The following is a 57671-nucleotide window of genomic DNA, read 5'->3' as shown; positions in this document are numbered from 1 at the left end:
TGTAATCCATTCCTGTAAAATGTATTGTTTGTTTTCGAATGTAAAGTATGGTTGTCCGCTTACTGTTGGGTATTCACGTGGGATCAAAATGTTTTTTTCATGCAGATGCTCTTGAGCAGCCCGGATGTAGCGCATACGATTCTTCTGCTCTTGCTTTCCTTTGAGGAGATAAATGCCTTGATCGGTTATGATTTTACTTACATGTACAGATGAGATTCTACTTAAATTTTTACTCGAGCGTATTGTCAATCCATATTGTTCTTTCACTTTTTCCGCAAGACGTTTGTTCATGAGAATGCTCACATCCTCTAAGTCGTTATCTCTTCAGTTTATGACATACGAACAGTTGTGTACCTGTACCACTTGATTCTTGCCAACCGAGCGTCAAAAATCATGGAGCTACATGCTTGGTTTTGGAGTACGGTTGGTGGATTACAAAGTGCTATTTTCTTGGTTTGACAACGGTATGTCCTCATCATACAATGATGCATATGAAAGCAAAGCGGCACACATTTAGATGGAGAGCCGCCTTCGGGAAGGAGATGTGGCTGTATGAACCGTGCACTACTTATTATTGATTATACAGTTGACTTTGTCGCGGATGAGGGAGCACTAACATGCGGAGCACCTGGACAAGCTATTGAGAATCGCATTCTTTCGTTAATCGAAGAGTTTCTGCAAAACGGGGATGAGATTATCATGGCCGTTGATCTTCATGAGGAGAATGATCCTGACCATCCTGAGACAAAACTATATCCTCCTCATAACATTCGTGGGACACATGGCCGCGATCTTTATGGGGGTGTTCAAACGATTTATGAACAAAATAAAGAACGTATGATATGGATGGATAAAACAAGATACAGTTCTTTTACAGGAACCGATTTGGATATTCGTCTGCGGGCAAAAGGTATCACGGAAGTGCATTTGACTGGTGTATGCACGGATATTTGTGTACTTCATACAGCAGTTGATGCGTATAATCGTGGATTTCAAGTGGTCATTCATGAGGATGCCGTGCAAAGCTTTTCGTCTACAGGGCATGAATGGGCCTTGCAACACTTCAAGAATGCGATGGGCGCTACCGTCGTGTCAAAATAAAGGAGCTGCCAGCTGTGAACTATGAGAATTTGACGTTACATACGGACAAATATCAGATCAACATGATGTATGCTCATTGGAAAAATGGTACGCACAATCAAATTCGTGTCTTTGAGGCTTATTTCCGGAAGCTACCTTTTGGGAATGGCTTTGCTGTGTTTGCCGGATTACAACGGGTTATTGAATATATAGACAATCTACACTTTACGAAACAAGAGCTGGAGTATCTGGCTGAGCAGGAAGAAAATTATGAACCGGCTTTCTTAGAAGAACTAGCAAAATTACGTTTTACAGGTCAACTTCGTTGTATGGCAGAGGGTACTATCATTTTTCCAAATGAGCCATTGCTACAGGTAGAAGCTCGTGTTTTTGAAGCACAATTAATTGAAACCGCAATCCTAAACTTTATTAACTACCAGATATTAATCGCGACAAAAGCGGCACGTATTCGTTTAATTGCTCCAAACGAGACTTTGTTAGAGTTTGGTACCAGACGAGCACAAGAAGCAGATGCAGCCGTCTGGGGAGCACGCGCAGCTTATTTGGCGGGTTTTGATGCCACGTCTAACATGCGGGCTGGTATGCTGTTTAAAATCCCTACAAAGGGTACACACGCTCATTCTTGGGTGCAGGATCATGCTACAGAGGAGGAAGCGTTTGAGAAATTTGCAAAGGCACTTCCTGAAAATGTGGTTTTGCTTGTTGATACATACGATACATTAAAAAGCGGGGTACCTAACGCCATCAAGGTGGGAGAAAAGCTACGCAAAGAAGGTAAACGCTTGAAAGGCATTCGGTTAGATAGTGGGGATATAGCTTATTTATCGAGAAAAGCTCGCAAGATGTTAGACGATGCCGGATTCCCAGAAGTAGCGATTATAGCATCCAATGATTTAGATGAGAATGTTATTTTTAACCTAAAAATGCAAGGAGCTCAAGTAGATACCTGGGGTGTTGGAACCAAGCTAATTACGGCGGAGGATAATCCGGCATTAGGTGGAGTTTATAAGGTGGTAGCCAAGAAAGAGGAAGATCACTACATTCCTACGATTAAAATCTCGGGAAATCCAGAAAAAATTACAACACCAGGAAATAAGCGTGTATATCGAGTAATTAACAAGGATACGGGCAAGGCAGAAGGGGATTATATCGCAATGGCAGAAGAACAGGTTCATGGTCTGCCACGAATTATGCTATTTGATCCCGTTCATGTTTATCTCCATAAATTCGTGGAGAACTACGAGGCAATCGAGCTGTTACAAACGATCTATACAGATGGAGTCTTGATGTATCAGTCGCCTTCTTTGGAAGAAACGAAAGAATATCATAAACAACAATATCAACTGTTCTGGGATGAGTATCTACGTAAATTAAATCCAGAGAGATACCCAGTTGATTTAAGTCAATTAGTATGGGATACCAAAATGAATCTTATATCGCAGCATAAACAAAAATAGAATAGATAAATAAGAGGGCGTTCGATTAGTCGAATGCCCTCTTCGTTTGTTGTAAAGTAAAGTTTTATTTGCTTTTTATGAATTTCTCACTACTCATTATGGTCTGATCCTTCATTCTTTTTTGATTGGTGGGGAAGGTCAATCGTAATGGTAGTACCTTTGCCTAATTTGCTCTCTATCTGCATTTCTCCACCATGATTGCTAACAAGACGCATTGTAATAGGCAAACCTAAACCGGTTCCTCCTTCTTTTACAGAGAAGAAAGGATCCATCACACGTGATAGATACTCATCAGGGATACCGTTTCCAGTATCAATAATGCGAATACGTACACCTGATGTTGTTTCGGTACAAACAACTTTTAGTTGGCCTCCTTGAGGCATTGCCTCCATGCTATTTTTCATTAAATTTAACAAAACCTGCTTCATTTGCTCCTGATCAACATAAAGAGAAATGGTTGGAGGACAAATAAATTTCATCTCAATTCCATGCAGAAGAGCTTCTCCCTTAGTTAAGGTAAAGATGGAGTTCAATAGCTCTAAGGCAGGAATTTCACGATTTATAGGCGTTGAGGGTTTTGACAAGAGCAACATTTCTGTAACAATTTTGTTCACACGCTCAATTTCTTGTAGGACAAGTGCCAAGTGGTATTTTTTACGTTCTTCCTTTGTGAGCTTTTGTTGTAATAGCTGAATAAATCCGTAGATTACTGTCAGAGGGTTACGAATTTCATGAGCGGCTCCAGCAGCTAATTGTCCGACTAAAGCTAGTTTTTCTGATTGATTAATATATTGTTGTACCTGTTCTTGTTCGGAAATATCGGATAAAACAACCATCCATCCCATATTTCCTTGATCGCTATCACGCAGGGGTACATAGGAAACTAAACCAAGAAAAGGTGAGTTATTCTTATGTAATAGCTCCATTTTTTTATTCTCAAACCAAACCGAATTACAATCAATACTAGGATCGTCTTTCGATACCCAGACTTGTGGAGTCACTGTGCGTGGATATGATTCTTTATCTAGTTGCACTAATTCTAAGGCTTTGCGATTAATATAAACTTCACCAGTAACAAAATGGCGGGTAATAATCCCTACAGGTAAGGAATCAAGAATCTGTTCTCGAACATGCTTTTCTTGGGCTAAAATTTGATTTTGACGTTCTCCTTGTTGAAAGAGAATGGAAATGTTACGCGACATCTTGTTACATTCTTGTGCTAGTTCATAAAATTCATCGCGTACACTGTACGTAATTTGTTGACCAAAAGTCCCATGTGAAACCTCTCGCACTTGTCTCAGGAGTGAGCGGATAGGACGCATTAGTTCTTTCCGGAAGTAGAGTGTACAAAATAAGCCGAACAAGATAGAGGCTACCGAAATGGTATATGTAATAATCAGCGAAAATTTTAATCTCTTGCTACTGTTAAGCACTTCTTCTGATGTTTTCGATTCAATCGTTCGTAAGGATAAACTGACGAATTTCTCTAAATAAGCAATTTTGGGGTCTACCTCTGTGGTCAAAACGAAGGTTACAGCATCTACGTTGTTAGCCTTGAGCAATGGATCTACTTTATTTAGAAAAATAAGATCTAATTCATGAATAAGATCGATGATTTGGAAAAATTCCTTGTTTTCCTCATTTCGTTTTAACATTGTAAACGTATCTCGTAGCTCAAATACCGTATAATATTTTTCCAGATAGTTCGGTTCACGAGTTGATACATACATTTGTAAGGCAAACATCTTGGTATACAATTGATTTTTTAGTTCTAATAAAGCATTGGTTTGCGGAACAACCTTTTGCGTTAAATGAGATTCCTCAGAGGTTACCTTGGTGATCTGATAACTATTAAGAATTGCAACGGAGCCAATGAGAAGCATCATCACAAAGTAACTTAACATCATTTTCATCTGAAATCCCATGTTGCGAAAAGGGGACATTAATATCCCTCCTAAGCCATTATCAATGGGCATTGGCTCGTTTTAATTTTTCTATGGTATGATTCATTTCCATTTGGATGGAGACAGGAACCATCTTTCCATAAGGACCTAAACAATTAACGTTTTCATTAAGCCCATACAACACAGTACCACTTTGAAGCTTTTTTTGAAGATATTGTTCAATTAAGGTTGTATAAATTTGTTCTACGTCTTGCACAAGGCTAGAAATTACATGGTTCGGAGCTAAGAAACGCTGGTCACTAATATATCCGATAGCTAGGACATTTCGCTTTTGCACCTCATTTATTACTTGTAAATTAATACTATCACCGGCAGAGTAAATCACATCAGCTTTATGCTCAATCATTAAGTTACGAGCTGCTTTGACTGCAGCCTTCGTATCATTGTAATCGGGTATAAACTTGATCAAAGCTCTTGCGGAAGGATCTGTTTCTTTAACTCCACGTGCTAAACCCTTAGCAAGTGGCTTATCATTGGGCATATCTGCAACGATAAAGCCCACTGTTTTTGTTTTGGACATCAGTGTAGCCAGCTTACCAATAATATATCCCGCTGGTTCCATATCAAATTGAATGACTGTTTGATTTGGATAATGGGCGGTTCCATTGAGAGTGACAAAACGTGTGTTCGGATAAATTGCAGCTACCTCTGTAAATGGTTCTGAGAAAACAATTCCGTGACCCATAATTAAATCATAACCTGAATCTGCTAGGTTGGACGCGACTGCCTTAATTTTATGTCTATCCACTTCTTGCACGATCTCTAGGTCAAAATGGTACTTGTCTTGTAGTTTATACATAGTCTGTAATGCTGCGCTATTCCATGCTTGATCGAAAGTAGGACCTTCTAAAATTAAAGCAATTTGGTGCTCGGCTACATTTTTTCGTGTGAACTCTTGGATTTGTTTCATATTTAAAAGAAACTGAAAGGTTAGGAGCAAAAGTAACCAGATTACCAAAGCTCCAATAATGTAGACGAAACCCTTGGATTGTTCGGTCACTTCATTTCCTCCCATAGGTGACATATACCATAATTGAACATTAGTTCTCATTTGCAAGATTCGACAAATAATAACAATTTCCTGCTTGGTTTAATCATACATATTAATAACATAAAAGATGTTTTTTTGAAATAAGTAAATTTTATCCTTTGAAAGTATAAATTGTAAGAAAAAACGAGAGATAGGCTAAATGATACAAATATATCAGGAAAATAGACATATTGAAATAAGTTTTTGCTAATGGTAGTCAGTTTAATGTGATCCTAACAAAAAAAGCAGGAGTTTTCCCATCAAAAACGAATCCAAATAGATAAGGGGGAGATAACATACATGTTACAATTTAAGAACTTTCCATATGAACGAATTGATATGTCACAATTAAAATATGAATTTACTGAACAGTTGAATAATTTTACAGAAATGAGTACTTATGAACAAGAAGAATCAGCCATAGACGCCATACTCGCCTTACAGCGTAAATTTCTTACCGCTTGGAGCATTGCTAGCAATCGTTTTTGTATGAATACGGAAGATGATTTTTATAAGAAAGAACAAGAATTTTACGATGAGCAGGTTCCTTACTTTGATGAGTGGAAGAACCAATATTATCGTGCCATCTTACATTCTCCCCACAGAGAGAAGCATGAGCAAAAGTGGGGTAAGGTTTATTTTGCATTGGTAGAAAAGCAAATGAGTACCTTCTCTCCAGATGTTCTTTATGATCTGCAAGAGGAAAATAAATATTGTAGTGAATATGTAAAATTGATAGCAAGTGCGAAGGTTGAATTTGAGGGTAAGGAGCTATCCTTACCAGAGCTGGGGCCTTATCAGCAATCAACTGATCGGGATATCCGTAAAAAAGCTATTGAAACAAAATATCAATATTTAAAAGATCATGAAGCAGAACTAGATCAAATTTTTGACAAGCTTGTTCAAATCAGAACGACCATTGCTCATAAACTGGGCTTTCCTTCATTTGTGGAGCTAGGCTATGCACGTATGCAGCGAATTGACTATGATCAAGAGATGGTTAGCGTATTCCGTGAACAAGTGAAAAAGCAGATTGTACCGGCTGTGAATCGCCTTAAAGAACGCCAACGACAACATATTGGAGTCCCGACTTTAACTTATTATGATGATCCTTTGTTGTTTCCTTCTGGGAATCCAGTACCAAAGGGGGACCCAGAGTGGATTTTAGAAAACGGGAGAAGAATGTATAAGGAACTATCATCTGAGACAAACGAGTTTTTCCAAATGATGGTAGATAGAGGCTTGCTTGACGTGTATAGTAGAAAAGGCAAGGCAGCAGGTGGCTACTGTGATTATTTTCAGGCTCAACAAGTTCCATTTATTTTTGCCAACTTTAATGGAACCTCACACGATGTTGTTGTACTAACACATGAGGTAGGCCATGCCTTCCAAGCTTATTCAAGTAGACACATTCCAATGCCTGAATGCATCTTCCCAACTAGTGAATCAGCTGAGATTCACTCCATGAGTATGGAATTTTTAACATGGCCATGGATGCCTCTCTTTTTTAAAGAAGACGCTGAGAAATTTAAATATGAGCATGTACATGATAGCCTTTCCTCTATTCTATATATTTGCATGGTGGATGAATACCAGCATTATGTATACGAAAACCACACGGCGAGCGTGGAGGATCGTAAACGGGCTTGGCGGCAGCTAGAACGGGAGTACCGTCCTTATTATAACTTTGAAGAGAATGATTATTTGGATCGAGGAAACTACTGGCACCAGCAGCGTCATATCTTCAAGTTTCCATTCTATTATATTGATTATGGTCTTGCCCAGATCTGTGCCTTCCAGTTTTGGCAATTAGCTAATAAAGATCGAGAACAAGCATGGAAAAACTACTTGCGTATTTGTGAGGTAGGAGGTAGCAAAAGCTTTACGGAGATCGTGGAGCTAGCAGGGCTACATTCACCATTTAAGGCAGGCTGTCTTGATTCAGTAGTTCAGGACATAGTAGACTGGTTAGAACAAGCCAATTATGAAAATATGTAAGAATGTAGTAGTATATGAATAGAATGACCGGGTGTACGTGACAAGCTACTACGTACGCCCGATAATCCGTGATCTTCAAACATTCAGGTTTCAATTCATAATAAGCACGCTTTTCCGTATATTGGTAACGAGTCATCTTCTTAGCTTTGTTGTTTTGCTAGTCTCTCTATCTCTTCATTCACCACATAAGCGAGATCGTCATTTTCATACATGGTTAACATTGCTAGTAGGGTTTCATTTTCAATGGTGCCAGCTTCCTCCTCGGGAACAGTTAGCTCCATTATTTGGTTAAGTAACGGATTTTGACCTTGCTTGGGATAAGCCCTTTGATATAGCTCATGTGGGTCAAGCCTATGATTCACGCACCATTGTGCAAAGACAAGAATCATCATATGTTCATCATGTTGATATTGTCGGATGATCTGTTCCTCTATTTCTTTACGGCTCATTTTATTTTCTCCTTTACGATTACACTTCTACTTGTACAAGACGCCCATCAGGCAAACGGATAACATACTCTTTACATACAAGTGTTGCTTTACAACAAGGGCTTTTATCCTTTTTACGCGCTTTTTTTAAAATATCTGCCTTTGTGCCGCACTCGGAACAGTATGTCTGATATCCTTCCAACATTTTAACCGCAAACAATGGAGCTCCTATACGCCTACATTCGGCTACGAACTCTGGTGTACCATCTGCAAAGGGCTTTTTTTGCAAGCACAGGTGGTAATGAACAAGCTCATGTTTGAGAGTGGCTATGACATGCTGGGCACCAAATTGGTTGTATTGCCACAGACTTTGTACAATTTTAATAGGCTTTTGATGTGTTCGCTCAAATATAAACCTTCCTGCGGCATCCTTTACTGATTTATCCCATTCGATAGGAATTTTACAAGGGCGGCCAAAATATTGAAGGCTTAATTGATTACCAATTTGATACAATTCCGTTGAGGAAGAGGTGTCAATTCTCCAAACGGTACGCTCTTGAAAGCTAGTAGAATGTGATAAAGATTGTTGTTTTTCTTTTGTAAACTGTTTTATTTGCTGAATCAATTCATAAACGTCTTGATAGGAGAGTTTCTCCAATATCAGCTCACGTTTTGGGTCCACAACAAAAAGATGGGCGTATAAATATTTTAACATGAGGGCGGTTGGTTTTTGGTTACTATTCATACCTCTATTGTAGCGAGAGAAAAACAAAGATGGCAAGAAAAAATAGCTACTTTTAGAGACGAGGTACAGTTCTTCGGATTACATTAGAAGGTGTTTTCATGTAAAATATTTAGAAGAAAAATGAATAATGTGATAAGTCTGTTGTTATTTATAAGTAAATTTATAGCGTAGAAGGGAGAAAGTCTGTATGAGTAAAAAATACTTTAGTCTAGATGAAGCGAATGAATATATCCCGTTTCTAGAAAAAGAGCTCCTTTTTTTACGAGATCAAAAGCGCGAAATTTCTGATAAATACCACCGTTTACAAATTGTTAAAAGCCATGTTGACCATATTGGGATTAATGACCTCGCCGATCATGAGGTTTTTGAATTAGAATGTCAGTTGGAATTTTTGCATATGGAGTATACCATGCATGCTGAAGCGATTGAAAAGCATGGTATGAAGGTTAAAGAAGTAGAGCTTGGGTTGGTGGATTTTCCAGCTATTCTAGATGGAGTAGAGGTATATCTCTGTTGGAAGTTAGGGGAGGGGAGTGTTAGCCACTATCATGGAGTGGAAGAAGGATTTCTCGGTAGAAGAAAAATTTCGTAGTTTCTGCTCGATTTCTTCTTCGTCTATGAATCAAAACTAACTCATAATACGAACGAGGGATGAGCTGAAGACATATGCTTGTCCCTTTATTTTATTTAGCTTTAGATCGCTGTTCTTTTCATATACAAAAGACTAGTCATCCGTTTTTGCAGTTTAACAAAAACTGGTTGCAAGAAAATGTATATATAGGGTCGAATGTAAGAGGAGGATGTTTTTTAGTAGACAATTAAGGATCGTAAAGCTGGAGAGGGAAAACAATGCAGACTGAGTTAGCCACGTTTTCATTTCTGATGAACCAAGTAAAAGACATTATCTTCTTGATAAAAGTAACAGCAGATCATCAATTTGTTGTGTTGCAGGTAAATGAAGCATTTTTAGAAGCTACTGGATATAAATATGAGGAAATTGTCGGGAAAAAAGTACAAGCATTCCTCAAAGAAGAATTAGTGCTCTTTTCTTTGGATAAATGCCAAGAAGCCGTACAACAGCAATCTACAGTCGAATATGAAGAAAGCCTGAACGCTCCGTTTGGTACATCTACGTACGAAATTGCCTTACATCCCATCCAGCAAGTAAACTCAACTCAGTTTGTAGTAGGGATTGTACGCAACATTACAGAACGTAGATTAATAGAAGAAAAATTGTGTAAATCTGAGAAGCTATGGGTAGTAGGCCAGCTTTCAGCGGCCATTGCTCATGAATTACGTAATCCCTTAACCTCTTTAAAGGGGTTTCTTAAATTAATGGAGAAGCAAATGGAAAACAGGGATGAGGGGATAAAGAAGTATTTACAGATCATGGGGGGAGAATTCGAGCGAATCGAACAGATTGTTGATGGATTTATGCAGCTGTCTTTACCAGAACCTATACAACGTGACTTTCTATACCTCCCAAGCCTTGTAGAGGAAGCGATTGAGCTGTTCTATGAAGAAAATCAATCACTAATCCTAGATATCCAGATTGATTTTCATTTCTATGGAGAAATACCCATGGTTAGCTGCGATCGCGATTTAATGAAGCGAGTTTTACTCCACCTTTTCATGAATGCAGCCGAGTCAATGCCTGATGGTGGAGATATTTTTTTGACGGTGTATGTAAATGAGTTAGAGGTATGTATAGCAGTAGTGGATGAAGGTATCGGCATTGAAGAAGAACGCTTACAGCGATTGGGTGAACCCTTTTATTCGACGAAAGAAAAAGGAACAGGAATGGGACTTACTATGTGTTATCAAGTTGTGAAACAACACCAGGGGAGAATTATGATTCATAGTCAGGAAAAGGAAGGAACGATTGTTACCATTGCCCTTCCCATAAATCCTTTATAAAAATTCGACTTTTTGAAAAGATAGGTAAAGATTCATTAAAGAAGAGGGATAAGAAGCTTGATACAGCTCATACGTATAGAAAATGGGTTTGAAAAATAACCATGCATCAGACAACTAGGGGGAATCGTACATGAATAAAGGACGTACATTACAAGTTGGAGATTGTGTTGGGTTACTAGCTCCCGCAAGTCCAGTAGAGAGTGATCGAGTAGAGAAAGCGATACAAGAGGTAGAAGCAATGGGATTACGTGTTAAAGTAGGGCCTAGTAGCTACCGATCCTTTGGCGGATATCTGAGTGATACACCGGAAAATAGGACTTGTGAATTGGAGAATATGTTTAGCGATCCCGAGGTGAATGCGATTTGGTGTCTGAGAGGAGGCTATGGTACACCACAACTTTTAAACTTATTAGATTACTCTATTATAGCAGAGAATCCAAAGCTATTTATTGGCTATAGTGATATTACAGCTTTGCATACGGCATTTATGCAAGAGGCTTGTTTAGCCACCCTACATGGTCCAATGGCAGCAGTAGAACCAGTTAATGGTTTTAATCACATTTCCAAAGGGTACCTAGAACGGGTACTTTTTTGTGCAGAGCCATTGGGTGAAATTGTAAACCCGCCTGAGATAGCTACTCGTTGTCTTGTGCCTGGTGAAGCTTCTGGCGCTATTGTAGGGGGAAATCTAAGCTTAATTTGTGCGACGTTAGGAACAGAATACGAGCTTGATACGACCAATAAAATTCTATTTTTGGAAGATATAGATGAGGAGCCATCTCAAGTGGATCGCATGTTAACTCAGTTAGCTTTAGCAGGAAAATTCTCCGATGCAAATGCAATCGTCTTAGGCTCATGGGAGGCCTGTTTGCCAAAAGAGGGGAAAGAAAGCTTTACGGTGGAGGAGTTATTTGAAAGAATTATTGTTCCCTTTCAGAAACCTACATTAGCCAATATGCAAATCGGACACGATTCCACTAATCTCCCTTTGCCATTAGGTGTAAGAGGTACTGTTATCTCTCATGAAGGAATACTCTGTGTGGAAGAAAGTCTAACGATAGAATGAGGATTGTGAGAATTTAGCTATGATATGTAAGTAGGATAGGGTATAATACGGGAGGCGTCTCTTTTGATGCCCGTCCAACTATCTCTTACATAACTGGAGGGACACGAACATGAGTGTACATATCGAAGCTAAAGAAGGCCAAATTGCAGAATCAATTTTATTACCAGGTGACCCATTGCGTGCCAAATACATTGCTGAAACATTCTTGGAGAATCCAGAATGCTTTAATAATGTTCGCGGTATGCTAGGATTTACAGGTACTTATAAAGGAAAACGTGTTTCTGTTATGGGAACAGGAATGGGTGTACCATCTATTTCTATCTATGTTCATGAATTAATTAATTCATATGGCGTGAAAAATTTGGTTCGTGTAGGTACATGCGGTGCGATCCAAAAAGACGTAAAGGTTAGAGATGTCATCATTGCGATGTCTTCCTCTTCAGATTCTGCCGTTAACAAAGTACGCTTTAACAATATCGATTACGCACCAACAGCTAACTTTGACTTGTTGAAAAAAGCGTATGACGTAGCGACTGAACGTAACATGCCGACTAGAGTTGGTAACGTATTTACAAGTGATTCATTCTACAATGATGATGCGACTCGTCTGCCAAAATTGGCTGAATACGGAGTCCTAGCGGTTGAAATGGAAACAACTGCGCTGTACACAATCGCAGCGAAATTTGGAGCTCGTGCGTTGTCTGTCCTCACAGTAAGTGATCATATTTTGACAGGTGAGGAAACAACAGCTATGGAGCGTCAAACTACCTTTAACCAAATGATTGAAGTTGCATTGGAAGCAATTATTGCAGAAGCGTAAGAAATTGTTATAGTCGTCCTGCCTGTTTAATCGGGCGGGACTATTTTTTTACTTAAAAATGTTTCAAACTACATAAAAGCGGTTACAACCAATATGTGGAATTTAAAACATAGGGAGATGGTCATAGTTGATAGCTCAATTAATCGAGCAAACCGAGCGTGCAGAGAAACAATTAGAGCGTATTCGTCACAGGCTTTTGGGCATTCATCAACGATTAGATAGTACCGAAAACCGTTTATCGAAAATTCGGAGTCAACTAGTAACCATCGACCAGCGCTTAACTAACATTCAAAAAGGCTGTAGTTAACTTATTAAAATTCCACAAAAATAAGCCTTATCTGCAAAAAAGATAGGGCTTACTACTTTTATAAAGGTGATAAACTGTTCCTAGACAGAATTGGGTTTGAAAGTACAAAACAATGATTATACTGTTTCATACATATGAGTAGCAGGAGGAGAATCGTATGTATGTTCAGCTACAAAAGGATGCTCAAGGGCAGTTGGAAATCATTGTGCTGGGTGAAAAGGTACAGCTAGATAGTAATAATGTAGCCCTTCTTTCTGGGCGTTGGGCAGAAGCATTAAAGCCTAGTGATTTGCCCAATGGCATTTCATTTCGTTTGGTAGGAGAATTAAGTAATGGACTCGGATTTTTTAAAGAAGATCACGTTACCTTTTCTAGAGGGAAAAATGGGACAAGTCTTGAATTTAAGGTAAGTTCGATTTACTACTATCATGAATGGGACGGTATGTTTTCGTTAGATGATACCATTTTGAAACGTAAGCTTGTATTACAACAATCAGATCAATTTACGTTTATTGCACACGTGAAAAAAGAGAAATGCACTCATTTACGCTTTTGCTTTGAGCTAGAATCGACAGAGGATCAGTCTTTGGTAGAAATACTAGAGATGGCCATGATTCGTTTAAGTTATTTGGAAGGATATGGATATACAATGTGAGACCCAGAAATGCTGGGTCTTTTTTTGAGGAAAAAGGCTCAAAGCTTGTATGCTTGTACGGTTCCAAAGAAATTATTTTTTAATATATTACTGGTGTATGGCAAGCATTTGTAAAATTTTCTGTGCCATGGTTATTTTGTTATAGAGAGGTGCTATAAGATGGAACTTTGCCGATTTTTTTGCAGATTGCTTGGTTACAAATCTTGTATTCCTCCGCTGAGAAACGTATGTAACAGGTTCCTAAATGTAGAGGTGGATATCACAACGACAGCGGGTGAAATTTTTATTTTTGTTGTAGAAGTTGGAAACGGTTTCGTGAAAGGAATTGATTCGAGTAATCATATTGTGCTGATACCCTATACAGCTGTGCTAGCTATTCGACCAGCTAGCTAACGACAAACCATTTAAGAATATTCTCTTAAGAAAGGGGTTACAGCAATGCTTAGAAAAGAGCTAGAAGATTATGTGGGCTTTGAAGTACAGGTCCATGTGTTACAGCGTATTATTAATGGGATCTTGCGAGATGTAACGAATGCTACTGTAACGGTTAGGACACTAGATGGTCCCGGTTATGATGAGTATGTGGATGTCGAAGTGCCTATTTTGAATATCTCCTTTGTAACCATTCTTTAGGTCATGAAAACACACTCGCTTTTTAATAGTATTCCAGTCCAAAATGAAGAAAAGCATTGCTCTGATTAGTAAAAAAACGTCATCTCCCCGTGGTGGCTTTTATCAGGGTGATCTTATTGTCAAGATTCCGTATGTAAAGCTTTAAACACTCGCTGAATTAGCGGGTGTTTTTTTATAGGGATGGTTTGACTGACCTAATTGCTTGGAATGTGATTTCAAGCTCTCTTGGTAGCGTAATACCAAGTACAAAAATGATCTGTAATTTTAATTTGTCTGTGGATGTATGTATCAATCTGCTTTTTTAAACAAATATATTTGAAAAGTATAAAATGTCTTGATTTTATAAATATTTTTATTTAAAATGTCTGTAAGTCACATTTTCCTTTTTTTTGCATAAGAAATATATATTTTCCAAAAGAAAGGAAGGTTTGTATAGTTTGGTCTACTTGAAAAGGTGATGAAAGTGCAAGTAAATTAGGGAGGGATTTAGATGAAAAACTGGGTTCAGTTCAGAATAGCAAGACCAACAGATAAATTTGAAGAGGTTATCAGCTTTTATGAAACAGGTTTAGGGTTAAAACGGATAGGTAGTTTTGAAAATCATGAAGGGTATGATGGAATCATGTTTGGGTTACCTGATGCAGAATATCATTTAGAATTTACCAAGCATGTGAACGGAAGTCCTTGCCCAGCTCCAACAAAAGATAATTTACTGGTATTTTACATGCCTGATATAAATGAAATTCAGAAAATTACCGCTAGATTGCAGTCTATGGGATATTATGCGGTGGAACCAGAGAATCCTTATTGGAAAGAAAAAGGTACTACCATAGAAGATCCTGATGGATGGAGAATTGTATTAATGAATGCAGCAGAGTAAGAGGCTGAGAAACGTTTACTTTAACCTTCACCTAACAAAGAACAGCTCAGAGGATGTAACAGCATACGTTTAGTACGGATTTGTAGAGCCTGTTAGAATCACATTTTTAACAGGCTCTTTTGTATAAAATAGTGTCTGAATCTGATTTTTCTGGATTTGTTTCTGGTATCCATATTGATCTTCTATCTATAGGTTCGGTTATTAGTTTACGCGGTGACGCCCTTTTTGTTTTAAGTAAACTAGGCTTACTAGAACAGGTGAAAAAATGTGGGGTTGTAATAGAGACAAGGCGTTTTGTTCATACAGATGGCAGTGAGTTGAGAAATATTGACTTCAGAAAGTTTCATATACAACAAGGTGGTTCAATTGGGATTCATCGTTTTTCCTTACATCAAATCCTCTATGAGGCTATTAAAAACCAAATTGAGATTAGTTTTAATACTACAATTCAATCTTTCACACAAAACGAAGAAAGTGTTCAGGTTTGTTTTCAAGACGGTAAGGAAGAATCTTTTGATTTCGTGTTTTGAGCAGATGGTATCCATTCCCAAATAAGAAAATTGATCATGGGCAATCAATTTGAAGAACAGCTAGATGTAGGATTTTCCGTATTTACAATTCCTAAGCCTGCGCTCCTAATCAGAAATTTGGATACAAACCAAACACTAGAGTCATTAATGCCAGGTTATTATGTTCAATGTGACAGAAAAAATCAATCAAAGCAGCTTACTTCTCTTCATCAGACAATCGGGTTATGGCCTACTTTAAGAAAGCACTTCTTAAATATTTCCCAACCTTTCTTATGAATGCCGTGTTAAAAAATCTCTTCATCGTAAAACCACAAAATACCTCAAATACTTTGTAAATAGGGTTGGAACAGACTGTAGTGCCAGTACTCTAAAAACTAAAATTCCATAGAATGGGGAATCTGAACTAATGAACAAATATCATATGAATGTAGAGTATTTACAAGAATTTGGGAATGCAATAGGCAACACCTCTCTAATCAACATCCCTTGCCCTGCACTTCATGGAAAAATATATGCGAAGTGCGAATGGGAAAATCCAACCGGTTCTATAAAAGATAGGGCCGCTTATTTTCTAATGAGAGAGTTAATTACTACTCATCTGAATGAAAACAAAGAAGAAGACGTACATGTCTTAGAATATAGTGGAGGAAGCTTAGCTGTTTCCTTAGCTGTTATATGTAAAAAACTTGAAATACCATTAACGTTAGTTCTAAGCGCTGCTTCAAGCAGAAGCTTATTAGATAAAATAGCTGCTTTGCATGCGGAGATCATCCTTGTTGATAAATCAAAGGGTTTTTGGGGCGTTATGGAAGAAACCATTAGACTTAGTAAAGAAAATCCAACGTGGTCATTTCTATATCAACATGAAAATAAAGCGAATTTGTTGGCACATAGAATGGGGACTGGCCAAGAAATTGTCAAGCAACTAGCAGGTAAAAAGATTGATGCTTGGGTAGCTTCAGTGGGAACTGGAGGAACCTTAATAGGAGCATATGAAACAATTAAACAAACACACCCCGATGTTGAACTTCATTTGGTAACACCTGCTGAGCTTCCCTATGGAAGTGAGCAACCTCCAAACGGTTTGAAAAAATATGCAGGATCAGGTGGATTAGGGCTAGGGAAAAAACAAACCTTTGTCGCTAGCCAAGAAATGTGCATTACGAAACAATGGAGTTGTACTTTCGAAGAAACCTTAGTGGAAATGAAGAATTTTTATGAGCAAACAGGTATACGTATTGGAACATCTGCAGCAGCAAATGTAATCATTGCCAAAAAAGTAGCAAGTAAACTTGGGCCAGAATCTACTATTGTTACTGTTTTTCCAGATAAAGGATCAGCAGAAGAATGGGAAGAAGCTGATAACCTTTAAACTAGAGGGAAAGGGCCGTAATGATTAGATTGCGGGTGAGAGGAAAGGAGTCGACCTACAGAACATAGATTTCTGTAGGTTTTTTCTGTTCCAAAAAGAAATGAAAAAAGTTGTTATATCATGTAACATTTATCAAATGTCTCCGTCAAAGGTAATGAAACAATAAAAGAACAAATTTGCTACATACGAGCTGAAAGGCTGATAGAGTAGAAATCATGCATTGTTTTGACTATCTATTAACAAAATTAACATTTTGTATTGAGAATTTGGGAGGTTTTTACAAATGAAAAAGAAAATGATCGCAGTGGTTTTAGCGGGAGCAACCCTAGTAGCAACAGGAGCATACGCACAAGAGAGTGTATATGATAAATATGTGAAAACAAATGTTTACGATGCAAGTGGGAAGGTGATTGGGCAGACGAGAGCAGGTACTGTTTCTTTACCTGAGGCGAAAAATAGTAAAATGACGATGGATCAAGTATATGAAGAGTTAATGAAAAAAATGGAGATGGTTCCACTTTATAAAGAAACAACCGTTAAACGTGATCAAAAAGGAAAGATCGTAACTTCCACAGCGAAGGAATGGTATAGTCCTTTAGACAAAGGATATCGGATTGAGGAAAAAGACAATACAGGGGTTGTCACCTATAATGTATTTAATGGTAAATCCTCTCTTACTTATCGTGAAGGTGCTAAATCAGCAAGTGAAATCACGGCTGCATCTGAACAAAAGGTAGTAAACAACGATGTTTTTTATCTACGTGAATTAAAAAACAACCACCAGCTACAATTCCTAGGGGAAGAAACCATTAACAATCGTGCAACGTATCATATCATGGCGATCCCTACTGAAAAGGATGATCTTCAAGTAGAGATGTGGATGGATAAAGAAACGGGTGTTGCCATGAAGTCAATCACAACTGTTTTTGGCTTACAAGGGATCACTGAAGTAACAAAATTAGATTTTTATCCTGAGTTTACAAAGGGATTATTTGAACTTACAATGCCTTCTGACGTAAAAGTTTACAAAGATATGCAATTCGCACCGCAAAAATAAGCAATGGATATTTGAAAACAATCTAAAATTGTATAAAAAGTGAAGGAAACCCTTGAGTATCTCCTAGTGTAAGGTGGGACTTGAGGGTTTTTCCTATGCAGAAATACACTTGTACAACACATTCCTTGGTTTACATGACTTATAATAAAAGAAAGGATAAAAAAAGAGATGCAAAGATTCAGCTGGAAGGAGAGTTCATCTATGGAGGAAATCATTATTATTGGAGCTGGCCCATGCGGTTTGTCAGCGGCTGTGGCATTAAAAAAACGCGGAATCAATCCGCTCGTGTTGGATAAAGGAAGCTTGGTACATTCAATCTATCGCTATCCTACCTATATGATTTTTCATAGTACCCCAGAGCTATTAGAAATTGGGCAGGTTCCCTTTACTACTCCGAATGAAAAACCGACGCGCTTGGAGGCCTTACATTACTATCGAATGGTTGCCAAGCGTCATAATATTCGCGTGCAGACCTATGAAGAAGTGGGAAAGATCGATAAAGTCGATCATCATTTTGTTGTGTCTAGCACAGATCGCTTCGGTTCTGCCAACCAATATGAAACAAAGCGCGTTGTGATCGCTACTGGTTATTTTGACAATCCTAACCGCTTAGGCGTAACTGGAGAAGAATTGCCAAAAGTAAGTTCCTTCTATACAGAGGCTCATCCTTATGCAGGGATGGAAGTAGCTATTGTAGGGGGGAATAACTCTGCTGTGGATGCAGCTATGGATTTAGAACGGGCGGGGGCCAAAGTCACAGTGATCTGTCGTAGTGAGGAGATTTCTTCTCGTGTGAAAGCGTGGACTCGTCCTATATTTGAAAGCTTGTGTGAAAAAGGTCGTATCAAAGTGTACTATTCTTCAGAAATCCAAGAGATTACAGATAGAATGCTGACAATAAAAAAACCTGAGGGATTTACGCAAATTCCTAATGATTTTGTCTTTAGTTTAATTGGTTATCGACCTGATCGTCAGCTGTTACAAGCTTTGGGAGTAGAGCTAAATAAAGAAACGGGAGCGCCGATATTTGATCCAGCTACTATGGAGACGAATGTTCCCGGTGTATTTGTTGCAGGAGTGATTGTCTCTTCTTTACACGCTAATGAAATTTTTATTGAAAACGGCAGGTTCCATGGCGAGGTACTAGCTGAGAGCTTGGCTACGTTATAGATGAAGTGACCTAAGTATTTGCTTATTCTAGGTTGAGAACAGATGAGCCGAGATCCTTTGTCAGGTTATCGGCTCATCAGTCATACTAGAATTGCTTTATTTTCGTTTATAAGTCAACGTGTAAATGACGACTCCAAACAAAACAGAAATTGTTAAAACAAGCGACACATTGCTGTATAAAAAAGCAGTAGAAACGGATAATGTCGGAAGTATCGGGAAATCAAGTAAGTGTTTCGATAACAGTCCACCCACAATCGCTACCCCAATTCCTTCTGATAAAAAGCAGGATAGGTTAAGCATTCCCATTCCTGCACCGGTTTCTTCAGATGCGAGTGTTTCAGCAACACTAGAGGAGATCACGGTTTTAACAAATGAGAGACCTCCAAAAGTCAGTATCAACATTACGGTTGTTAGCCATGGAGATTTATCTACGAACAATGAAATAACAAGGAAGCTTAGCACTATAAAAAAGGCTCCAAGATACAATACAAACGTATTTCCTCTTTTATCCACCAGACTTCCACCAAGGAAACCGAAGAAAATGACGCTGATCGTACCGGGAAACAGGATACCTCCGCCAATCATCCCTGTTGACAAATGATATACATCCCTCATCATATAAGGAACCATCGAAATAAAGCCAGCAACGGTACCTAATAGAATACCTCCTACCAAAACGCCCATCAAAAACATCCGATTTCCAAACAAAGCAGGTTCAATAAAAGGTTGTTTCGTACGACGGATATACAGAGAAAATATCAAAAGCACGACAACGCTGATTAGTAAATAGAACCAGCTATTTTCCGTTGAATATAAGGTAAACAATACAATCCCAATGGATAGCAATACGGCTCCAAGTACGTCCACTTTTCCCTTACGTGAAGGTTCGTTCGGTAGTACTTGTATAAGGAACGGGAGTGAGATCAATGTGATTATAGGGAGAACAAAAAGGAGAGACCAGTGGAAATGATGCGAAATAGTTCCACCGATTGCAGGTCCAATTCCCTCACCAAAGGCAACCATAGAGCCGATCATACCAAAAGCCCTGCCCCGACTTTCTGCATTGATATACCTTGCAACAATCACCATGAATATAGCTGGTACCGCAGATGCTCCAGCTCCCTGAATGGCACGTGCAACAATAACAGCAGGAAAGTATGCTTGTGCAAGTAAACCAAAGAGTGAACCCCCACTGTAAATCAAAAGGCCAATAATTAGTAACTTCTTAACCCCATACGTATCAGAGATTTTGCCATATACGGCAGATCCGATAGCAAAAGCGATCATGAAGCTCGTATTGATCCAGTTTACATAAGAGGGCAGAAGACCATATTGTTGGGCAATATCAGGGAGGGATACATTAAACACTGTTTCATTAAAAACGCTAAAAAAGGCAAGAAAGCTAAGCCACAAGAGTATTTTTTTTACGTTTCCAAAGGTGTGGATTGGTAGATCAGCTTCTAGGTCAGTCATTGGGTTGCTTCTTAATTCATTTCCATCCTTTTTCACCAAATGATGCCCCTTCCCAAAGTAAAGGGGAATCGCGCAGGTTACAGGGCAAATTATGCGTTTTCCCCTTGGATTTTTTGCGCCCGAATCATTACTGTGAACTTCATATAAACGCCTCCTAAAAAAATATATGTAACATTATATCATAAATAATTTTTGAATTGCCTTAATTTGTAAAACTAAATCTAAAGAGTCTTTTCATCTAATTTTTGTCATTTATTTCAGCCTTGAGGGTAGACTACAAGGCGAGGTGATGGAAGTGGGTAGCCAAAAGTTGCGAGCCATACGTCTTCAAGCTAGAAGTACCTATGTGTTCGTTTGCTTGCTTTTGTGGGTCAGTCTTGTTAATGGGAGCTCCTCTATCTTAGCTCATGAAATAAAGGTAAAGCAGGTGAATCAAGTTCTTGCTGGTATTGATGTTCTCTTATTACATCCTGAGCTGTTAGCTGGTAAAAAAATTGGACTAATTACCAATCAGACGGGGGTAACCAAGGATTTGGTTAATGATCTGGACGCGTTACTTCAAAAAGGTCTGAACGTAGTTGCGCTTTATGGTCCAGAGCATGGGATATGGGGTGTAAAGCAGGATGGTGAGCCAACTACATTTCCTTCTGTACCGACACATGTAAAACAACATCCTATCCCCATATTTGAGCTATATCAAAAGAGACCAGAACAGATTGCTATACTTTTTGCTTCCACGGATATTCTGTTGATTGATCTACAGGATGTGGGGGTACGCTATTACACCTATGCTTCGACTCTAGCTTATGTATTGGAGGCTGCTAAATTGGCAGATAAACCAGTCATGGTACTAGACCGTCCCAATCCGTTAGGTGGAGTTAGGATAGAAGGACCTATATTGGAAGAAAAGTGGAACTCATTTATAGGAATAATGCCTATTCCTCTGCGCCATGCAATGACGATCGGGGAGCTTGCTCTCTTTTATAATGAAGAAATTATGCCTAACAAACGAGGAGGGAAGGTCAATTTACGAGTGCTTCGAATGCAAGGCTGGAAACGTGAGATGACCTGGGAGCAAACTGGACTATTATGGGTAGCTCCTTCTCCTAATCTACCTACAGTAGATTCTGCTTGGCTATATGCTGCGACGGGATTACTAGAAGGAACAAATCTTTCAGAAGGAAGGGGGACAACACATCCATTCGAATGGATTGGTGCTCCTTTTATTGATGCGCATCGATTGCGAGTAGATCTTGAAGGGGCAAATCTTCCAGGGGTAGCAATTCGCGAAGCACATATGGAGCCGATGTATGGTAAATACAAAGGACAAACCATACATGGTGTGCAAATTTATGTAACAGATCGAACGGCTTATGATAGCACCTTAACGGGGCTTACATTGTTACATATTATTAGGAAACGTTACCCTCAGCATTTTAGATGGAGAGAGGATGGCTGGATTCACTATATGGCAGGTACTCGTTCTTTGCAGGAGGCAGTGGATCATCATGACCTTACCTCAAATACTCGCAATCTACAGCAGATGATTCGCACGTGGAGAGAAGCTTTACAACCTTTTGTAAAGGTGCGTCAAAAATATCTGCTTTATCGTGAAAGTGGACCGGGAAAACGCGGAGAGGAGATGAGAGATGAAGTGAATCAGGCGATTGAGAAGGCCATTGAAGACAAGATAATTCCAGGTGCCGTAGTAGCAATCGTTTCACGAGGAAAAAGGAAAATCGAACGAGCATACGGGCATGCCTATCTTTATCAAAATAAAGCTGGAAAACTAGCAGAGAAGCCCGTAAAAATGACGGAAAAACATTTATTTGACATCGCTTCCCTAACAAAGTTATTTACGGCTGTGTCGGTTATGCAATTAGCAGAGAAACAAATTGTGCACCTAGATAAACCAGTGGATACGTATCTCCCTGATTTTGCATGTAATGGAAAACAGAATATTACCATTCGGCAGCTTATGACCCATACATCTGGATTTGCCCCTAGTATACGACTGTATAGGATACCAGGTGATCGTGAACATCGGATGAAGGCTGTATTAATGCTTAGACTCAAAAATCATCCAGGTGAAAAAGTAGTGTATAGTGATCTCAATTATATTGTGCTGGGGTACTTGATCGAACAGTTAACGGGTAAACGTCTGGATCAATATATGCAGGAGAATCTATTTAACCCATTGGGGATGAAACATACAGGATTTTGCCCCAAAGTAGATAAGAAGAAAATCGTAGCCACTGAACAACAGCCATGGACAAAACGTGACGTCATCTGGGGAAGTGTACATGATGAGAAGGCATGGGCCTTAGATGGTGTGGCTGGACATGCTGGATTATTTAGCAATGCAGATGATCTATTACAATTTGCTACTATGATTCTTCATAACGGAAAGGGAAGTAGAAAACGAGTCCTAAGAGCAGAGAGTGTACGAGAAATGCTCTCGAATCAATTATCAAATACTTGCTCGAAACAAATGGGGCTTGGATTTGAGCGAGATCAACCCTGGTACATGGGGCATGGTTTTGTCACGCCAAGCGTAGGACATACTGGATTTACGGGCACTTCATTGTTAATAAATCAACAACAACAGTCTATCGTGCTGTTATTAACGAACCGAGTGCATCCGACTAGAGAGAAACCCTCCCTCAATGCTTTGCGCCAAAAAATTGCTACCTTGGCTGCAATAGAAGGGGAGTAATCAACATGTGACGGAGGCCTATTCATGAAACGAAAGCATATTTTCGCTTATACGTCAGTTAGCTTGATTCTCTTTGCTTGTTTTTTCATTCCCCTTTTATCAAAGGACAGAGCAGATATCATGCGAACTTCAACTGTTTCCACTAATCACCCTACGGATTTATTGTTCGCGCAAAATCTTCCTGAAACACCCAAGATATACTTCACCAAACAGATTCAATTACAGGCATTACATACCTATGCCGATGGGCATCTCACCAAGGCCCAAGCTAATATAAGCTGGAGCTCAAGCAATACGCAAGTAGCAACGGTTTCGAGAGAAGGACTTTTAACCATACAGGGTAAGTTGGGTCAAACAGTCATTCTAGTGTCAGATGGAACCTACCATGATCGCTTGGTTCTTGAAAGAATGGACAAGAAAAGTGTGAAAATCCTTGCTGAGAAACAGGATAGATACGATGTTATTCCTCGGATGCTTGCTAACATGAGTGTGGCTGAAAAAGTAGGACAGACACTAATGCCAAGTTTTAGTATGTATGGTGGAAAGCCTTTCCATGAAGTGACACCAGAAATTGCGAATATGATAAAGAAGCTTCATTTAGGTGGCATCATTTTATTTAAAGACAGCTTAGATGAAACCAAACAAATTGTTCAACTAACGAATGCTCTTCAAACAACTCAACATAAATTTGGTTTACTTATTGGTACTGATCAGGAAGGGGGGATTGTTTCACGACTGAAACAAGGGACAAATATGCCAGGTAATATGGCATTAGGTGCAACAAGAAATCCAAATCTAGCATATCAGGCAGGACAAGTAATGGCAGACGAACTGCTTTCACTTGGGATCAATTTGGATTTTGCACCAACCATAGACGTCAATAATAACTCTAAGAATCCAGTGATTGGTGTACGCTCTTATGGTGAGAACCCACAATTGGTAGCCGAAATGGGGACTTCCTTTATTGCAGGTATGCAGACAGCAGGAGTCGTGGCTAGCGGAAAGCACTTTCCCGGACATGGCAATACTTCGGTAGATTCCCATGTAGGCTTACCAGTCATTTCGTATGGGAAAACACAGTTGGAACAAGTTGAGTTCATCCCATTTCGACAAGCGATTAAGGAGGGGGTAGATTCTGTCTTAGTCGCTCATATAGCTTTTCCACAGATCGAGTCCACAAAGGTAATGTCTAATCAAAAGGGTAAATCTATTTACCTACCAGCAACCCTATCGCCTAGGCTCATCCAAGGTTTATTACGCAAAGAGTTTGGTTATGATGGATTAGTTATTACGGATGCTATGGATATGGGAGGTATTACACAACATTTCGAGACAGTGGATGCCAGTATTCGTGCAATGAATGCTGGTGCGGACATTATTTTAATGCCCCCAGATGTTGAAAAGGTAAGTCTAGGAATGCAGGAAGCTGTCATGGCGGGAGCGATTAAGAAAGAACGTTTGGATGAAGCTGTCAGACGAATACTGTCAGTAAAGATTAGAAGAGGAATTTTTCCAAAGGAACAGAGGCCAAGTGTACCTATCCTTCAACAAATCGCAGAGAAATCCATAACTTCAGTGGCCCACAAACAAGTGGAGCGAGCAATTGCTGAACACTCCATTACAGTGGTCAAAAATGACGGGTTGTTACCTCTTCATCCCTCTTCGACACAGAAAATAGCTGTGATTGGTTCGCAATATACGAGTGAACTGACTAAGGAAATCCAGAAATATCATCAGAATACAGTAGCGATTACTATTGCCCATGTGGTCACAGCTGAGCAACAAAAAGAAATAGATCGTGCCGACGTATTGATGGTATTGCCAGATTCATTCTCAGGTGGCATACAATCCGTAAATCAGGTATTAACAAAACAGATTCAACAAAAGAAAAAGCTAGTAATTATGATTTCTACACGAAATCCATATCAACTGACTTATTTTCAAAACATCCCTGTGTATGTGGCGCAATATGGATATGCAAAAGTAAGCTTTCAAGCCACAGCTGCGATTCTGTTTGGTAAATTGAAAGCGAAGGGAAAGCTACCTGTTACGATCTACGATACGAAAGGTAAAGTTTTGTATCCCTATGGTCATGGACTTTAAGGATTAAAATAGAGTGAAAAGGGATGCTGTTGCACATACTACCAAAAAAGGTGTAAAGGTAGGTTTATTTATGTGGATTGCTTCTAAGCTAGGAATAGTCTTGATGCTATGTGGAGCACTTGTATGCTCCTCAGTCACAGCTTCTGAACAAAAAATTCCCGAACCCATTAAAACACACAAAGTTGCCCTCATCATAGACGATTTTGGCAACAATATGAAAGGAACAGAGGAAATTCTTAATTTACCTATTCCTTTAACCATTGCAGTCATGCCATTTCTGCCAAGTACAAAAAAAGACGCAGAAATGGCCCATCAAAAGAAACACGATGTAATTGTTCACATGCCGATGGAACCAATGAAGGGTCCTAAAAACTGGCTAGGTCCTGGAGCACTTATGAGTAATTTAAGTGACGAGGAGATTCGTCAGCGAGTGAACAAAGCGATTGACGATGTTCCGCACGCAATAGGCATGAACAATCATATGGGATCTAAAATTACCCAAAATCCGCGTATTATGCGGATTGTATTGCAGGTATGTAAAGAACGAGGGCTTTTTTACATTGACAGTAAGACCTCTTATAAAAGCATTGTTGGGCAGGTCGCCCGAGAATTGCAGGTTCCTTACATTGAGAACATGATATTCTTAGATGATGTGCATACGACTTCACACATCGCGAAACAACTGAAGCTCATTAGTGAAAAAGTGAAGCAAAATGAAGCATGTATTGCTATCGGTCATGTAGGCCCGGGTGGCAAAAAAGTTGCCAAAGCCATACTCAGCTATTTACCTCAATTACAAAAAGAAGCCACTATCATGCATGTATCTCAAATGGTAAATGAGAAACAAGCTACACCCACAAAGACTGAAAAGGGGACGAAAAAATAAAGAAAAAACGATCACAGCCATAGCTCTATCTCAGGTCAATTTATGAGTGATTGGCTGCTTTTTTTTGTTCAAAAATAGTCTTTTCCTTCCTGAAAATGTTACTATCTAACCTACTCCCACAATGGATGGGCAGTATGTTACAATAGGAACTGTACTTGCTAGTAATGTACAGATAGGGAGGTGAGATGCACGTGGTGGATGAATTAATTGGTTTGTCATTACCTTATGTTTGGTTGCTCTTCTGGGTATCTATAATCGTGATTCCATGTTGTCAATTACTATTTACCCACATCGTTGGTAAACGTCAATCAATGCAATACGAAGAACGTTTTGAATGGCGTCAACAGCTGGTGACAATGCCAATACGTTCGTCTTTTATTAACTTATATCGACGCGTACCTATGCGAAAAGAGAAGCGAGCAACCACGTCATCAGATGATACACTCCCAATCGTTCTCCTTGTTTGTTTATCGAGTTTGTAAACAATGAGGAGGATTTGTTCATGAAAGCTGTACGTAAATCATTACCTGTATTTTTACTTGGTGCTTTGGTGTTGTTACTGAGCGGGTGTAGCAATACGGCTCCGATAACATCAGATAGTCCTGGTATCTGGGATCACTTTTTTGTTTATCCATTCTCTTGGTTGATCCAAAACGTTGCTAGCGTAACAGACGGTAATTATGGGTTAGCAATTGTCATTATGACGCTGTTGATTCGAACTCTTTTATTGCCTCTCATGATGAAGCAAATGAAAAGTGGAGCTTCCATGAGAAAGCTGCAACCGGAAATTGATAAACTGAAAAGAAAATATAGTAATTCCAATCAGGACCCCAAACAAGCACAAAAAATGCAAATGGAAATGATGGAACTGTACAAAACAAGCGGAGTCAATCCAATGGCAGGTTGTCTACCCGCTCTCGTTCAAATGCCGATTTTAATGGCATTTTACTTCGCGATTCGTCGCACACCAGAGATTGCTGACCATTCATTTATGTGGTTTAACTTGGGTCATGCTGATCCGTTTTATATATTGCCTTTACTAGCAGCAGCTACAACCTTTTTCCAAACGATGCTGTCAACCAAAATGACTCCTGCTATGGGAGCTAATAATATGAAGATTTTCTATTATATGATGCCGATCATGATCTTTATGGCAGGGATGAATCTACCAGCAGCACTTCCGCTGTACTGGGTCGTGGGTGGAGTATTTTCACTCGTGCAAACCTATTTTTTAAATAAGGTGTATCATCTGCCGCTAACTACTTCTACTAGTACAAAATAAACGAAAATGATCACGAAGAGGATAGTTGTTCATTTGAGCATGGATGACTATCCTCTTTTCTTTGTTAAAAAAGAGTTGTATTTTGCAGCCCACTAGACTATTTTTTTTGAGGAAGGTTCATCCATAAACCACAAAATATACGAACACTGTTTGCAAATAAGAATAGTTGCCCTCTGACGGAATCAAATCGTTAGAGGGCTGTTTATTTTGTATACCTCTGAAGTAGTTGAACATACAAGCCATTCTTGATCTTCTTAATAAAATACTATAAAGGAGGTAATAGAGATGACAATACAATTCCGGGCTAAACTGCGAGGTTCTGAGGAAGTCCCACCTGTTTTCACAAATGCTACTGGAACCGCTACGTTCAAGCTAAGTGCAGATAATAGCCGACTTGATTTTCGTTTATCGCTACATGAGCTACGTAACCTGACTCAAGCTCATATTCATATCGGGGCAAGAGGAGTTAATGGACCTATAGTGGTATTCCTTTTTGGACCAGTACAACGTGGTATTAGTGTATGCGATGCTACTGTGACTGGATCTATTACTAGTGCAGATTTAGTTGGTCCACTTCAAGGAAGAACACTCGCCGAATTAGTGCAACTTATTTTAAGTGGAGAAACCTATGTAAATGCTCATACCACTCAACATCCTAATGGGGAAATACGTGGTCAGATACGTAGAGTTGAAAAAGTTTGTATTTGTAAATGCTAGGCTTTTTACTCATTGCTTTAAGTAGATAGGATCAAGACTCAACGCCTATTTCAGCAGAATGGGCAAAATTTTGACAGGCTTTAGATGTACCGTTTTGTCAAAGCTAATATCTGTTTGGAAATGAAAAGAAAACCTTTTTAGCAAACCGCCTGTAACAAGGCGGCTTTTTTAAGAAAAACTTCAATTAAATGAGATGTTAGGGTATGGAAGTAAAGACTAGTAGTGAATGGTAGCCTATATGAAAAAGTCATTTCTTATTTTGTAAAGAAACGACTTTTTATATATCAGCTATGGAGGAAGAAGGTAAAAATTCAGAGATCGATTCTTATTAACAGGGGAGCCATATTACAACCTCAGTTCCTCCCGTGTGTGTTTTTCGCATTTCAATGCGCCCATGGTGCAAATCAACGATTGATTTGGCGATTGATAAGCCAAGACCGCTTCCTCCTTTTTCACGAGTTCGAGATTTATCTACTCGATAGAACCGTTCAAATACATTTGCACGTTCTGCATCAGGAATTCCCACACCAGTATCTTTTATATGAATCTCAACCCAAGATTCGGTAGAAAAGACATGAACCTCTACAAAGCCTTCCTCTGTGTATTTTTTTGCGTTATCTAACAAAATATCAAATAGTTGACGAATTTTACCTGTATTCATAGGCAGTGTTAATGGAGTATCCCAAGAAAAGTGAAGCGAAAGGTGTTTAGGAAAAACTGTTGTCCAAGTGGTACGGATTTCTTCTAACAAAGGAACCATATCTTGAGTCGCAAATGTGGCTTCTCTAGAAGTATTATCCTGTAACTTAGCAAGAGATAGTAGATCTTCAATCAACTCAAAAAGGCGAGAACACTCTTGAAGCATGGCAGAAAGCGCCTCATCTCTTACCTCAGGATTATGCTTTCCCCAGCGTTGAAGTAGTCGTGCATAGCCTTCAATGATGGCGAGTGGCGTTTTAAATTCATGAGAAGCATCTGCAATAAATTGTTGTTGTTTACTGAAGGCATCCTCTACACGATCTAATAGAGAATTAAAGGCTAAGACTAAATCTTTGATTTCAACATCATTCGTGATTATGGGAAGACGTGTACCTAAATCTTCAGCTTCTTTTTTTTGAATCTGCTCAATCAATTGGGTTAACGGCTGTAGTCCAATTTGGGTCAATTGATAGACACCGATGGCTGAAATGACAAAGGTAGAGATAGCAGACCAGCAGAGAATTTGAATCAGAATCCGAAAAATGGGACGGATCTGTTCATTGTCCTGAATGATGGTTAGTAAGAGGACATCAGGAAAACCAGGTAATTGAACGGATTGCATGGAGCTAATCACATTTTTGGGATTACCTAAGTCCTCTTCCGTCCAACCGGTACCAATCACAGAGGCTAGGGTTTCTTTAGTAGCGGTTTCTAATAGAATCGCTTGATGAACATCAGCATATTTCAACAGTACATCCTTTACAACTTGAAGATTAGTTGTTTTATAGTCCAATGTTGCTTTATGTAATTCATTTAAAATCGTAACAATCTTCTTTTGTAGTTGCTTTTGTTCATATTGATAGACCAAGTTACTAGTAGACATGTAGACAAACAAATTCATAAATAACAAAAACAGAGTCATTGCAGTAGTCAATATGATGGTTAACCGCCAAGTTAAGGAAGTGGGCATACGTCTAGCTACTTTTTTTAACATTTATTCCACCCGCAAGCTGTAGCCAACTCCACGAATGGTATGGATTAATTTTTTGGCTCGTTTTCGTTCAATCTTATTGCGTAAGTAGCGGATATACACATCGACTACGTTGGTATTGCCCATAAAGTCGAATCCCCAAACCGCTGTCAACAATTGTTCCCGTGTCAAAGCTTGTCCCTGATGATTGGCCAAGTACAACAATAGATCAAATTCTCGTGGGGTTAAAAGAATTTCCTTCGTATCGCGGAAAACACGACGGTTCTGTACTTGGATTTCAAGAGAGTCGATGTGAAGAATTTCCTGGTTCTTGGAAACAACCGGGCGAAGATTAGCACGGATTCGGGCAAATAACTCTTCGATAGCAAAGGGTTTAGTTAAATAATCATTAGCACCGCTGTCTAGTCCAGCAACAATATCGGTAACCTCATTACGTGCCGTAAGCATGATGATTGGTACCTCACTCCCTGTTTCTCGGATACGCCGACACACCTCAATACCAGAGATTTGAGGAATCATGACATCCAATAGAATGAGATCGTACTCGTTTTGTAAGGCTCTTTCAAGTCCAATTGCCCCATCATGACAAATCTCTACTTTATATCCCTCATTCATTAATTCCAATTGTAAATAACGTGCAAGGTTTTTCTCATCTTCTACTAAGAGAAAGCTCCCTGTCGGACTCATGCTCCCTGTCACCTCTGCTTTGTAAATCTATGCTGATATTCCAAAAAACAGGTATATCTGTAGTAGTGTAACCAGCTTATCCCTCTTTTACCAATTATCATTGACTATTGGTAGGTTCTCTACTAGCAGATGGACAAGCTTACAAAGAGCGGAACGACTTTACTACACAAGATAAACAGAAAGCTTTCTCGCAAGGCTATTTTTATTCAAGAGCTTTATCACGATTAAAAGAGGTAAATGATCTAGTTCAAAATACAAGCATGAGTAGATTACTTTGGAAGGTTAGCGACTTGGGGGAGCGCATATGCTACTTAGAAAATCCTCCAGTTATGAGCTCTTGTGATAAAGGAGCAATACTTGTTTCCAGACTACTGTAAAAATGCTGAACGGCAGGAGCGTACAATAGGTGCTTTTGCTGATTATAGGCTCCAATTTTCATGTTTGTATCCTGTAACGAATGCAAATAATTCTGTAATAGATGAGCAGTTTCACTTTTGGGATAATCGCGTAGCGTTTGACGATAGTAACCTTGCAAACCAGGTTGCAGCAGCGGTGTTTGCGGTTCATAAACCGGACTTTGCGGCATTCCTTTTATATAACAGAACAAATAGGCGCGGTACATAGAATAGACAGTGTTGCGTTTTGCGCAAGAAGAGAGCTTGGCGAAATGAGACTGTCGGAACACACGACAGTCTCGCTTAGGTTACTCAGATCGGGTGGATCAAGATTTTTTAACTTGAAAGGTATGGTCCAACAGCACCCAGTTTTGCCTAAAGGGAATGCCTAATCTCCAATAGCTGATTCCACGTAATTTCAGCTCCTGCAATAAAGAAAACTTAGCACGCATGGAGCGTGCATCTTCAAACCAGACTTCATGCTCACGGCCTTGTTCATCGTAATACCGAAAGTGTGGTGCTTGCGCAACCGAGTCATATTGAATCGATTGCTGGTAACGTCGGGCTAGGTTAACCGCCTCTTTAGGACTCACTACTTTCGCATACTTGCCCCCTGGACGATAAGGAAGCGTCCAGTCATAGCCGTATAAATTTTGTCCCATCATTATTTTTTTAGAGGGAATTTCCGTTAGTGCATATTCCAGAACGCGACGTACCGGTCCGATTGGCGAGACAGCCATCGGAGGACCCCCACTATATCCCCATTCATAGGTCATGATAATCACAAAATCAACAATTTCCCCATGGGCACGATAGTCATGAGCTTCGTACCATTGTCCTTGTTGTGTAGCGCTTGTTTTTGGGGCAAGCGCTGTTGAGATCATATATCCATTTGCATGAAGACGGTCCCTTGCTTTACGTAAAAATTGATTATAAGCTTCACGATCTTTGGGATAAAGGTGTTCAATATCAAAATGAATGTCACTGAACCCATATCTTTTCGCTCTCTGTATAATCTCATCAAGCAAGCGATTTTGTTTTTGCTCGTCATGTAAAATTTCTCCACCTAATTCCGCACTAAACTGATTATTTTCTATGTTTGTAATCACCATCATCAAGGTGGCTCCATTTGAGGTGGCGATAGCAGGCAAATCGTCCAACTCGAGTGAGGTAAGGGTTCCATCACGTTTGATTTGGTAGCTAAATGGAGCAATGTACGTTAGATAAGGTGCTGCTTCGCGAGCAGTCCGTTCAGTTACAGCGAGGTTTCTACGTGGCTCTATGTAAGCATTAACTACAATCGTGGGCTGGGGTGGCTGAGGGATGGTTAAGACCATGCCAGGATAAATAGGTCTTGAAGCAGAAAGATCATTTGCTTCTGCTAATTGTTGAACAGAAACATTAAATCTAATCCCAATCTGATAAAGCGAATCACCAGGCTGGACCGTGTACTGCTTAGGAGTAACGATTACGAGTGATTGACCTACTACTAGGCTTTGTTGGGGCGTAAGATCATTATCGTTGGCGATTTGTTCTACAGAGGTTTTATATCGATTGGCGATCCGATACAAACTGTCACCAGGTCGGACAACATAAATGATCATGAGGCCACCTCCTTGTTGTTTATCTATTTTACTCATATTCAGAAGGAAGCTAATTTAGATACTATTTTTCTTGGATGTATTGGGAGGGAATTACGTGATGCTTGTTTTTTATCAAGGGCATAATAAGGAGAGGAATGAAATGTATGCTTCCCATTCTATCTTTGATTGGGGAGCATTTTTGGGTTAAGGAAACAAGCCATTATCAAAGTTTCTAATAGGGGTCCTACCATGACCCTCCCCCTATTAGAAGTAAAGAATCGGTTAAATGTCAAGAGTAGAGAAAATAGCCTCAAAACGTTTGGGAGTTTCTAAGTCGAATAATTCTGTATATCAAATAGGCTTCCTTGTTTTACAATAGACACTGGGAGTCACCACCACCTCTTAAGTTTAGATCGCACTTAACTTATTAGAGATTTGGGGAGGTACTCCTTTTTCTATGCTCAAAAACCCTTGAGCCCGTAGGACTTATAAAATTGATTAAATTTTATTAATAAAATTTGAATTTTGATTGTTTGTTATTTTTTATCTCTTGCTTCTTAATAACTCATCCGATAGAATTGCTATATTGATAAACAAAAATAAAAAAACATGAATCAGGAGTTTGTTATGAATAATTCTTCTTTGAGATTTTCACAAATCCTCACGATTGGGTTATTGCTATTTGCTATCTTTTTTGGTGCTGGAAATGTGATTTTCCCTCCTGCATTGGGACAAGCAGCAGGAACGAATATGTGGATTACCATTATCGGTTTTATTGTGACAGATGTAGGTCTTTCTTTACTAGCAATAATAGCAGTTGCTCTTGCGGGTGGTAGTTTTGATAAATTAGGGGCAAAGGTTCATCCAACATTTGCAACCGTACTAAGTATTGTTATCTATCTGGCTATTGGTCCACTTTTTGTTATTCCACGTACTGGAACAGTATCTTTTGAAATGAGTGTGGCCCCTGTATTATCTGAGGGCAATGCGGGAAGATGGTGTTTCCTATTCATTTTCTTCGTTATCACATACCTCTTATCGCTAAACCCCACTAAATTAGTAGACCGTATCGGTAAAATCTTAACGCCTGTCTTTTTAGTTATGATCGGAGTTATTTTAGCGAAGGCTCTTATCTCCCCAATGGGAGCATTTGCTGAGCCAACAGGGGATTATGCTGAAATTCCTTTTTTTAAAGGATTTTTAGAAGGATTTTTAACGCTAGATGCTATTGGTGCTTTAGTAATTTCTGTTATTGTTGTAAATACGATTAAGCAATATGGGGTAACGGAAAGAAAAGCGATTGCCAAAAACATGATTTATGCTGGAATAATTGCTTCTATTGGATTAATGCTTGTTTATTTTGCTTTAGGGTATATTGGAGCTTCTAGTGTTTCACTTGGAGTAGCAAGCAATGGAGGAGAACTTCTTACAAATGTGATGAATCATTTATTTGGAGCAAGTGGGAATTTGTTATTGGGAGCAGTAATCATTTTTGCGTGCTTAACAACTGCTGTTGGCGTTACAGCTGCATTTGGTAACTATTTCTCAAAAATGTTACCAGGTATTTCTTATAAAAAGATTGTCTTGGCTGTTTGTTTATTTAGTTTCGGTATCTCCAACTTAGGACTAAATGCGCTTCTTCAAGTTACAGGGCCTGTATTAATGGTGCTATACCCAATTATCATTGTTTTAATTGTGTTATCGTTTCTTGATAAGTATATAACTGGAAAACCATCTGTTTATATTGTTGCAATGACAGTAGCAACCATTTTTAGTCTCCTTCAGGTACTTGAAGAACAGGGGTGGATGTCAGAGAGCATCATCCGTTATGTACAAATGATTCCCTTTTACCAATTGAAAATTGGATGGATGGTGCCAGCTGTTATTGGTGCTATTGTCGGATATGTCATGCCACAAAAGCCAGTGAAAAAAAGGCGAAAATTAACATAAAATAGAGGTGCTCCCACATCTTTGTCTAGTTTAGAGTTATGGCATTGTTTACATGAACGGACACTGTAATTTCAAAGAGCCCATTCCAAGCTCTTTCCGACAAATCCGATAAACCAAATAATAGAAAAATGCCAAACTAATGTTCCAGATCAAATGGACGAGAGAAGAAGCCCCATCCCGATATGTCTCTGGGACCGTCTACTGAAAGTGTTCTCACCATTAGGTCACATTATATAGAAGGAACGAGTCGGTGACATTCCTTTGCTGTATCAAGACTAGCGCATCCTGGCAGCTTGCGCTAGTCTTGAGCAGATGTAGCTCGGACATCCAGGTTGATCAAGGCGCAAAATGAGTAATCGGTAGCCACAACACCTATTGGCGGGCCCGAGTAGTTTAATACTTAAAAAGTAATAATGTTTACCCATTTTTGCTCTATTAGCGTCGAACATTCTCTAGACCAATACTACTTATATTTAAGCGTTGTGCTCTTTCTTTATGTACTAACTTTAATAGTCGTTTTATCTTACTAAGAGGTTGCGAAACCTCATGTCTTAAAATATCCCCAATTAGAAAAAATAAGTGAATTAAATAGTGGTGCTTGTCACTTCTGGTTTTTTTTCAATTTTTGTATCACTGAACATAGAGTGATAAAAAAAACCTACAACAACAGCGATTGACGTTAAGAATGCAGCAAAAAGATACAAGTTCGTCATACCGAATTGGTCCGCAAACCACCCCGCGAGTAGGATATATACGGTAAACCCAAGTAACATGAAGAGAAAACTACGCTTTTGTAGACGTTTTACCAGAGCCACTACAAGAAGCCCCCCTACAATTGACCCGGCGAAGAAGGAGCCATTCATGAGCCCCAACCAACTTTCATCACGATTCAGGACTTGCTTGACGAAAGCCAGGACGAACACACCAATCCAGGCTGTATCTCCATCGAGAAAAGACATTCCAAACACAAAACATTGTAAGATAATTATCGGTTGTATACACTAGAAGTTTTACTTTCTTCTGGTCGTAGTTTTTGACAACTTGTACATTCAACAAAAAAGCGTGCAGACCTCCATACCTTTCGGTATTTTGTCTACACGCTGAGAGCTTGCATATGGCAAAGCTCTTTCTATTTATTTATACTGATGCGGCCAAGTGAATTTCATCTTCGGTTAAATAGCATTGTGGATCAGATGCCCAGAAATCCCCATAGAAACCTTGTGCACGAGGCCGGAAGTTCCCGTTACAGACGGAGAAGTATTGACAGGTTGAACAACGCCCATGAATCTTGGTTTTACGGTCACGCAATCCAAGAAGAATAGGATGTTCTCCTTGCCAAATTTCTGCGAAGGATTGTTCGCGTAGATTTCCAAGAGCAATGTTTTGACTAAATTGATCAGGATGAACAATTCCACGGTGATCAATATTACAAAAAGCGATACCAGAACGATTACCGCCATTGCGTTGCAGTTTTTCCCAGATGCGTTCTGCTAGCTCGGGATTGGTCTCCATCACTTTTAGATAGAGGTAGATAGCGTCTGCATGGTTATCAACGGTCAAAATTTCGCGTGGTTGTCCCGATTCTTGGAAATAATGAATTTTTTCAATAATAAAGTCTAAAGCCTCACGTGTTTGCTGATGAGTAATATCATCCTCGACTCCACCACGACCTGCATAAACGAGGTGGTAGAAACAGACGCGAGGAATGTTTTCTTTTTCAATCAAGTCAAAAATATCTGGCAAGGCTTCAATATTGTGTTTATTCATTGTGAAACGAAGGCCAACCTTTTGACCCACAGCCATGCAATTCCGGATTCCACGAATGGCTAGATCAAAGGCGCCTTCTTTTTGACGGAAAAAATCATGTGTCTTTTGCATACCATCTAGGCTTATGCCAACATAACTAATACCCAAATCTTTTAAGCGCTTTGCCTTTTTCTCATCGATCAGCGTGCCATTGGTTGAAAAGGTAATACGAATACCTCTAGAAATAGCATGTTCTGCTAGTTCAAATATATCAGGCCGAATGAGAGGTTCCCCACCAGAAAACAGGATAACGGGTACTTTCATATCTGCTAATTGGTTAATGACATCATGAGCTTCCTCTGTACTCAGCTCTCCCTCATATTTTTTATTTTCGGAACTGGAGTAGCAGTGTAAGCAGTGAAGATTGCAAGTTTTTGTAATATTCCAAGCAACGACAGGTCCATGCCCCTGATGAGTTCCTGTTTTTTGGTTCCGAGCAGCTTCTGAATATCGTAATTTATCTCCGAAGGTCGTAGTTGTTTCAAGTAAACTGGAAAGTCCTATCATCATATCCTCCCTTAAGCCTTTGTACAAACTTTCACGGCCTAATTCTAGCAAATTGCTGGAAAATAATTTGTGAGGAATATCACTTCTTGGAAAAGGCAACTTGGTTACAATCAAAAAAGAGTAAGGAGGGATTGGTATGCTGGAATACGAGAGCGATTTTGCTATGAAAAAGAAACATGAACACATATTGCTTTCCTATTTGTACAATGACCATAGTGAACTGGATGGAAGACTAAAGCACATTCTGTCACTCATACGTTATGGAACAAAATGGAACGAAGAGTTACATGAAGATTTGCATCGTTTCCTTCAATTCCTTCAAACAGATTTCCGTCGGCACATTATGGTGGAGGACGATATTCTATTTTTTACGTTAACAAATCGACTGGCAACGTTAGAGGCGCCATTACTGCTCATTAAATCAGAACATGATCGCTTATTAGAGATATCAGATCGCATTGGGTCAGAATTGAACCAGTGTGTGTTACAGGAACAAAAAACATCTACGATGGTTTGTTTGCTTAAGCAATTTGATGAGCTATTTGAAGAGCATACAATTAAGGAGGATAGGGTGTTGTACCCGATGGCCAATCAACTGCTGACGTTAGCTGAAAAAGATATCTTGTATCAGACAATCTCCAAACATTATAAATAGATACCATCTTGCCAATGGAGTGAGTGAACTACATGAATTACGACCAGAATCCTTTTATCGTGATTTGGGAAGTGACACGTGCATGTGCTTTGCGTTGTTTACATTGTCGTGCGGTAGCACAGCCCAATCGTCATCCAGATGAGCTGAGTACAGAAGAAGGTAAGGAATTGTTAGATCAAATCAAAGCCATGGGGAATCCGCTTCTTGTTTTTACTGGTGGCGATCCATTAATGCGTGAAGATTTATATGACTTAATCGATTATGCAGTAAAAATTGGATTGCGCGTTTCGATGTCTCCTAGCGCTACACCACGTGTAACAGAAAAAGCGATCGTAAAAGCAAAAGAGGCCAGATTATCACGTTGGGCTTTTAGTTTAGATGGTCCTACAGCAGATGTGCATGATTACTTCCGCGGGACACCAGGCTCGTATGATATTACGGTAAAGTCGTTGGCTACTTTGCGAAAGCATGGTCTACCTGTTCAATTAAATACAACGATTTCTGTTTACAATGCGCATTTATTAGAGGAAATGTCCCAGATGGTGGAGGAATGGGATGCAGTGCTGTGGAGTGTTTTCTTCTTAATTCCTACAGGAAGAGGGCAAGCAAGTGATGCGGTATCCCCAATGGAGCAGGAGCGCATTTATCGCTGGCTGATCGAGAAGAGTCAGACTGCTAGCTATAGCATCAAAACAACAGCGGCACCTGCTTATCGGAGAGCACTTTATTTTGCAACCCAAAAAGACATGAAAACACAACCTGAGCAAGTAAAAAGAATGGATAATCTAGGGCGCTCGGCTGGGGGAGTTACGGACGGTAAAGGATTTGTGTTCATTTCTCATGTGGGTGATGTTCAACCAAGCGGATTTTTACCGATTTATTGCGGAAATGTACGCAGTACACCTCTGGCAGATTTATACCGTAATCATGCAGTCTTTCGATCGTTACGCTATCCGGATGGCTATTCGGGAAAATGTGGCGTCTGCAACTTTAATCAGGTATGTGGGGGATCACGCGCCCGTGCTTATGCAATGACGAAGGATTATTTGGCAAGCGATCCTTCATGTATGTACATACCTCCAAAATGGGAAGAAGGTTATGGACAAAAGCAACTGGGCTACTTTTAATAGCACATGTGATCGTGAATAGAAACAGAGAAAAAGAAGCAAGAGATGTTATGTTGACATGTCTTGCTTCTTTTTGTATTCATTTTTAATTTTTTATACATTCACAAAAGAAAAGATGTTTTGTACAAAATGTGAAAACGCAAAATCATGTGATTAAAATCACAAAGTGCTATGTGAGAGTTGGATATGATTTGTGATGAAAAAGGTTGTTTATATAAAAAAGTTCAATTTCGTTTATAAACATGGGTTGAGCGTGTTTGAACTTAGTAGAGGAGGTAACCTATGTCAACAAAAGGAGTAATGAAATGGGAACCGGAGAATCCTGAATTTTGGGAATCTACAGGTAAAAGAGTGGCGAACCGTAACCTTTGGATATCTATTCCAGCCCTATTACTTGCTTTTAGTATTTGGTCCATTTGGTCGGTTGTTGCTGTTAATCTCAATAAAGTTGGATTTCAGTTTACACCAGATGAACTATTTAGTTTAGCAGCTCTTCCAGGTCTTTCAGGTGCTACGCTGCGGATTTTGTATGCATTTGTTGTTCCGATTTTCGGAGGACGTAATTGGACCGTATGCAGTACAGCTTCTTTGTTAATCCCAGCAATTTGGATTGGATTTGCTGTGCAAGATCCGGCTACATCTTATGAAACAATGGCATTGCTCGCAATTTTATGTGGTTTTGGCGGTGGTAATTTCGCTTCTTCCATGGCAAATATCAGTTTCTTCTTTCCACAAGCCAAGAAAGGCTCTGCCTTGGGTTTAAATGCGGGACTTGGTAATCTTGGTGTAAGTGTAGCGCAATTTCTAATACCAATAGTAATTGGAATTAGCGTATTTGGTAATTTCGGTGGTGGTCCACAAACAAATGGTACAACGCAATTATGGCTGCAAAATGCTGGATTTATCTGGGTAATTCCGATCATACTTACTACAATTGCAGCTATGTTTGGGATGAACAACCTTCCGATGACACAATCGATTAAAGATCAATTGGTTATTTTTAAACGCAAGCATATGTGGATTTGTTCATTTTTATACACAATGAGCTTTGGATCTTTTATCGGGTTTGCAACAGCATTTCCTTTGTTAACTCAGCACCAGTTTCCTGATGTAAATCCGTTGCAATATGCCTTTATTGGTCCTTTATTAGGGGCATTAGTTCGGCCGGTCGGTGGTATGCTGGCTGATAAGCTGGGTGGGGCAAGGGTAACTCTCTACAATGTTATTCTGCTGATCGCTGCTACGGCTGGTGTCATCTACTTCATGAATAGTAAAGCATTCTGGGCATTTTTCGCCTGTTTCATCGTGATTTTCTTCACAACGGGAATATGTAATGGTTCCGTTACACGTATGATGCCTACGATTTTCCCGCCAAAAGAAGCGGCACCGGTCATAGGTTTTACATCGGCTATTGCGGCATATGGACAATTCTTTATTCCAAAATCCTTTAGCATGTCAATTAAGTCTACAGGTGCTCCAGATATTGCTTTATATGGGTTCTTGGTGTTTTATGCTGTAGCTTTAGTCTTGTTATGGTATTTCTATGCACGTAAAAACGCAGAGGTAAAGTGCTAGATAATAGGCCGGCTTGATTTAAAAAAGAGTCTTGGTTGCCAATAACCAAGACTCTCTTTTAAATCTGACATATTTCATTGGGACAATCATCACAGCAGATGGCATCTTTTAAAAAGGAAAGATCTTTAATTAAAATATTTCCTTGTGCATTTTGCTCGATGACATCTTGCTTCTTTAAATCAGACAGCATGCGGTTTACACTTTCTCTGGTTAGCCCAATAAATTGGGCCAAATCCCGATTGGTGAGAGCAAGCGTAATGTAGATGCCTTTTTCATGTTGTTCTCCGTAGCTATTACTTAGTCGAATGAGAGTGGAGTATAGTGCTCCAATTTTTCCATTTAACAACAAATCACGGAATTTAGATTGGATGCGGCGATTCATGATACCCATCCACCGCAAAAATTCAGCACAGAACAGCCCATTCTTTAGTAGAAGGCGTTCTAATGATTGTCGGGGAATAATGTTGATTTCACCCGCTTGCAACATGCTGGCGGTAGTGTTGTAGCTTAAATTCTCTTCAAACAATCCGGGTACACCAACTAGTTCTCCATCGCTAAAGACTTGCAGGGTTAATTCTTTTCCGTCCGTCGTGGTCTTGGTCAGTTTCAATTGTCCGGATCCAATCAGGTATAAATGATCAGCCTTGTCTCCATCCATGAAAAGCACGGAGCCAGCAGCAAATTTTTTAGAAATAGAAATCTCTTTTAGATGCTGGGTAAAGTCGGGGGAGACTTGTTGAATGAATGTAAATCCTTGATTGCCCACAACGAGACCTCCATGCAAATTGACGTTTTCTTTGCGTATTTATTATAGCGATCAATAACTAGAAATGAAAGGCACTATTTCAAAATGTTAAAAATTTGTGCAGGTTCAAGTGATACTCATCACAATGAGCATGAAATGAATTAAGTACAATGACAATCGATTATCACCTAAAAAAGAAATAACAGGGTAATAAAAACTAAAAATTCCAAGGGGGTAGTTGATCATGGATCGTGCTTTTGCATCCAAATTTGCCAAGAGAGCCTTTTGCATTATCTTGGTGCTGTTTTTCTTATCTTATGTAGGATCAAGGTCATTTACACATATGGATTTAGCATTATATGGCTATATGATTGGAACATTAGTGTTTATTGGTGGGTTTTTATATCGATTTGGTGCATGGGCAGACCGTCCACCTACAAAGCTTATCATTAAAAAAGGGATAAAGCTGCTTTTCCGTAAAAATAGTCCTCAAACAGCGACTGAACAGCTGGTGACTTATCGCTTTATCTGGAATCGCCATTGGTATCGCTGGACCCAACATATTCTGATAGGCTGGGGCTGTATGCTTGCTGCTTTCGTTACCTTCCCGCTTGTATTTGGCTGGATGTACTTTACTATGCCGGTTAACGGAATGTACACGGTTGTATTTATGGGAATTGATTTGATGACAATTAAAGCGGATGGATTCTTAGCTTATTGTTTTTACAATGGCCTGAACATTAGCGCCTTTATGGTGATTTCCGGTGTTTCGATGGCCTTGTATCGTCGATTTAAAGATATGCAAGCTCGTGCAGAACAAAGCTTTGTATATGATTTTTTACCGTTATATCTATTAATGGCTATTAGTATTACAGGCCTATTCCTGACAGCATCCAACCTCTTTTTTGCAGGTTTTGGACATCCCGTATTAAAAATGATTCATCAATTTTTTGTGATTATTACATTAATTTATCTACCATTTGGTAAGCTGGCGCATGTGCCATTCCGTCCACTCAGTGTGTTTGCTCGAAATTATCGTCTTCATTACAGTGAGCAATCAATGAAAACCTGTAAGCTATGCGATGCAAAATTCGTCTCAAGGGAGCAGTCAAACGACGTAATTGAGGTATTACAACAAAATCATATCTCTTTTGAGATGCAGGAGGGCTTCCACCTAGCAGAGCTTTGCTTGCCATGCCGTCGTAAATATCGTATGTCCCGTTTTACAGGCAAACCAACACATCACACTTTGAAGGAGGAGGGCAACCAGCATGCCAATGGATAAATTTCTTAAACAGGTTCCCAACAAAATTCATCCAGGTGAAAGACTTGTTGATACACACTGTAGTTATTGTGGAATGCAATGTGGCATGAAATTACGGGTGGACATAGCATCTAACAAGATCATTGGGGTAGAACCTCGCTACGATTTTCCCATTAATCTCGGTAAGCTCTGTCCGAAAGGAACGACAGCATATCAACAGGTGAATCATCCTGATCGGCTTAAACGTCCGTTGATTCGTGATAATGCTACTTTAAAAGGAACGCCAGAAGGCTTTCGAGAAGCTAGCTGGGACGAAGCCTTAGATCTTATTGTTCGAAAGTATAAGGAACTGCAAGAAAAGCATGGAAAAGATACTTTGTCCGTCTATTCTGGAGTTTCCATGACCAATGAAAAATGTTATTTGACCGGTAAATTTGCTCGTATTGCTTTACAAACACGTTATATTGATTACAATGGTCGTTTTTGCATGTCATCTGCGGCGGCAGGCTTAAACCGTAGCTTGGGGATTGACCGAGGCTCCACTATTCCATGGACAGATGTTCATCAGACAGATTGTTTGTTTATCACTGGATCAAATGCAGCGGAGTGTCATCCAACGAGCATGTTTCGTATTTGGGAAGTACAGAATCGAGGGGGATACCTAATTGTAGTTGATCCACGGGAAACACCTTTGGCGCGGCGAGCAGACATTCATTTAGATATTCGTCCTGGAACTGATTTAGCCTTAGCGAATGGAATTGTTCATTTGTTGATTGATAAAGGGTATGTCGATGAAGAATTCGTGAAAAACCACACAAATGGTTTTGAAGAAACACAGGAATTGGTAAAAGACTTTACGCCAGAGTATGTGAGTGAAATTACAGGATGTAGTGCAGAGAAAATAATCCGTGCAGCAGAGATTTATGGGAAGGCTCCTGATGCGATTGTCATGTTCTGCCGTGGTGTGGAACAGCAATCTAAAGGAACAGATAACGTATCAGCATATACGAATATGGCTTTAGTTACCGGGAAAATTGGACGTCCAAAATCAGGGGTTGCCACATTGACAGGACAAGGTAATGGACAAGGTGGACGTGAACACGGACAGAAGGCGGATCAGTTACCAGGCTATCGTAAAATGGACAATCCAGAGGATGTAAAATTAGTAGCAGAGCGTTGGGGTGTACCTGTTTGTGAGATGCCGTCAAAAGGGGTGTCTGCCTATGAAATGTTCCAACTGATGCTAGATAAAACCATCCGTTCTCTATACTTGTTATGTTCTAATCCAGCAGTAAGTGCACCTAATCAGCAACATGTGCGGTCAGCACTTAAAGAACTTGATTTTATGGTTTGTGTCGATTTCTATTTATCGGAATCGGCTGAATACGCAGATGTGATTTTACCAACGACAACCTGGGCAGAGGATGAAGGCACTACTACCAATCTTGAAGGACGCGTGATTCGTCACAAACAAGCCCAAGCTTGGTATGCAGAATCTAAGCCTGACTGGTGGATTCAAATTGAAATTGCCAAACGAATGGGACGGGGAGAATATTTTAGTCATTTACAATCTCCACGTGATATATTTTCTGAACTAACGGAGCTGTCTCGTGGCGCTATTGCAGATTATTCGGGAATTACGTACGAAAAAATTGAACAAAATCATGGCGTTTTCTGGCCTTGTGCGTCAGATGAGGATCAAGGACAGCCTCATTTGTTCCTAGATAAACAATTCTATCATCCAGATGGTAAGGCAAAAATTTGTGCTCTACCTTATCGCCCTCCAGCAGAAGAGCCATGCAAGGAATATCCATTGCGTTTAACAACAGGGCGTGTAGTCTTTCATTACCTATCTGGTAATCAGACACGCCGGATTCCCTTTTTGAAAGAAATGTATCCCGAACCATTGCTAGAGGTTCATCCCAAAACAGCAGAAGTATATGGCATCAAACATGGTGAGATGGTCTTATTAAAAACGCGTCGTGGTCAAGCCAAATATAAGGTGAAGGTAATCGAAGCGATTCGACCTGATACTGTTTTTGTACCCTACCATTGGGGGAAGGACGAATCTATTAACCTGCTTACGAATCCAGCACTTGATCCTTATAGTCGTATGCCAGAATTCAAGGCATGTGCAGCTGAAATCGTCAAACTAGACAAGGGAGGAAAAGTCCGTGGCTAAGCACACTTTATATATTGAAATGGAAAATTGCATCGGGTGCCGTAGCTGTTTAGCAGCCTGTACGCAGTGTGGAGGCCATGATATGCGTAATCGTAATTATGTATTGGAGACCGACCCGTTTGTCAGCCGTCAGACGATTCCGCTTATGTGCTTGCATTGTGTAAATCCTGCTTGTGCCAGAAGTTGCCCTGCTCAAGCGATTCAGATAGCAGACAATGGGGCGGTTTTATCCGCTTTAGTAGAAAAATGCATCGGCTGTCAAAATTGTACGATTGCTTGTCCGTATGGTATCCCTAAATTTGATGAAGAACAGAACCTGATGTACAAATGCGATCTTTGCTACGATCGATCAAAGGATGGGATTCCTCCTATGTGTGCTTCTGTTTGTCCTACTAATACCTTGCAATGGTTAACAGAAGAGGAGTTAGCCCAGAAGCACGCTCAAATAGAGCTAGCCAACGGTAAATGGACAGCCAGCATGCTTGGTGCCCTAGAAGGGGAAACAAATGTCAAGATTAGTCTGCCTGGCATCTTACAAGGAAAACAGAAGCTATTCTAAGGGAGGGTGTCATACGATATGGAAGATAAACAGAAAATGATCGTCCCAAAGCAGGATGATAACTATACACATAATATTCATCGAGATAATGAGCGCAGGCTGGATCGACGTGGATTCATGAAAATGATGGTAGGGGCAGCTGGAGTATTTGCAGTGGCCTCATTACCATGGGGAACACTAGCTGCACGTGAACTTCTTGGGTTTTCACCTAAGCAGGAAGAAAACATTCTAAAAATAGCGGATATAGCGCAGGTCGGGATTGGAGAAGCAGTCAATTTTGCTTATCCAAGTAAGCATGACCCAGCGCTGCTAGTACGAATAGGGAAAGATGAATACAGAGCCTATCAGAATTCTTGCCCACACTTGAAATGCCCTGTGTTTTGGAATAAGGAGCAACAAGAATTATTATGTCCGTGCCATCATGGAAAATTTAGCGTTATGACAGGAGATCCGATCGCTGGCCCACCCAAACGTGCTTTACCGGAAATTAAACTAAAAATTGATGGTGGAGCTATTTATGCGACAGGGGTGAAACCATATGAAATCTAGCCACTGGAGAGTTATTTGCATGTGCTTGCTATTGTTGGCAAGTATCACATTTGTGCAATTGTGCGTCGATATGTATTATGCCCAACGTTATGCTGAGGTGCTGTTATATAGCGGTCTAGCTGTCATTGTTGTACCAGTGGCTTCCTTTATCTATTTCCTTGATAAACGGAGATAGTTGATGGCCGATCTGAAGGAGGAGTGACGATGAACGTAGAAAAACAGGAGATTCATTTTTTGCAAAAAATATTACCTCGTTTTGTGAATTGCGCTATGGAGATTCAGATCATTGATGTAGCTGAGGATGCGGAAAAAGAGGTAGCACCTCCGATTCATCGTCATTTGGCTAAATGGGAATTGATTGAAAACGATACGATGGTTCGTTTGTATTTTAATTCCTATCAGTTTATTGCTATTCCTGTGATTACAGATGGGGGTAGCCTGAAACAGGTAGGGGTACAGATTAAACAGGACAACCAAGCAAAGCCGGAATGTGATAAATATCTGGAGAATGATCAAAGGGATTATGAGCAACAGACCGTGCTTCAGATGAATGATAGGGAGCGGAAATTAATCTATCAAATTGTCTTTAGCAGACCCTCTACAAAGAATTGATACAGTTTAGACGAAAATTATCCTGTTCTCCTAAAAATGAATCTCTTTCATTTTTAGGAGAACGGGATTTTTGTACAGGGTGCGCCTACCCTTGTTTCCGTTCATACGTATCAGGAGAAACAGCCGCAATAAATGGACTCATGTCTTGGAGGCAATAGATGTGAAGTTCGTGCATAGCCCGGGTACATGCTGTATAAAGTAGCTTTCTATCGCTTTCTTTTCCATATTGGTTTACTGAGGCATTATAGATTAGAACGGCATCAAACTCAACGCCTTTTGAAAGAGAGGCAGGAACGACAAGTATGCCTGGCTCAAAGCTAGCTGTGTCTTGCTCTACTAGCCGTATGGATAGCTCTGTTCGGAGAAGCTCATATGCTTCTTTACTTTCTTGCATTGTTTTACAAATGACAGCAATGGTACGATGTCCTTTTTGTTGCAATTCTTGTAGACGTTTTGAAAGACTGTAGGTAAGCTGAGCGACGCTTCCCACTATTGCTAGAGTAGGTTTTTTACCGTCTCGATTGAATGGAATAATGTCTTTTCCACCTTCAACAAGTTCACGTGTAAACAAAACAATAGGGCGGGTGGAACGATAGCTGCGGGTGAGTTGAATGATTTCACTTTTGTCACGAGAAAATGTGGACGTAAATGCTGTCCATTCGTGAGTAGGCGTTGTATGGGCTAAAATCATTTGATTGTAATCTCCAAGTAAGGTCATATTACTAAAAGGAAACATTTTTCTAAAGAAGGCAAGCTGAAAGGGCGAATAATCCTGTGCCTCATCTAGGAAAACATGTAAAACCCGTGTATTCGCTTCGAATCCTTTGATTAATCCTTGCAGATAGAGATAGGGAGTAGCATCTTCATAAAAAAGCTCACGATCACTAAGCTTCTCAAGCGTCAAGGAACAAATGTTATCCCATTGTTTTGGGAGAGTAACCGTATACTTTTCTGTATATAGAGGAGTTGTAAACAACCTTTGATAGATCGAAGGAAAATCAAGAAATCCTAACCGTTTGATTCGTGCTCGCAACGGCTTAAAATGTTTGTTTACAATCATGCGCGCTAGTACTTTTTTCTCTTGCTCATGATCGTCAAATGAATTTCCTTTCAAGCGATTTTGTTTTACTAATTTTTCATAAGCTTGTTGGAAATCATCCTTATCCAAAAGTTCAAGCTCATCCTCCACCCAAGATTTCGCTTGCTCTTTTTTTGCTTGTATTTTTAATTGAGTAAGTAACCAGTCAGCTAGCTGTTTGATTCGTAAGGGGATGGAGATCGAAGGATCGAATGAATAGAATTTGTCAGCAACTTGTTTTCGGCTGATTAACACATCTCCTTGAAACTTTATATCATGAAAAATAAGCCCATGCGTACCTAACTGGTGAACATAGCATTCAATTACCTGTATAAAATCAGAGGTAGCCTTAAAGCGAATTGCCTCTAATCTTGTTTTATAATCTACCTCATTACAAGCTGTCTGAACATACTCTAATTGAGAAAAAGGGTCTTCCATTTTAAAGGTTTTCCCGATACGTTTACTCAAATAATCCTGGAAGGTCGTTTGTTGCATGTTCTCTTCACCAAGCTCTGGTATCACGGTAGAGATGTAGCTATTAAACATCGCATTAGGTGAAAATAAAACGATTTGGTCCGCACTTAGTCGATCTCGATAGCGGTAAAGCAAGTATGCGATGCGTTGTAGGGCGGCGGAGGTTTTGCCGCTCCCAGCCGCTCCCTGTACGACCAAAAGCTGACTTTTTTCATTACGTATAATCTGATTTTGTTCACGTTGGATGGTAGAGACGATGGTTTTCATCTGATTGGTTCCTTGTTTGCCAAGTACCTCTTGTAACAGCTCATCTCCAATAGTGACGCCTGTATCAAATAATCCCTCGATAGTACCATTTCTAATGATAAATTGTCGCTTTAATTCAAGTGATCCTGTTACAATGCCATCTGGTGTATCATATTGAGCCTCTCCAGGTGGATAATCGTAGTATAGGCTAGCAATAGGAGCACGCCAGTCATAGATCAATAGCTCATCGTCTGTTTGATTAAGAAGAGAGGCGAGGCCAACATAAATACGTTCTGCCTCTTTTTTCTGTAAGGCATGATCAACAAAGTCAATTCGACCAAAGTAAGGAGATTCACGTAAGCGTGTTAATGTACGTAATTGATTTTCGGTATGCCCATGCGCACGTTCCCGCTCTGATAATATTTCTGCTTGTTGCTTGACACTAGCATAGGTTTCGGCAGCCTCATGGGGATCGTCTAAATTTACGGTCACATCGTCCCAAAAAGTTTTACGCATTTCAATTACATCAGTCTGAAGAACATGTACGTCAGCCTCGTATTGTTTCATCCGACGATCAATTTCTTGAATGACTTGATTAACACGTTTTTGCTCTTTTTTCCAATTCTGATCTGTCATAACGAATTCATTCGCTCCTTTTTGATGAAATTGAATGTGTAGAAGGGATTGACAATGACATCTTTAAATGATAAAATCTAAATAGGTAATTGCGACCGTTTTAAAACTTTGTGTTGAAGCATCTTCCATTCTACCATCATGAATGGAATTTTTCAATGTAATTTACAAGGTCTTCCGTACATAACGTAACAGTTTCTAGATCGTTTTCTTGTTGAATATACCTCCCGACTACTTCAATAGTGGACGGGGGGTTTTTGATTGGAAAAGAAAAGAGCCTGCAAATAATGGTCAAGCCCCCGTTTTGTAGACAGTAAGAAAAACCCCGGCCGTTAGGCCGCTAACTGACGCCTAAATTCACTAGGCGTCAGTTTATTTAACTTCAGTTGAAGACGTTCTTCGTTGTAAAAATAAATGTAATTTTCAATTCTCCTTTGAGCATCTTGAAGATCTCGTATATCATAGGGATATAGGGCTTCGGTTTTCAAATGAGAAAAGAAGCTTTCTATCGAGGCATTGTCTAGGCAATTGCCCCGTCGGGACATGCTGATTTGGGCGCCAACCGTAGGCAGCATGTCGTGGTATGCATGGGACGTGTACTGGGAACCTTGGTCGCTGTGAACGATCAAACCAGTCACGTCTTTTTGCATTTCAAATGCTTTCCTAAAAGTCTCTAGAACAAGCGCATTGTCATTTCGAGTACTGATATGATAAGCGATAATCTCATGCGTACATAAATCTTTGATTGCAGAAAGGTAGATACGTTCTTCACCGATGCGATATTGGGTAACGTCAGTTACCCATTTTTGATTAGGCTCTTGAGCGGTAAAATCACGTTTGAGTAAATTATCTGCAACACGTCCATCCGATACCTTTGCTTGATGGGCAGTCATATAGGCACGTTTACGGCGAATGATGGCTTTGAGTCCCAGATTTTGCATGATGCGTAATACTTTCTTATGATTAACCCTACAACCAAATTGGCGTAACAGTTCGGCCTGAATTCGGCGATATCCATATATTCCTTTTCTTTGTTCATAGATCGTTCTGATCCGTTTTTTCATCGATTTATCCCTATACAAGTTTCTAGTAGAGAGGTACTTGTAATAGCCACTTCTCGAAACTCCTAACACCTTACAAACCTCAGTAATTGGATATATTGTAGACAAACTCTCCACAATTCGATACTTCTTCCTTACACCCCCCGCATCCAGATTTCCAAACACTTTTTTAGGATTTCATTCTCGCGCTTCAGTTTTTGGACATACCTATCCTGATCAATATAGGCCTGACGACGTCCGCGTCGATCTAGAAGTCCAAACTCACCCTGTTGTCTGTACTTTCTCATCCACTTTTTTAAGCGATCTTTGTCCTGAATTTCCAAATGCTCTACAATTTGTTTATACGTCCACTTTTCCTCAATGTGTAAACGAATAGCTTCCATTTTCAATGATTCTGGATAACTTTTAAATTTTTGTCCTTTAACCGCCATAAAAAAATACACCCCCTAAAGTCATCGGATAACCTTGGGGCTTTTTCCAATGTCTACTTTAAGGGGTGCACTTCATAACATCGCAGGCTCTTCTTTTTGTTGCAGACAAATTTCACATGAATAGTCTGTAGCTGGTCCCAATGTAAGTCGTTTTTTCAAACCATTCTGTCTACTACTGACGTTCTTTAGTAAGTCCTCCAAAGGCCACTGTAGATATGCCCGTAATTGGCGAACCATTTATTTTGTAATTGGTAGGAACAGATGCTTTACCTGATCCAGCTCCACTCAATGTGAGGGATTTCCCAGGTGCTATTTCCGTTGCCCAACTTGGAGGCTTAACTTGGTAACTGTTTTGACCAGGTGTTAGTGTCGCATCCCAAACAGAAGTAAGCTGGCCTGAATAGTCAAATTGTAAGGTCCAATTTGAAATAGGTGTTTTCCCTGTGTTGGTAATTACGAGGGTAAAGTTGTAGCCCGTATCCCATTGTGATGTTACCTGAAAGTCCACCTTTGCTTGAATTTTGTTTGGATCAGGTTCGGTAGGGCCTTTAGGCTCCTGTTTGTATTCGATTGTGACGGTATGTGTTTGTCCTTTGGCAACTTGAACAGTGGCTGGTTTAACGATTGGAGAGTATTTGTAGGTGGTATCCTCAAATGGTTTTGCAGTGATGGCATAAGTACCTGTTGGCACTTGATCCACTAGCTTCTTTTGTCCAAAAGCGACGCCATAAGCAGCTCCATTAAAGGTAATTTCAGGTGTGAAGGTGTAAGACTGGTTTGCAACTTCTAAGGAGATAGCTCCATATTCCGTAGGGGTGGTGCCGGATTTGAAACCATTTGCGATCACACTAATCAATTCTTCTTTCGGATCACCTGTCACTTCCCAGACAATGATACCGCCATATCCATTTTGGTTAACAAAGTTTACTTTTTCCTGTAGGGAGGTTGGATCTTCATAGGTAAACATTTGTTGTTTACTTTCACTGTAAATATAGGGGGCTTTGGAAACAGGATCGTAATACTTTTTGAAGGAGGAATCTTTTTCTAATACATCTTTAACATGGTAGTAAGGATTGTTACCTGCATTACGACCACCATCCCAAATTCCCTTTACACTTTCAGGAACAGTGGAGGCGAACAAACCAGGCAATTCAGGTATTGGTCCATCATTTTTTACTTGTCCCCATCCACGCGAGTAGAAAGGAGAGCCAACAATTAGCTTGTCTTTTGGAATGCCATACTTTTCAAAGTTTTTCAATGCTTGAGCTGTATTATAATTAACTTTGACTAATTCTTCATAAGGTTCTTTCGGATTTGGGAAGAGAGGGGAGTGATGACCTGTTTTATTTTCCCACGCGCCGTGGATGTCATAGGTCATTACATTGATGAAATCGAGGTATTGGGCATATTTATCAGGTTCGGTCTTGGCGATTTTATCCAATCCGCAACCTACCGCGGCTGTTAGCTCGTAGTATTTTCCATCTTCTTGTCCAGCTTTAGTAAGCGCTTTCCTAAGATCTTTTAAAAGGAGAGTAAAGGTTTGCTTTTCGGTATCATCTGCTTTTGGTGTACCAAGATCATTAGGATTATCTACTTTGTCAGGATCACGTTTAAAACCAGGGTATTCCCAGTCGATATCTGCTCCATCGAATTGCCATTGACGTATAAAATCGACCACACTCTTGGAAAATTTGGCTCTTGCCTCTGGTGTTTTTGCCACGTCATGGAACCCGGCAGACCTAGACCATCCACCGATAGAAATCATAGTTTTAACATGGGGATATTGTTTCTTATGCTTGCGAATAGAACCTAGTGTACCTGCATCAGGAGAACCCCACGTTGCTCCATCCATTAAGGCTTCCGTCGCTGCATATTTATCAAAATAATCGATAGTTCCTGTTGCCATGTTAATGTCTGCAAATGCATAGTTGAGATGAGTAATTTTACCCCAAGGAATTTTGGCAGGCGTATAATTGTTGTGTCCTGCATAAATCCCCCATTCTGGATAATACGCTACAATTCGCTTGTTATACGGAGAAGCAGCCGTCTTCGAATCTGAGGTTGAGGAGTTGCTCCTATTCTCGGCAAAGGATGTGTTTGGTATAAGCATTGCTACCAAAACGAGAAGTGTAGATAGCCATGAGAAAAATCTTTTCATTTTTCAGCCTCCTTTTTAATATTTTTATCTACTATATTCCTATTATTTCCTGATTGCCGATTTTTTTCAATACTTTTTTTAATCTGAAATCATAAAAAATATTTTGTTAATTAATAATAGTTTTTTGTAACGTATTTTTCTTTTTGTTAAATTATTTATAAAAATATGCAAATAGCTGATAGTTTCGGCTTGTATCTATGAAGTATCGAATTTTGCACCATCTCATAGGGAAAGGAATCGAACTTTAAGAAAAGAGGAGACAGACATATAATGAAATCAACAAGTAATGGATGCGCTTACAACATTGATGAGACGGGGAGGAGAGGAAGGCATGCTGTCTTCGCGATCACGCGAAATTATTAAAACGTTGGTGTTAGCACCAGAACCACTCCGAATAAAAGAATTAGCAAAAGTCTTTCAAGTTAGTGAACGAACCGTCAAATATGATTTAGAGCATATCCGCGCTTGGCTTAAAGAACGGAATATACCTTTGTTATCTCAACCGAATAAGGGAATATGGCTGGAATGTCAGGAGCAAACCAAAAATCAGGTAATGGATTGGTTACAAAATCACAGGGCGAACGAAATTTTTTTACACCAAAACGAAAGGACTCGCTATATCGCTCTAGAGCTGTTATGTGAAGCAGAATATCTACGGATCAAGGATTTTACGGAGAGTTTATTGGTAAGTCGCAATACTATCATCTCAGATCTTGATGAGGTAGAGCGGTTCTGTAGCTATTGGCAATTGCAATTTGAACGGAAATTACGTGTTGGCTTACGAATTGTTGGTACAGAACTTCAGCGTAGGTTAGCACTAGAGCAGTTAATGTTGGATTTACTAGATGGCTCCGATATGTTTCAGCTAGTCCAGAGTATTTCACAAGAACAGGTTAGTATGGCTCTCGTTACCCCTATTTTTCACAGATTGAAAATTGGAGAAGGGGAAACCTATCGATTGCAAGAAGCATTAAATCGCATAGTGCTTCGTATAGGGAAAGAGCTACGGATTCACCTGTCAGACCGAGTACTTATCAGCCTATTGATACGTATAGGTATTGTTGTGCAGCGTTTACGTAGCGGATATGGCAATCAACTAGATACACTAGAGATTTCAGCTATTCACCAATTTTCCATTTTTACCTATTTTCAAGATGAGCTGCAAGTCCTGTTTGACCAGCTGTCCCTTACAATTACTGAGAAAGATATAGCATTTATTTGTATGCCGACCATCGGTATGATAGTAGATCCACATGCATATGAGCATACGGTCGATTCCTACGAACAAGCAGAGATTTATGCGCTAACTGATGAGCTCATTCAAGCTGTATCCGACAAATGTGGAATTATATTTCGAGAAGATCCCGGCCTTATGGAACATTTATTTGCGCATCTAGCTGATCGTATTGTGAAATACAGAAATGGTGTTTTGGACCCGAATCCGCTGACCGATGATATCATCCGGACGTATCCTTCTTTGTTTACAGCATTGAAGCAAATTTGCTTAGAGAAGTTTGAGAAATATCAAATTCTACTTTCTAATTCTGATATCGCTTACATTGTGCTACATTTCCAAGCCGCTCAGGAGCGTTTATTAGGACATAGGCGAGTGCGTGCATTAGTTGTTTGTGGTACGGGTCGGGGAGTAGCAAGATTTCTACAAACACATTTGGAAAAAGAAGTAAAAACATTACAAGTGGTAGGCCTTTGCTCTAGTTTAGAGGTTGATAGCTTTCTACAAAGTCGCTCTGTTGACCTAATTGTTAGTGTAATCCCTCTACAGGCGAAAGTACCTGTTGTGCAAATAAATGCCCTGCCAACGAAACAGGATCGGGAAAAACTACAATCTGTTTTGAACTTGGTAAAAGCAAAGCAAGTCGAAGAAGCTTCGCAAGTAGGAAAATGGAGAGCTATAAGAGAAAAGTCATCTGCAACCATCCACACATCTAGTGTAGCAGGTATATCTTCTTATGATCCGTTATCAAGAGGGGAGCGAACAAATTCTTCTTTACTCACGAAAAACATGTCATCTGCCATGATTCAGGAAATGGAAAATATAACACAGGACATTATCCTGCAAGGGTTTGAGATTGGGATGAAATTGACTAGCCAATTCGCTCATCTTCTACCTGAAAAGAGGCAACAAGGCTTGCTTTTACACGTTCTGCTAATGATGAATCGTCTGTCACATGGTAACTCGTATCTAAACTATGAGACAAGCGGATTGCAAGAATCTCGTCACATGCAGGCCTATCGGAACGAATTAGCCCAATTTTTTGAGCAAGAACACCTTACGTTGCCAACTAGTGAACTAACTGCCATCATGCGATATTTCACAAAAGAGAGGAGCTAAAATAAAAATGGACTACGATTTACTTCTTTGCAATGGACATGTGATAGATCCAGCTAACAAGCGGAATGGTCGCTTTCATATTGGGATTCGAACGGGAAAGATTCAAAAGGTTTGGGAAGCAAATGATAGTCTGCCTCTTCCAACTGCCGAAAGGGTGATTGATGCGAAAGAATTCATCGTGACACCTGGACTAATAGACCTGCATGTGCATGTATTTACGGACAATACTCCGCTTGGCATTCAAACAGATCGGATTGGTGTGCAGCAGGGTGTGACAACAGTGGTGGATGCTGGGAGCGCTGGTGTGGAAACCTATCCTACTTTTTTGGAAAAAGCCGTTACGAATAGTGAGACGGAAGTGCTCGCTTGGATCAATATTTCACGATTAGGGCTATGTGGAGGACTTTCGGAGTTAGCTGATTTATCTCAATTGGCACCAGAAGAAACAGCTCGCCTAATCAAAAGTGATTCACGTATCTGTGGTATCAAAGCAAGAATGAGCGCTTCTGTTGTAAAAGAAAACGGAAGTAAACCCTTGCATGTAGCCAAAAAGGTCGCCAGAGAGCTGGAAGTGCCCGTGATGGTTCACATTGGAAATGCACCTCCAGCACTTCACCAGGTATTGGAATTACTAGAAGCTGGGGATGTTGTCACACATGCGTTTCATGGAAAAAAAGGCGGTATTTTTACAGAGGAGGGTAGCTTACTTCCGGAAGCAGAACGTGCGGTAAAACGTGGTGTAATCTTTGATGTCGGGCATGGTACATCTAGTTTTAGCTTTGCCACGATGAGACGTGCTCTACAGGTTGGGCTTAAACCGTACACCATTAGTACAGATATTTATCGGCATAACATAGATGGTCCTGTACATAGTTTGGCAATGACGATGAGTAAATTGCTAGCGTTAGGTGTTTCTTTGGATGAAGTGATAGAGATGAGCACACTCAACCCTGCTAAGATCCTACAAAAAGAACAAGAGGTTGGAACCTTAACAGAAGGGACACGAGCTGATATAAGCCTGTTGCGAGTGAAAAAAGAGTCTTTGCAGCTAACTGATTCTGAGGAGGCTACCCTCACTACATCGAGCTATTTGCAACCAGAGCTCACTATTAAATCAGGAAAGGTATTGAAATGTATATGATGACAAGCATCGTAGAGGAAGTAGCTATATTATCTCCAATGCAAGATACAGAAGCGTGCGAGCTAATCAGGTTGCTTGAAGCCATACAAGAGCTGACGAACCAGATTGCGTTGACGATTAGCAAGGACCGCTGGATTGCTATGGGAGTTCACCTGCTAGCCTTTATGAGACGAGTTCAAAACCAGGAGAAATTACCTGCCATTGATGCATCTTTAATGGAGGAAGGAGATGTGCGGTTACAGCAAATCTCGCAAAAGGTATTGGATGCTTATGGGCTTCAATATGGCTTTTCGCTAGAACCAATTGAAATTTTTCTTTTACAAGTGCATTTAGAAGTAGCAAAGGCTGTTCTAGAAGAAACGAATTAGGAGGGAATTGTAATGGGTCAAATTAAGGTGGTTATTGGAGATCGTTTGGGTAAAGGAAAAAATATTGCGAAAGGTATTGAAGCGGCTGGAGGGATACCTATCCTTATTCCAGGAGTAGGAGCAGATATGAAGGTAGGAGACTACATGCATAAGGAGAATGCCGATTTTGGCTTATCTTTTTGTGGGAGCGGTGGAGCAGGCGCTGTTACAGCTAAAACGAAATATGGCTATGATATTGAATTTGGCTTACGCTCCATAGATGCTGGAATAACTGCTTTGCGCGAAGGAAAAAAAGTGATTGGCTTTGGGTTTATGGATACCGAGGAATTAGGGAGACGGATGACAGAAGAGTTTAAAAAAATGAAAGGGTAGGAGGAAGAGGAGAATGTATAAAGAGCTTGATTACACGTTGACGTTAAGTGGGAGCGGAGATTCTAAAGAAGCTGCTTTTCAACAGGTGTTTGGTCAGATTAAAAACCAGATGGCTCGCGAAATTCCCGATCTTATTTTACGAATTGAACCAATGGATGTTAAGGTTTTGAAGGCAAATCAAATTACCTATAAAGAGCGCTTTCTAGGGATTTTGTTTCCACGTACTAGAACAAAGTATTCGATTGAAGTACGCATTTTGGTCCGTTTACGTGTAATTGAGCTATCAAAAATAGAATTTACAGAAGCAGAACAGTCAACTTCTGGTAGCGGGCTATTGAAATTTGCGAAGAATCCTAACACGTAAGCACGGAAAAGAGGGAGTAGCAGATGGGGATCACCTTGGTTATTATTGTAAAATCAATTATTATTGGTGCGCTCGTTGGGTTTGGAGTTGGAGCAGGGGCAGCTCGCATGTTTCACGCTCCCAATGTGCAAGGGATGGGTGCTTTTCGTACCTTTGGTGAATTAAATGCATGCGAAGGAGATCCTATATCTCACTTTTCATTCGGTTTGGGCTTTTTATTTAATGCATGGGCGTCTGTTGTAGGTGCAGGTGCTTTGACACAGGATGTTGATCATCGTATTATCCCAAACTGGGCAGCAGCAGGCTTATTGTGGAAAAATCGGAATGTTTCTGAAACTTTACATAATCCGAAAAAAATGGCATTAGTAGGAGCGCTTGTAGGTATTGTTGTGGTTGCCCTATTAAACTCTACAGCTTCCTCCATTCCATCCTCCATGCAATTAGTGGCGACCAAAGTATTGGTGCCTGCTGCTAACTGGCTGATTAACCCAATCATGCCAATCGTTTTCTGGATGGCTGCGATGGATGCTGGTAAACGTACCGGTTTATGGGGTACGGTGCTGGGGGGATTTGCTCACTTAATCATGGGGAATGCTGTCCCTGGTATTGTCCTTGGTATTTTAATCGGTAAAGGTGTTGACGATAGCGGTTGGAACCGTATTACGAAAACCTTGGTGGTTGCGGTAGTGCTATTGTACACATTGAGTGGTTTCTTCCGTGGTTTCGATGTAGCGTTCCTGCATAGTATTCAAGTGGATATTCCTCAATGGCTTATTGATTTACACAAATTGTTTGGATC

Annotated in this window: 54 protein-coding genes (2 of these 54 cut by a window edge); 37 read left to right on the top strand and 17 right to left on the bottom strand. The window is 39.9% G+C overall.

Going from position 1 to position 57671, the window contains the following annotated elements:
- Nucleotides 1-291, bottom strand: partial view of a phosphotransferase gene (locus ACQV1I_RS15175; RefSeq protein WP_094699720.1) — the 5' end (the start) only. The gene continues 699 nt to the left of window position 1, outside the view; only the first 291 of its 990 coding nucleotides appear in the window; the start codon lies at nt 289-291; its stop codon lies beyond the left edge, outside the window.
- Nucleotides 292-552: 261 nt separating this feature from the next.
- Between ACQV1I_RS15175 and ACQV1I_RS15170 the strand changes: the two genes are divergently transcribed.
- Both ACQV1I_RS15170 and ACQV1I_RS15165 read left to right on the top strand, forming a co-directional pair.
- On the top strand, nt 553-1101 hold the full coding sequence (locus ACQV1I_RS15170; protein WP_018670604.1) for a cysteine hydrolase family protein: 549 nt from the start codon (nt 553-555) through the stop codon (nt 1099-1101).
- A 14-nt stretch (nt 1102-1115) separates the two neighbouring features.
- On the top strand, nt 1116-2558 hold the full coding sequence (locus ACQV1I_RS15165; RefSeq protein ID WP_018670605.1) for a nicotinate phosphoribosyltransferase: 1443 nt from the start codon (nt 1116-1118) through the stop codon (nt 2556-2558).
- An 89-nt stretch (nt 2559-2647) separates the two neighbouring features.
- Here the strand turns inward: ACQV1I_RS15165 and ACQV1I_RS15160 are convergent, their stop codons facing one another.
- Both ACQV1I_RS15160 and ACQV1I_RS15155 read right to left on the bottom strand, forming a co-directional pair.
- Nucleotides 2648-4501, bottom strand: coding sequence for an ATP-binding protein (locus ACQV1I_RS15160; RefSeq protein WP_094699721.1), 1854 nt, complete (start codon nt 4499-4501; stop codon nt 2648-2650).
- Nucleotides 4502-4523: 22 nt separating this feature from the next.
- The gene (locus ACQV1I_RS15155) at nt 4524-5522 is read right to left on the bottom strand and encodes a BMP family ABC transporter substrate-binding protein (protein WP_116334037.1); all 999 of its coding nucleotides are present in this window, start codon (nt 5520-5522) and stop codon (nt 4524-4526) included.
- 330 nt (nt 5523-5852) lie between these two features.
- Between ACQV1I_RS15155 and ACQV1I_RS15150 the strand changes: the two genes are divergently transcribed.
- Nucleotides 5853-7550 (top strand): M3 family oligoendopeptidase, encoded by a 1698-nt coding sequence (locus ACQV1I_RS15150; RefSeq protein WP_116334036.1) that lies wholly within the window; start codon nt 5853-5855, stop codon nt 7548-7550.
- 140 nt (nt 7551-7690) lie between these two features.
- On the opposite strand, the gene ACQV1I_RS15145 is transcribed toward ACQV1I_RS15150, so the two are convergent.
- Together ACQV1I_RS15145 and ACQV1I_RS15140 are read right to left on the bottom strand one after the other, a co-directional pair.
- Entirely contained in the window at nt 7691-7999 is a 309-nt protein-coding gene (locus ACQV1I_RS15145; RefSeq protein ID WP_116334035.1) for a hypothetical protein, read from the bottom strand.
- Nucleotides 8000-8018: 19 nt separating this feature from the next.
- Nucleotides 8019-8723 (bottom strand): SprT-like domain-containing protein, encoded by a 705-nt coding sequence (locus tag ACQV1I_RS15140; protein WP_094699723.1) that lies wholly within the window; start codon nt 8721-8723, stop codon nt 8019-8021.
- 187 nt (nt 8724-8910) lie between these two features.
- Here ACQV1I_RS15140 and ACQV1I_RS15135 point away from each other — a divergent pair, with 187 nt between their 5' ends.
- From ACQV1I_RS15135 to ACQV1I_RS15080, 12 genes are all read left to right on the top strand, one after another.
- Complete coding sequence (locus tag ACQV1I_RS15135) at nt 8911-9315, top strand: DUF2203 domain-containing protein (protein ID WP_116334034.1); 405 nt, start codon at nt 8911-8913, stop codon at nt 9313-9315.
- A gap of 257 nt (nt 9316-9572) precedes the next feature.
- Nucleotides 9573-10640: an ATP-binding protein gene (locus ACQV1I_RS15130; protein ID WP_094699725.1), complete on the top strand. Its 1068-nt coding sequence runs from the start codon at nt 9573-9575 to the stop codon at nt 10638-10640.
- Nucleotides 10641-10770: 130 nt separating this feature from the next.
- The gene (locus tag ACQV1I_RS15125; RefSeq protein ID WP_116334033.1) at nt 10771-11706 is read left to right on the top strand and encodes a S66 peptidase family protein; all 936 of its coding nucleotides are present in this window, start codon (nt 10771-10773) and stop codon (nt 11704-11706) included.
- Nucleotides 11707-11815: 109 nt separating this feature from the next.
- Nucleotides 11816-12526 carry a purine-nucleoside phosphorylase gene (deoD, locus tag ACQV1I_RS15120; RefSeq protein WP_018670614.1) on the top strand — a complete coding sequence of 237 codons (711 nt, stop codon included), beginning with the start codon at nt 11816-11818 and terminating at the stop codon, nt 12524-12526.
- 127 nt (nt 12527-12653) lie between these two features.
- Nucleotides 12654-12833: a hypothetical protein gene (locus ACQV1I_RS15115; protein WP_018670615.1), complete on the top strand. Its 180-nt coding sequence runs from the start codon at nt 12654-12656 to the stop codon at nt 12831-12833.
- A gap of 157 nt (nt 12834-12990) precedes the next feature.
- Nucleotides 12991-13488 carry a hypothetical protein gene (locus tag ACQV1I_RS15110; protein WP_116334032.1) on the top strand — a complete coding sequence of 166 codons (498 nt, stop codon included), beginning with the start codon at nt 12991-12993 and terminating at the stop codon, nt 13486-13488.
- A gap of 438 nt (nt 13489-13926) precedes the next feature.
- Complete coding sequence (locus ACQV1I_RS15105; RefSeq protein WP_094699727.1) at nt 13927-14121, top strand: hypothetical protein; 195 nt, start codon at nt 13927-13929, stop codon at nt 14119-14121.
- A 490-nt stretch (nt 14122-14611) separates the two neighbouring features.
- Nucleotides 14612-15001, top strand: a complete 390-nt coding sequence (locus ACQV1I_RS15100; RefSeq protein WP_018670619.1) for a VOC family protein — start codon at nt 14612-14614, stop codon at nt 14999-15001.
- Nucleotides 15002-15120: 119 nt separating this feature from the next.
- Nucleotides 15121-15531, top strand: coding sequence for an FAD-dependent oxidoreductase (locus tag ACQV1I_RS15095; RefSeq protein ID WP_236645783.1), 411 nt, complete (start codon nt 15121-15123; stop codon nt 15529-15531).
- Between the two features lie 421 nt (nt 15532-15952).
- The gene (locus ACQV1I_RS15090) at nt 15953-16903 is read left to right on the top strand and encodes a pyridoxal-phosphate dependent enzyme (protein ID WP_116334141.1); all 951 of its coding nucleotides are present in this window, start codon (nt 15953-15955) and stop codon (nt 16901-16903) included.
- 283 nt (nt 16904-17186) lie between these two features.
- Nucleotides 17187-17960: a LolA family protein gene (locus tag ACQV1I_RS15085; protein ID WP_094699729.1), complete on the top strand. Its 774-nt coding sequence runs from the start codon at nt 17187-17189 to the stop codon at nt 17958-17960.
- A 201-nt stretch (nt 17961-18161) separates the two neighbouring features.
- The gene (locus tag ACQV1I_RS15080; protein ID WP_116334030.1) at nt 18162-19130 is read left to right on the top strand and encodes a YpdA family putative bacillithiol disulfide reductase; all 969 of its coding nucleotides are present in this window, start codon (nt 18162-18164) and stop codon (nt 19128-19130) included.
- 96 nt (nt 19131-19226) lie between these two features.
- On the opposite strand, the gene ACQV1I_RS15075 is transcribed toward ACQV1I_RS15080, so the two are convergent.
- Nucleotides 19227-20603: an MFS transporter gene (locus tag ACQV1I_RS15075; protein ID WP_438769975.1), complete on the bottom strand. Its 1377-nt coding sequence runs from the start codon at nt 20601-20603 to the stop codon at nt 19227-19229.
- 295 nt (nt 20604-20898) lie between these two features.
- Between ACQV1I_RS15075 and ACQV1I_RS15070 the strand changes: the two genes are divergently transcribed.
- The 6 genes from ACQV1I_RS15070 (at nt 20899) to ACQV1I_RS15045 (ending at nt 28307) form a co-directional block, all read left to right on the top strand.
- Entirely contained in the window at nt 20899-23319 is a 2421-nt protein-coding gene (locus tag ACQV1I_RS15070; protein WP_116334028.1) for an exo-beta-N-acetylmuramidase NamZ domain-containing protein, read from the top strand.
- 24 nt (nt 23320-23343) lie between these two features.
- Entirely contained in the window at nt 23344-25422 is a 2079-nt protein-coding gene (locus ACQV1I_RS15065) for a glycoside hydrolase family 3 protein (RefSeq protein ID WP_116334027.1), read from the top strand.
- 13 nt (nt 25423-25435) lie between these two features.
- On the top strand, nt 25436-26308 hold the full coding sequence (locus tag ACQV1I_RS15060; protein WP_236645782.1) for a divergent polysaccharide deacetylase family protein: 873 nt from the start codon (nt 25436-25438) through the stop codon (nt 26306-26308).
- Nucleotides 26309-26493: 185 nt separating this feature from the next.
- Nucleotides 26494-26790 (top strand): hypothetical protein, encoded by a 297-nt coding sequence (locus tag ACQV1I_RS15055; RefSeq protein WP_026315071.1) that lies wholly within the window; start codon nt 26494-26496, stop codon nt 26788-26790.
- A 20-nt stretch (nt 26791-26810) separates the two neighbouring features.
- A complete protein-coding gene (yidC, locus tag ACQV1I_RS15050) occupies nt 26811-27590 on the top strand; it encodes a membrane protein insertase YidC (protein ID WP_094699734.1) in 780 nt (259 codons plus the stop codon).
- A 285-nt stretch (nt 27591-27875) separates the two neighbouring features.
- A complete protein-coding gene (locus ACQV1I_RS15045) occupies nt 27876-28307 on the top strand; it encodes a CHRD domain-containing protein (RefSeq protein ID WP_094699735.1) in 432 nt (143 codons plus the stop codon).
- A gap of 328 nt (nt 28308-28635) precedes the next feature.
- Here the strand turns inward: ACQV1I_RS15045 and ACQV1I_RS15040 are convergent, their stop codons facing one another.
- The 4 genes from ACQV1I_RS15040 to ACQV1I_RS15025 form a co-directional block, all read right to left on the bottom strand.
- Nucleotides 28636-30000, bottom strand: a complete 1365-nt coding sequence (locus tag ACQV1I_RS15040) for a sensor histidine kinase (RefSeq protein ID WP_116334026.1) — start codon at nt 29998-30000, stop codon at nt 28636-28638.
- Complete coding sequence (locus ACQV1I_RS15035; RefSeq protein ID WP_094699737.1) at nt 30001-30684, bottom strand: response regulator transcription factor; 684 nt, start codon at nt 30682-30684, stop codon at nt 30001-30003.
- A gap of 307 nt (nt 30685-30991) precedes the next feature.
- Nucleotides 30992-31369: a hypothetical protein gene (locus ACQV1I_RS15030; protein WP_147304259.1), complete on the bottom strand. Its 378-nt coding sequence runs from the start codon at nt 31367-31369 to the stop codon at nt 30992-30994.
- Nucleotides 31370-31405: 36 nt separating this feature from the next.
- Nucleotides 31406-32683, bottom strand: a complete 1278-nt coding sequence (locus tag ACQV1I_RS15025) for a LysM peptidoglycan-binding domain-containing protein (RefSeq protein WP_116334024.1) — start codon at nt 32681-32683, stop codon at nt 31406-31408.
- Between the two features lie 606 nt (nt 32684-33289).
- Between ACQV1I_RS15025 and brnQ the strand changes: the two genes are divergently transcribed.
- The gene (gene brnQ / locus ACQV1I_RS15020; protein ID WP_116334023.1) at nt 33290-34612 is read left to right on the top strand and encodes a branched-chain amino acid transport system II carrier protein; all 1323 of its coding nucleotides are present in this window, start codon (nt 33290-33292) and stop codon (nt 34610-34612) included.
- Nucleotides 34613-35196: 584 nt separating this feature from the next.
- Here brnQ and ACQV1I_RS15015 read toward each other — a convergent pair.
- The gene (locus ACQV1I_RS15015) at nt 35197-35427 is read right to left on the bottom strand and encodes a hypothetical protein (protein WP_201747410.1); all 231 of its coding nucleotides are present in this window, start codon (nt 35425-35427) and stop codon (nt 35197-35199) included.
- A gap of 322 nt (nt 35428-35749) precedes the next feature.
- The gene (locus ACQV1I_RS15010; protein ID WP_116334022.1) at nt 35750-36925 is read right to left on the bottom strand and encodes a radical SAM/SPASM domain-containing protein; all 1176 of its coding nucleotides are present in this window, start codon (nt 36923-36925) and stop codon (nt 35750-35752) included.
- 136 nt (nt 36926-37061) lie between these two features.
- On the opposite strand from ACQV1I_RS15010, the gene ACQV1I_RS15005 reads away from it, so the two are divergent.
- The 3 genes from ACQV1I_RS15005 (at nt 37062) to ACQV1I_RS14995 (ending at nt 40282) form a co-directional block, all read left to right on the top strand.
- Complete coding sequence (locus ACQV1I_RS15005) at nt 37062-37580, top strand: cation-binding protein (RefSeq protein WP_018670637.1); 519 nt, start codon at nt 37062-37064, stop codon at nt 37578-37580.
- 32 nt (nt 37581-37612) lie between these two features.
- On the top strand, nt 37613-38707 hold the full coding sequence (locus tag ACQV1I_RS15000) for a TIGR04053 family radical SAM/SPASM domain-containing protein (RefSeq protein WP_116334021.1): 1095 nt from the start codon (nt 37613-37615) through the stop codon (nt 38705-38707).
- A gap of 282 nt (nt 38708-38989) precedes the next feature.
- Nucleotides 38990-40282 carry a NarK family nitrate/nitrite MFS transporter gene (locus ACQV1I_RS14995; RefSeq protein WP_116334020.1) on the top strand — a complete coding sequence of 431 codons (1293 nt, stop codon included), beginning with the start codon at nt 38990-38992 and terminating at the stop codon, nt 40280-40282.
- Between the two features lie 58 nt (nt 40283-40340).
- Here ACQV1I_RS14995 and ACQV1I_RS14990 read toward each other — a convergent pair whose 3' ends face one another.
- Nucleotides 40341-41048 (bottom strand): Crp/Fnr family transcriptional regulator, encoded by a 708-nt coding sequence (locus ACQV1I_RS14990; RefSeq protein WP_236645781.1) that lies wholly within the window; start codon nt 41046-41048, stop codon nt 40341-40343.
- Between the two features lie 223 nt (nt 41049-41271).
- Between ACQV1I_RS14990 and ACQV1I_RS14985 the strand changes: the two genes are divergently transcribed.
- The 6 genes from ACQV1I_RS14985 to ACQV1I_RS14960 are packed head-to-tail and all read left to right on the top strand — an operon-like array spanning nt 41272 to nt 46193.
- On the top strand, nt 41272-42312 hold the full coding sequence (locus ACQV1I_RS14985) for a hypothetical protein (RefSeq protein WP_094699745.1): 1041 nt from the start codon (nt 41272-41274) through the stop codon (nt 42310-42312).
- On the top strand, nt 42299-44473 hold the full coding sequence (locus ACQV1I_RS14980) for a molybdopterin oxidoreductase family protein (RefSeq protein ID WP_094699746.1): 2175 nt from the start codon (nt 42299-42301) through the stop codon (nt 44471-44473). The genes ACQV1I_RS14985 and ACQV1I_RS14980 overlap by 14 nt, the downstream gene beginning before the upstream one ends.
- Entirely contained in the window at nt 44466-45032 is a 567-nt protein-coding gene (locus ACQV1I_RS14975) for a 4Fe-4S dicluster domain-containing protein (RefSeq protein ID WP_018670643.1), read from the top strand. Before ACQV1I_RS14980 ends, ACQV1I_RS14975 begins: the two co-directional genes overlap by 8 nt.
- Before the next feature lie 18 nt (nt 45033-45050).
- Nucleotides 45051-45581, top strand: coding sequence for a Rieske 2Fe-2S domain-containing protein (locus ACQV1I_RS14970; protein ID WP_438769466.1), 531 nt, complete (start codon nt 45051-45053; stop codon nt 45579-45581).
- Nucleotides 45571-45756 (top strand): hypothetical protein, encoded by a 186-nt coding sequence (locus ACQV1I_RS14965; protein ID WP_094699748.1) that lies wholly within the window; start codon nt 45571-45573, stop codon nt 45754-45756. Before ACQV1I_RS14970 ends, ACQV1I_RS14965 begins: the two co-directional genes overlap by 11 nt.
- 29 nt (nt 45757-45785) lie before the next feature.
- Nucleotides 45786-46193: a hypothetical protein gene (locus tag ACQV1I_RS14960; RefSeq protein WP_094699749.1), complete on the top strand. Its 408-nt coding sequence runs from the start codon at nt 45786-45788 to the stop codon at nt 46191-46193.
- An 85-nt stretch (nt 46194-46278) separates the two neighbouring features.
- On the opposite strand, the gene helD is transcribed toward ACQV1I_RS14960, so the two are convergent.
- The 4 genes from helD to ACQV1I_RS14940 form a co-directional block, all read right to left on the bottom strand.
- Nucleotides 46279-48627 carry an RNA polymerase recycling motor HelD gene (helD, locus tag ACQV1I_RS14955; RefSeq protein ID WP_116334019.1) on the bottom strand — a complete coding sequence of 783 codons (2349 nt, stop codon included), beginning with the start codon at nt 48625-48627 and terminating at the stop codon, nt 46279-46281.
- A 329-nt stretch (nt 48628-48956) separates the two neighbouring features.
- Complete coding sequence (locus ACQV1I_RS14950) at nt 48957-49802, bottom strand: IS3 family transposase (RefSeq protein WP_161555186.1); 846 nt, start codon at nt 49800-49802, stop codon at nt 48957-48959.
- Between the two features lie 17 nt (nt 49803-49819).
- Entirely contained in the window at nt 49820-50116 is a 297-nt protein-coding gene (locus ACQV1I_RS14945) for a helix-turn-helix domain-containing protein (RefSeq protein WP_094702890.1), read from the bottom strand.
- Nucleotides 50117-50288: 172 nt separating this feature from the next.
- On the bottom strand, nt 50289-52274 hold the full coding sequence (locus ACQV1I_RS14940; protein WP_116335191.1) for a glycosyl hydrolase family 18 protein: 1986 nt from the start codon (nt 52272-52274) through the stop codon (nt 50289-50291).
- A 331-nt stretch (nt 52275-52605) separates the two neighbouring features.
- Here ACQV1I_RS14940 and ACQV1I_RS14935 point away from each other — a divergent pair, with 331 nt between their 5' ends.
- The 6 genes in view from ACQV1I_RS14935 to ACQV1I_RS14910 are tightly spaced (at most 23 nt apart) and all read left to right on the top strand, a layout consistent with a single transcriptional unit that may run on beyond the window.
- Entirely contained in the window at nt 52606-54627 is a 2022-nt protein-coding gene (locus ACQV1I_RS14935; RefSeq protein ID WP_116335196.1) for a BglG family transcription antiterminator, read from the top strand.
- Between the two features lie 7 nt (nt 54628-54634).
- Nucleotides 54635-55768 carry an amidohydrolase/deacetylase family metallohydrolase gene (locus ACQV1I_RS14930; protein WP_116335190.1) on the top strand — a complete coding sequence of 378 codons (1134 nt, stop codon included), beginning with the start codon at nt 54635-54637 and terminating at the stop codon, nt 55766-55768.
- Nucleotides 55759-56136, top strand: a complete 378-nt coding sequence (locus ACQV1I_RS14925) for a PRD domain-containing protein (protein ID WP_116335189.1) — start codon at nt 55759-55761, stop codon at nt 56134-56136. Before ACQV1I_RS14930 ends, ACQV1I_RS14925 begins: the two co-directional genes overlap by 10 nt.
- 12 nt (nt 56137-56148) lie before the next feature.
- Nucleotides 56149-56508 (top strand): SFCGS family glycine-rich protein, encoded by a 360-nt coding sequence (locus tag ACQV1I_RS14920; protein ID WP_094699754.1) that lies wholly within the window; start codon nt 56149-56151, stop codon nt 56506-56508.
- Between the two features lie 13 nt (nt 56509-56521).
- Nucleotides 56522-56872, top strand: coding sequence for a DUF4312 family protein (locus ACQV1I_RS14915; protein WP_018670653.1), 351 nt, complete (start codon nt 56522-56524; stop codon nt 56870-56872).
- A gap of 23 nt (nt 56873-56895) precedes the next feature.
- Nucleotides 56896-57671: the 5' portion of a DUF4311 domain-containing protein gene (locus ACQV1I_RS14910; RefSeq protein WP_018670654.1), read on the top strand. 13 nt of this gene lie beyond the right edge of the window; only the first 776 of its 789 coding nucleotides appear in the window; it begins with the start codon at nt 56896-56898; its stop codon lies off the right edge, out of view.

Source organism: Brevibacillus sp. JB24b, from assembly GCF_051713385.1.
GTDB lineage: Bacteria > Bacillota > Bacilli > Brevibacillales > Brevibacillaceae > Brevibacillus_B > Brevibacillus_B laterosporus.
This window is presented reverse-complemented; position numbering and strand designations above follow the sequence as displayed.

What these genes read in the sequence shown, in the direction of transcription:
- ACQV1I_RS15170 (WP_018670604.1), top strand. Translation starts at nt 553, where the DNA reads ATGAACCGTGCACTACTTATTATTGATTATACAGTTGACTTTGTCGCG.
- ACQV1I_RS15160 (WP_094699721.1), bottom strand. Translation starts at nt 4,501, where the DNA reads ATGTCCCCTTTTCGCAACATGGGATTTCAGATGAAAATGATGTTAAGT.
- ACQV1I_RS15150 (WP_116334036.1), top strand. Translation starts at nt 5,853, where the DNA reads ATGTTACAATTTAAGAACTTTCCATATGAACGAATTGATATGTCACAA.
- ACQV1I_RS15145 (WP_116334035.1), bottom strand. Translation starts at nt 7,999, where the DNA reads ATGAGCCGTAAAGAAATAGAGGAACAGATCATCCGACAATATCAACAT.
- ACQV1I_RS15140 (WP_094699723.1), bottom strand. Translation starts at nt 8,723, where the DNA reads ATGAATAGTAACCAAAAACCAACCGCCCTCATGTTAAAATATTTATAC.
- ACQV1I_RS15135 (WP_116334034.1), top strand. Translation starts at nt 8,911, where the DNA reads ATGAGTAAAAAATACTTTAGTCTAGATGAAGCGAATGAATATATCCCG.
- ACQV1I_RS15130 (WP_094699725.1), top strand. Translation starts at nt 9,573, where the DNA reads ATGCAGACTGAGTTAGCCACGTTTTCATTTCTGATGAACCAAGTAAAA.
- ACQV1I_RS15125 (WP_116334033.1), top strand. Translation starts at nt 10,771, where the DNA reads ATGAATAAAGGACGTACATTACAAGTTGGAGATTGTGTTGGGTTACTA.
- deoD (WP_018670614.1), top strand. Translation starts at nt 11,816, where the DNA reads ATGAGTGTACATATCGAAGCTAAAGAAGGCCAAATTGCAGAATCAATT.
- ACQV1I_RS15110 (WP_116334032.1), top strand. Translation starts at nt 12,991, where the DNA reads ATGTATGTTCAGCTACAAAAGGATGCTCAAGGGCAGTTGGAAATCATT.
- ACQV1I_RS15105 (WP_094699727.1), top strand. Translation starts at nt 13,927, where the DNA reads ATGCTTAGAAAAGAGCTAGAAGATTATGTGGGCTTTGAAGTACAGGTC.
- ACQV1I_RS15100 (WP_018670619.1), top strand. Translation starts at nt 14,612, where the DNA reads ATGAAAAACTGGGTTCAGTTCAGAATAGCAAGACCAACAGATAAATTT.
- ACQV1I_RS15090 (WP_116334141.1), top strand. Translation starts at nt 15,953, where the DNA reads ATGAATGTAGAGTATTTACAAGAATTTGGGAATGCAATAGGCAACACC.
- ACQV1I_RS15085 (WP_094699729.1), top strand. Translation starts at nt 17,187, where the DNA reads ATGAAAAAGAAAATGATCGCAGTGGTTTTAGCGGGAGCAACCCTAGTA.
- ACQV1I_RS15080 (WP_116334030.1), top strand. Translation starts at nt 18,162, where the DNA reads ATGGAGGAAATCATTATTATTGGAGCTGGCCCATGCGGTTTGTCAGCG.
- ACQV1I_RS15075 (WP_438769975.1), bottom strand. Translation starts at nt 20,603, where the DNA reads ATGACTGACCTAGAAGCTGATCTACCAATCCACACCTTTGGAAACGTA.
- ACQV1I_RS15065 (WP_116334027.1), top strand. Translation starts at nt 23,344, where the DNA reads ATGAAACGAAAGCATATTTTCGCTTATACGTCAGTTAGCTTGATTCTC.
- ACQV1I_RS15055 (WP_026315071.1), top strand. Translation starts at nt 26,494, where the DNA reads ATGCACGTGGTGGATGAATTAATTGGTTTGTCATTACCTTATGTTTGG.
- yidC (WP_094699734.1), top strand. Translation starts at nt 26,811, where the DNA reads ATGAAAGCTGTACGTAAATCATTACCTGTATTTTTACTTGGTGCTTTG.
- ACQV1I_RS15045 (WP_094699735.1), top strand. Translation starts at nt 27,876, where the DNA reads ATGACAATACAATTCCGGGCTAAACTGCGAGGTTCTGAGGAAGTCCCA.
- ACQV1I_RS15040 (WP_116334026.1), bottom strand. Translation starts at nt 30,000, where the DNA reads ATGTTAAAAAAAGTAGCTAGACGTATGCCCACTTCCTTAACTTGGCGG.
- ACQV1I_RS15035 (WP_094699737.1), bottom strand. Translation starts at nt 30,684, where the DNA reads ATGAGTCCGACAGGGAGCTTTCTCTTAGTAGAAGATGAGAAAAACCTT.
- ACQV1I_RS15025 (WP_116334024.1), bottom strand. Translation starts at nt 32,683, where the DNA reads ATGATCATTTATGTTGTCCGACCTGGTGACAGTTTGTATCGGATCGCC.
- brnQ (WP_116334023.1), top strand. Translation starts at nt 33,290, where the DNA reads ATGAATAATTCTTCTTTGAGATTTTCACAAATCCTCACGATTGGGTTA.
- ACQV1I_RS15010 (WP_116334022.1), bottom strand. Translation starts at nt 36,925, where the DNA reads ATGATAGGACTTTCCAGTTTACTTGAAACAACTACGACCTTCGGAGAT.
- ACQV1I_RS15005 (WP_018670637.1), top strand. Translation starts at nt 37,062, where the DNA reads ATGCTGGAATACGAGAGCGATTTTGCTATGAAAAAGAAACATGAACAC.
- ACQV1I_RS15000 (WP_116334021.1), top strand. Translation starts at nt 37,613, where the DNA reads ATGAATTACGACCAGAATCCTTTTATCGTGATTTGGGAAGTGACACGT.
- ACQV1I_RS14995 (WP_116334020.1), top strand. Translation starts at nt 38,990, where the DNA reads ATGTCAACAAAAGGAGTAATGAAATGGGAACCGGAGAATCCTGAATTT.
- ACQV1I_RS14985 (WP_094699745.1), top strand. Translation starts at nt 41,272, where the DNA reads ATGGATCGTGCTTTTGCATCCAAATTTGCCAAGAGAGCCTTTTGCATT.
- ACQV1I_RS14980 (WP_094699746.1), top strand. Translation starts at nt 42,299, where the DNA reads ATGCCAATGGATAAATTTCTTAAACAGGTTCCCAACAAAATTCATCCA.
- ACQV1I_RS14970 (WP_438769466.1), top strand. Translation starts at nt 45,051, where the DNA reads ATGGAAGATAAACAGAAAATGATCGTCCCAAAGCAGGATGATAACTAT.
- ACQV1I_RS14965 (WP_094699748.1), top strand. Translation starts at nt 45,571, where the DNA reads ATGAAATCTAGCCACTGGAGAGTTATTTGCATGTGCTTGCTATTGTTG.
- ACQV1I_RS14960 (WP_094699749.1), top strand. Translation starts at nt 45,786, where the DNA reads ATGAACGTAGAAAAACAGGAGATTCATTTTTTGCAAAAAATATTACCT.
- helD (WP_116334019.1), bottom strand. Translation starts at nt 48,627, where the DNA reads ATGACAGATCAGAATTGGAAAAAAGAGCAAAAACGTGTTAATCAAGTC.
- ACQV1I_RS14945 (WP_094702890.1), bottom strand. Translation starts at nt 50,116, where the DNA reads ATGGCGGTTAAAGGACAAAAATTTAAAAGTTATCCAGAATCATTGAAA.
- ACQV1I_RS14940 (WP_116335191.1), bottom strand. Translation starts at nt 52,274, where the DNA reads ATGAAAAGATTTTTCTCATGGCTATCTACACTTCTCGTTTTGGTAGCA.
- ACQV1I_RS14935 (WP_116335196.1), top strand. Translation starts at nt 52,606, where the DNA reads ATGCTGTCTTCGCGATCACGCGAAATTATTAAAACGTTGGTGTTAGCA.
- ACQV1I_RS14930 (WP_116335190.1), top strand. Translation starts at nt 54,635, where the DNA reads ATGGACTACGATTTACTTCTTTGCAATGGACATGTGATAGATCCAGCT.
- ACQV1I_RS14925 (WP_116335189.1), top strand. Translation starts at nt 55,759, where the DNA reads ATGTATATGATGACAAGCATCGTAGAGGAAGTAGCTATATTATCTCCA.
- ACQV1I_RS14920 (WP_094699754.1), top strand. Translation starts at nt 56,149, where the DNA reads ATGGGTCAAATTAAGGTGGTTATTGGAGATCGTTTGGGTAAAGGAAAA.
- ACQV1I_RS14915 (WP_018670653.1), top strand. Translation starts at nt 56,522, where the DNA reads ATGTATAAAGAGCTTGATTACACGTTGACGTTAAGTGGGAGCGGAGAT.